This is a genomic window from Sphingobacteriales bacterium (genome assembly GCA_012517435.1).
Lineage (GTDB): Bacteria > Bacteroidota > Bacteroidia > CAILMK01 > JAAYUY01 > JAAYUY01.
The window spans coordinates 1-52,028 of sequence record JAAYUY010000130.1; the positions used below are offsets into that span (position 1 = coordinate 1).

Genomic DNA, 52,028 nt, shown 5'->3' on the forward strand with positions numbered 1-52,028 from the left:
AAGGAGGGTTTTAATGCCTATTGAAATTAAAGAAACCGTTTTTGAATGAAAATAATATAAATCAAAATGCCTGGTAATATAAATGATCAGCAAAGTCAGAATGATGAGTATAACTTTGTGAATCAATGCAATACCTCCTTTTTCCACATATCCCTGAAGCTCCTTTTTAATATAATTGTTCATGACAAACATATTAACCACATAAGCCAGTGAAGCAGCCAGGGCAATTCCGCTATGTCCAAGCTGAGTCGTTTTGACCAGCACAACAGAGAAGAGAATATTCAGAAAAGCACTGATAACCGATATGTTCAGGGCATACTTGTTTTTATCAAATACCGACAGAACCCTTTTGTAATAACCCACAAGACTCATGGGTAACAATCCCACACAATACATGGAAAAAGCATCAGCCGTCAGTTTCAGAGAGGTGGCAGAAAACTGTCCCCGCTGATACACAATGTCGATCAGCTCAGGAGAAATTACCATAAAAATAGCCGTAAAAGGGAAGAAAAACAGTATATACAGGTTAAGGCCTTTCTGATAAACCTTGTTAAATCCCTGCAAATCACCGGTAGCCCTCAGGCGGTTAAGTTCAGGATTGATACCCCTTGTAATCGACAAAGAAATGATGGCAAAAGGCAGCTGAAAGAGTCTGATAGCATAAAATAATGAACTGGTTGAACCTTGTACAAGTGTTGAAGCGAAAAACCTTCCGAATACCTCCTGTATTTTGTCAAAAACAGCATTGAGGGTAATAAACCTGCTTTCGCGCTTAACCGATTGATAATCATTTTCCTTGTCTTTGAGCAAACGGAAATGGTACTTAAAACCTGTTTCTTCCCTGAATTTTTTATTTATCAGAAAAGGAATCTGAATGAGCATTTGCAGAAAAGCCCCAATCACGTAGCCCAAAGCAATGGAATAGCCACCGATAAGGGGTTCGAAAACGGCCACTCCGACAATAACCCCCACACTCAACATCATGGGAGCAAAACCAAAAATCCAGTTTTTTTCAAAAAAATTCAAAATGGAGCCAACAAAAGCAGCCACACCAATAAAAACAGTGAAAGGCAAAACCACCAGAATCAGCTTCATCGTCAGGTCGTAGTCAAATTCGCGATCACTGAAAATAAATCCAAATGTATTTGGAAATGAATCTTTTAAAGAAAAAAACAAAGGAACAATAAGATAAAGGATGAAGGTAGCCAGCATAAGAAAAATAAAGAACCAGTTGAAAACCACAGAGATAAACTTCCACGATTGTTGCTGGTTGCCTTTATCGTAAATACGTTTAAAGGGAGGCATAAAAGCTCTTTCCACCATGTCTTCACCTAGAATCTGTCTGAAGAGATTAGGAAAAATCAAAGCAAGCGTGAAAGCATCGGCTATTTTCCCGGTTCCGAAATAGGAAGCCACCACCATTTCCCTGATAAAGCCGAAAACGCGTGAAATCAAGGTACCGGTGGTTATCTTCAGGATATTGCGAAACATGACTGAATTCTATTCCCTGCAAAACTAATATTTAGCAAGCTACAGGGAGAGAAAAGATATTTACAATCAAAAAAAGAAGCTGAATGATTACTTTAAAACAACTTTTTAAAAGATGAACTACTGCCAGAATTCGGATCATGCATATCTAATTCCCCCTCCTCTTCTTACCTTTGCCCTAAATAAAAAAGATGATAAAACCAGGTACACCGCGTGGATTCAGGGATTTTGGCCCGAACGAAATGGCTGGAAGAGACTTTATTTTCAATACCATCAAAGACGTCTTCAGGCTCTATGGCTATCAGCCCATTGAAACACCAGCCATGGAACTGATTTCTACGCTGACAGGAAAATATGGTGAGGAAGGCGATAAACTCATGTTCAGGGTGCTCAACAGTGGTGATTTTCTTCAGGAAGCCAGAGAAAAAGGCATCGACTTCGGAAACCACCTTGAGCTCGGAAAATACATTGCCGAAAAAGGCATGCGCTACGACCTGACCGTCCCTTTTGCCCGCTTTGTGGTTGAACATTATCATGAACTGAATTTCCCTTTTAAACGTTACCAGATACAACCTGTCTGGCGTGCCGACCGGCCTCAGAAAGGGCGTTACAGGGAATTTTACCAGTGTGATGTGGATGTCATCGGATCTGATTCTTTGTTTTATGAATTTGAACTTATTTCAGTCATTACCGATATTTTTGAAAGACTTGGCATCCATGTCAGCATCAGACTGAATAACCGCAAGCTTCTCATGGCTATAGCAGAATCAGTGCAGGCTGCCGGCCGGTTTACTGATCTGACCATTGCCATCGACAAACTGGAGAAAATCGGATTGGAAGCAGTGGTGTCCGAGCTCGCTGCCAAAGGCTTTTCACCGGCTTCTTTATCAGAAATCAATGAAATTCTTCAATTTAACGCTACTGACAACATCGAAAAACTCAGATTTATTGAGGAAAAAGCCGGACATACGCCAAGCGGAAAGGAAGGCATAGCAGAGCTCAGGGAAATTTTAGGCTATTGTTCAAAATCGCCCAAAAACATACCTCTCGAAATTGATTTAAAACTTGCCCGTGGCCTGAATTATTACACAGGCGCCATCATTGAAGTGAAAGCGAAAGATGTAGAAATAGGAAGTATCTGCGGAGGTGGCCGTTATGATAACCTTACGGGCGTATTTGGCCTGCCGGGACTGAGCGGAGTCGGTGTTTCCTTTGGTGCTGACCGTATTTATGATGTCATGAAAAACCTAAGCCTTTTCCCACATTCGGCAGATGTGTCAGCAGAAGTACTGATTGTCAACTTTGGGGAGGAAGAAGCTGCACATGCCATCAGTTTGCTGGCAGATCTTCATGGGGCAGGCATAAGTGCTGAGATTTATCCGGAAACAGCAAAACTGAAAAAACAGTTTTCCTATGCTTCAGCAAAAAAAATCAGGTTTGTGATGCTGGCAGGAAAAGACGAAATCGCCCAAAACATTTACGGACTGAAAGACCTCAGCAGTGCCATGCAATATCAGATGTCGCTCCCCGAAATCATCCATTTTATCAAGAAATCAAATGCCTGAAAAACATCCCCTCAGCAGCCATATCCCTGAACAGGCCATACCTTATGTTGAATCATTGCTTGAAAATACACGGGTAACAATATACATAACCGGGCAAAGAAAATCCAAACACGGGAGTTTTTCCGAAAAAGGCCGTGACGGGCGTTTCCGCATTACAGTTTCACGAAACAACAATCCTTATGCTTTTTTATTTACCCTGATACACGAAATTGCCCACCTGAAGGTTTTCAGTATTTATGGGCGAAAAGCCCTCCCGCATGGTGAAGAATGGAAAGACTGCTTCAGGCAATTGATGTTACCCCTTCTTAAAGATAAAGTATTTCCCGAAGATCTGACCATAGTTCTGGCAAATCACCTGCTCAATCCTGCAGCATCATCCGGTACCGATCCTTTATTGGTAAAGTTTATGGCCAGATATGATCATGCCGGTGGCAACGGACATGTTTTTGTTGATACGCTTAAGGATGGCGAGTCTTTCATTTTTCACAACCGGAAATTCACCAGGCTTCACCTGATCAGGAAAAGAATCAAATGCAGGGAAGAAAGCACAAAGAAAATATATCTTTTCAGTCCGGTAGCAGAGGTATTGCCTTTGAGGTCTTAAATTTGCAACATTAAGCCATTGATGTTCAAAGCAAAACACATACTGATCGTTTTACTCAGCTTCCCGTTTTTCAATGTGTATCCGCAGGTTAAGCAACTGAGAATCATTCATGCCAATACACTTGAAGGCAGTGAAAGCGGAGCCTATAAAGTCAGGAAACTGATCGGAAATGTTGCCCTCGAACATGAAGGCATGCTTCTGTTTTGCGATAGTGCCTATCATTACGAAAGTGAAAATTTTTTTGATGCTTACGGCAGGGTTCGTATCCGACAGGGCGACAGCCTTTTTATCAAAGCCGGTTATCTGCGTTACGACCTGAGCACAAAAAATGCAGTGATTGAAAAAGGTGTCAGGTTGAGTGACAACAATATGGTTCTGACTACCTCCCGCATCATCTACAATATGAGCACGAAATCAGGCTATTACAACCAGTACGCTGAAATAGTTGACGATAGCAGCAAACTCACCAGCAATGCAGGGAGATATGATGAGGCAAAAAAAATCATGGTGTTTAAAAACAATGTGGTGCTGCTAAACCCCGATTTTACCTTAAATACTGATTCCCTGCTGTATAAAATCAATCTTCATACGGCATTTTTTATTGCCCCAACGGTCATTGTCAGTGAAGAATCAAAAATTTATTGTGAAGACGGCTGGTACAATACCAAATCCAAACAGGCCGAATTCCGGAAAAATGCAACCATCACTTCCGGTTCAAGGATTATATCAGGCGACCGGATTCATTACAACAGCAAAAGCAATGAAATTCAGGTCAGCGGAAAGGTAATGTTCAACGATACAGCAGAAAAAACCATTATCAGCGGCAATTATTCCATCCGGAATGAAAATACAAAGACCACCCTGATCACCGACAGTGCCTTGTTTATTCATTATTTTGAAAACGATACACTATTCCTGCACAGCGATACCATTCAGCTTTCCACAATCAGGAAAAACGATAAGGATTACAATCTGGCTGTCATGTGGAAACATGTGAAAGGTTACAGCACCAGCTATCAGTTAAAATGTGATTCACTGATTTACAACTCAGAAGACTCAACTATTTCGTTTTATGGCGCTCCTGTTGTCTGGCAGGACAAAAGTCAGATTTCGGCACAAGAGATAAAATTTTTTCTTAAAAACGGAGAAGTGGATAAGATGCAGCTGACCAGCAACTCCTTTATGATAGAAAGCATTGATTCTCTTCGCTTTAATCAGGTTAAAGGTAAAAACATGACCGGTATTTTCGACAACAACCAGCTCAGTGAGGTGTTCACACAAGGCAATGCCGAATCTGTTTATTTCCTCAGGGATGATCAGGAGAAGTTTATCGGAAGAAACAATATTGCCTCCAGCTTTATTCATATTGTGCTGAACAACAAGAAGATAGAAAAAATTAATTTCATGACAAGCCCTGAAGGTTATGTAGAGCCGCCTAAAAGCATGGACAATCAGGATGCACTGCTGAATGGCTTTAAATGGCTTGAAAAAGAAAGGCCATTGGAGATTAAAGATATATTCAGGCAATGAAAAGCAAGGGTAAGCGTTATTTCATTATGCACCACAGAATAAAAACAAGCATTTTATTTGTTTTCAGTTTATTCATTTTCAACACTTTATATTCACAAATTGTTTTTGAGCAAACCGGTTATCAGTTTGGAGAACTGAAAAACTGGAGTCAGAATCCGGCAATATTTGAATTTTATAATGCCGGAACCCAACAGGATGCTTTTTTGAAATCAGTAAAAAACCCCAATGTTCATGTCAAATACCCGAATACTTACATAGAGCCGGGAAGCAGCGGAAAAGTGCTGGTATATTTTGAGCCGCAGAATATTGGCCGTTTCACTGAAAAAATAAAAATATACACGGTTTGGTCGGAAAAACCTGTTGAACTGACCATCAGTGGAATGGTAACGGATGTGCTGGAATGTCCTAATCTAAATCTTCCTGCTGATCCCCGCCTGCTCGTTTCGGAACAGATTATAGAAGTGATAGATAAAAATACCCGAAAACCCATTTATCAGGCAGACGTTTCGGCTATTGCCTCAAACGGTAAAACATTTACAAGAAAAACCAACCGGCAAGGATTGATTAACCTGACCCTTGAAACAGGCATGTATTTAATAAAAGCCTCGGCAACAGGATATTATCCGGCTGAAGACTACTATTATCTGAATAAAAACACACTTAAAACCACCATTGAACTTAGCCCTGTATCAGACATGTCGTTTGAAAACCCGGAAATTGTTCAGCCTGACACTCAGATGACTACTAAAAAAAATAAACCTGAACCCGGAAAAATAGTCGGTTTTGTTGTGGATTCGCTGACCCGCCAGCCGGTTGAAAGGGCATTTGTCAGGCTATCTGCTGACGGACAGGTTTCAAAAACCTATACAACCATAGCTGACGGTTTCTTTAGTTTTTCAGCAAATAATGGCAGTTATCAGCTTCATGCCACTGCATCAGGATATTTCCCATGGAAAAAATCAATTAGTATTCAGCTACAAATGGATACCCTGATTATCGAAATGTCGGCCAGCAAACCTGTTGAAGAGAAAAAACCACCTGCAAGCCGGGAATATCTGGAAATAAGCGGAATTGTAATAGATGCCGTTACTGAAAAGCCTGTCTCCAATGCTGCGATTAAGTTTTACGATCAATACAATGTTCCTTCAGTTTATACTACTTTCAAAGACGGACGATTCCGGAAAAATCTGAAAAAGGGAGAATATCACGTTACGATTAAAGCAAAAGGCTATCAGTTTTATGAAGACACCTTACAGGTCGAAAAAAGCAGGACGGGTATTGTTTACATTCTTCTGCCCGAAGATTTCAGGATAACTACAGAAACACCCGTGCCTGAAAAAACGGACATCCCCGTATTGTCTTCCGATACCACCACAGAGCTTTTGCCGAAAGAACTTTTTGCCGCAAACAATATTGTGTTTCTGATTGATGTCTCGTCATCCATGAAGCAATATCATAAACTTGAATACCTGAAAATATCCATGATCCGGCTGACAAAAGTTTTGAGAGATATTGACAAAGTAAGTCTGATCAGTTTTTCGACCAAACCGAAGGTACATTTCATTTCGGTGCCTACAGACCATAAAGACACCATCATTTCCACCATTCAGGAAATGGAGGCTTCAGGACTGACTTATGGCATTCAGGGACTTGAATCTGCTTATCAGATTGCCACTGACCATTTTATTGAAGGTGGTAATAACCAGCTCATTATCGCCACTGACGGAGATTTCAATAGTCCTGATTTTTCTGAACTTGAACTCATTAACCTCATTTCAAAATATGCCTCAAAAGGTATTAGCTTGTCTGTAATCGGATTTAAAACGGATGATAAATCAATAAGGCGAATGAAAAGAATGGCAGCATTTGGGAAAGGGAGCCTCCTTGTCATTGAAAATGAAGAGCAGGCAAAAAGTTTACTGATTGATGAAATCAGAGAAAAATCGAGAAAAAAGGAATGATTTTTTCTTAATACGCCATCAATTTTAACAACTGAATCTGATGAAAAAAATTTTTGAATCAGGCAGCAAACTCGTTATTCTGGCTTCATTAAGCTTATTTGTCGGGTTTATTGTCAGCTCCCTCTATGGGTTTTATATTCTGGGCAAAACAGTATTTATTACTTTTAACGGCTATGAACATCTTGATTCCGGCCTGCTGGCCATAAACATAATCAAAGTTATTGATATACAATTGCTTGCCGTCATTCAATATGTGATGTCAGTCGGACTTTACGAACTTTTTATCGGAGACCTGAACCTGCCCCCCTGGTTAAACATCCGCACCATCGATCAACTGAAAAGCAAGCTTGCCAGCGTGATTATTCTGATACTTGCCGTTAAGTTTACCGAAAAGGTAATGGACTGGAAACACCATATGGATATACTGTATCTCGCTATTGGCGTTTCGCTGGTAATATTCGTCTTGACCTATTATTACAAAGTAAAGGAAGAAAGACATGAGGAATGAATCAGTAGCCCTCTCCGACAACAATCTTCTTCGTGAATGCTTCACCCCCAAAATCACCTTTTACAATATAGATTCCCGGACTGATATCGGTCAGATGAAGGGCAAAAAGCTGCTTCCCTGTTTCGGGAATTGATTTTGTCAATAAAATTTTCCCGAAAAGATCGTAAAGAGTTAAATTCAGTGTTGATTTACCGATCATCAGATGTGTTTCAAAATAAAGTGTGCGTGAAGCAGGATTGGGATAAATATCCACCCTTGTATTTGAGTTAACGGAATCAAAATAATAAGTGCAGCCCGTGCTGATCATATTGTCGTAGCTGACCAATACATTTCTGTATTTTTTTATGGCACTTATCATTCTCTGAATCTGTCCGGGGGTATAAAGTTTCATACAATCATCCAGCGAATAATCCATAAAGTTTTCAATCATCCTGACATTCCCACACTGCTGCGGATGAGCACAAACCGGAGGTTTTGAATAATAATCCAGTGAGCAGTTCGGAGTATCGAGAATACCATCATCATCGTGGCAATCACCTTCTCCGTTATCGAAATCATCACCTCCCCAGGGATGTTTCAGGTCGAAATAATGTCCCATTTCATGTGTACAGGTTCGGCCAAGATGATAATCATTGTGTAAGCCGCTGTTACGGCCGAAAAATTTATAAACGATCACTATTCCATCACCTTCGAAAGAAGGGCCACCTGACTGGGAAGGCATATAGGAATATCCCTGAATATTTGAACTGCCATCAATTGATTTTACTACCCAGATGTTCAGATACTTCTCAGGATTCCAGTAACTGAGGTTTTTCATCAACATTTCATTGTCTGACGACATATCAGTCTGGTCGCTTTTTACCCGTATAATCCCGGAAGTCGGGTTGCCATCCGGATCACGGGAAGCAAGGCAAAAACGAATTTTAGCGTCTTTTCCCCTTGGATCGTTGTTATAGGCACCATAATGCCCAAAATCTTCGTTCAGTACCTCAATCTGCGATTTCAGAATATTATCGCTCAGATTTTCAACTCCATCATTATGAATAACATGAATGACTACGGGAATTATGTAATATTCCTGAGTAACATCGAGTTCCTGTTCATTTCTGTACTGAAATTCAGGTAAAGGCCTGAATTTTTCCTTGTTAATCAGCGACATCTGATGTGTCAGACAAATTCTCCTGTTCGTATCAGAAGATTGAGCCATCGTTTCCATTGAAATGATTGAAAACCAGATCAATATCGCGATATTTAGCCTGATAAAACTCATTTCAAAGACGAAATTGCTAAAAAAGCCATTAATCCGCTACCCGGACCAAGGATTGACTCCGGAAGATCGAATCTCGAATGATGAAGAGGATAGCTTTCTTTATCTGAAAAACCACTTCCCAAACGGTAAAAAACCGAAGGCCTGTTCAGGGAAAAGTAAGCAAAATCTTCGGATGTCATTCGTTGGGGAAGTTCAACCACATTATCTGCCCCCAGATATTGTATGGCCAGTTCTTTAAAACCGGCTGTCAGGGCAGGGTCATTGTAAAGGGCAGGATAACCTTTTCTGATTTCTGTTATGGCTTTAGCGCCCATTCCTGAAGCAATGGCCGAAACCATGGCCGGAAGTTTTTCGTGAATCTCACACCTGTAATTTTCATCAAAAGTTCTGAAAGTGCCTTCAAGATAAGCTTCTTCAGGAATGACATTGACTGCACCATTGGCAACAACTTTTCCAAAAGACAAAACAGCGGGAATGGTTGCAGGCGTTTGCCGGCTTATCAGTTGCTGAACAGCCGTAATAACCTGAGCCATAATGCTGACAGGATCAATAGCCTTCCATGGCATAGCCGCATGTCCGCCTTTTCCGATGATTTTAATATAAATTTCATCTGAAGAAGCCATAAAATAACCCGGGCAGAAACCTGCTTTACCGGCTGGAAGTTCCGGCAATACATGCTGCCCGACTACAAGGCTTACGGGAGGATTTTCAAGCACACCCTTTTCTATCATGGCTTTTGCTCCGCCAGGTACCTTTTCTTCGGCAGGCTGAAAAATCAGTTTTACCGAGCCGCTGAATTCATTTTTCAGCTCTGACAAAATACGGGCAGCTCCCAGCAACATGGTCATGTGGGCATCATGACCACAGGCATGCATAACTCCATCATTTTTAGAGCGATACGATTCGTCATTCATCTCATGGATTGGCAGGGCATCCATATCGGCTCGCAGGGCAACTACTTTTTTATCTACATCACATCCCCTGATAGTGGCAGTCAAACCTGTTCCTGCCATACGCTCTGGTTGAAGTCCAAGTTGATGAAGTTCATTTTCGATAAAAGCGGCAGTCTGATATTCGGCAAAGGATAATTCGGGATTTGCATGAAAATGTTGCCGTAAATAGGAAAGATAACTGCTGTTTTTATCAGCTAAAGATTTGATTTTACTTAGAAGCATTTTAGTATTTTAGTTCCGGAAATTCAATTTTGTCGGGTACAATCATGACACCTTTGAACTTTTCATCCTGCTTAAGTGCAAAATACAAGGGAAAGGCTTCGATTCGGGTTCTGAAATCACCTGCCCTGACTTTGAAATAAGGTTGTGTAAAACTCAGATACACCCTGACATCGGGATAAGACTGCATAAACAACGACTTAACCTGATTAGCTGTCTGACGGTTAGAACCTGAATAAATCTGAACCCGGAACCCCTGCATACCCTTTTCTTTAATATTCTTTTCCAAAGATCGCTGCATCAGGGTATCCATTCTGAAATCATGATGAAAAACAATCTGTTGCTGAGCTTTTACATTCAAAACCTTTAATGAGAGGATCAGCAATATGACGAAACAGTGTTTCACTTTTGAAGAATTAAATCAACACCGGAAGAAGTACCAAGCCTTTTTGCTCCTGCTTCAATGAGAGCCAGCGCAAACTGTCTGTCGCGTATTCCACCGGAAGCTTTGATTTTCACTTTTTCCGGCAAAACCGATTTCATCAGTTCAACATGGGCAAGCTGAACCCCTCCAAAAAATCCTGTACATGTTTTCACGTAATCAACGCCTATCGTTGCGCTGATTTCACAGGCTTTTTTAATTTCATCATCCGATAACAGGTTGGTTTCAAGGATCACCTTGATGGTCTTGGCTTTCAGACGGCACAGGGTTGCCACACTTTCAATATCTTCGACAAATGGCTTAATATCTCCTGCCTTCAAAGCAGCAATATTCATCACCATATCAATTTCATCGACCCCTTCGTCAAGAGCCTTACGGGTTTCTTCCACTTTTGCATTCACAATGGTATAGCCAAGGGGAAAACCAACAACGGTAACCAGCCTGACATGGGTATTATTCAATAGCTGCCTGGCAAACCTGACAAAATAAGGGGGAATACAAACACCGGCAAATTTGTATTTTATCGCTTCAGCACAAATCTGTTCAATCTGTTGTCTGCTTGCATCCGGTTTCAGAAAAGTATGCTCAATATACCCGGAAATATCGATATTTTCATTAACTTGCTCCATGACAGTTTTTATATTTTTTTCCACTTCCGCAAGGACATGGATCATTTCTACCAACCTTTTTTTCGACCCTGACGGGGACATTTTTTCGCTCTTCCCCACCTGTACTCATTCCTTCAGGCATTTTAGTACCTTCAAAATTATCAGGCCGGGATTCGCGAAGCTTGCTAAAGTCAGATTTTTTAGGCATTTTGGCTTCTTCGACCTGTTCAGGATCCTGTGTCAGAATATCACCTTTGAAAATCATCGGAAGGACTTCTGCATTGATTCTTCCGAGCATTTTTTCAAAGAGATTGAAGGATTCGAGTTTATAGATTAAAATCGGGTCTTTCTGTTCATACGTGGCGTTCTGAACACTCTGCTTAAGGTCGTCCAGCTCGCGAAGGTGTTCTTTCCAGCGGTCGTCAATGTGTGCCAGGGAAGTCATCCTCTCAAATGCGTGAATAATCTCTTTTCCTCTGGTTTTATAAGCTTTTTCGAGATCAACCAGCACTTCGATAACTTTTCTTCCATCGGTAAATGGAACCACGATATATTTGAGTACTTTACCGCGGTCTTCATACACCCTGCGTATAACAGGCCATGCTTTTTCAGCAATGCTGTTGAGTTTACGGTTGTAATGGCTTTTAATGTTGGAAAAAAGCATCTCGCTGAGTTCACCACCTTTCTTTTCCAGGAAATCTTCTTCGGTGATTCCTGAAGAGGTGGCAAAATAGCGCATGACATCATAATCGAGGGAATGTATATCGCCAGTGCTGCGGTGAATTTCTATCAGGTCATCACAAAAATCTCGTAACATATTATTCAGGTCAACAGCAAGCCTTTCTCCAAAAAGGGCATTTCTTCTGCGGGTGTAGATGACCTCACGCTGAGAATTCATCACATCATCATATTCCAGCAACCTTTTTCGTATGCCGAAATGATTTTCTTCAACTTTTCTCTGTGCCCGTTCAATATTTTTTGAGATAATGGAATGTTGAATGACTTCACCTTCCTTGTAGCCGAAGCGGTCTAAAATCCTTGAAATTTTCTCAGATCCGAACAAACGCATGAGGTTGTCTTCAAGGCTGACATAAAACTGAGAAGTACCCGGATCGCCCTGCCTGCCTGCCCTCCCCATCAACTGCCTGTCGATACGCCTCGCTTCATGCCTTTCCGTACCGATGATGGCGAGTCCACCTGCTTCGACAACGCCAGGCCCCAACTTAATGTCGGTACCGCGACCGGCCATATTGGTGGCTATGGTTACTGTTCCGGCACGTCCTGCCTCTGCTACTATTTCCGCTTCTTTCTGGTGATGCTTGGCATTCAAAACATTGTGCCTGATTTTTCTCCTCTCCAATATTTTACTCAGCAATTCGGAAATTTCAACGGAGGTTGTACCTACCAGGACAGGCCTTCCTGCATCCACCAATCTGCTGATTTCATCAACTATGGCATTGTACTTTTCCCGCATAGTCTTGTAAATCAGATCGGGATAATCTTTTCTGATCATCGGACGGTTGGTCGGTATGACAACTACATCCAGTTTATAGATTGACCAGAATTCAGTGGCTTCTGTCTCAGCAGTACCCGTCATCCCGCAAAGCTTGTGATACATCCTGAAGTAGTTCTGAAGGGTTATGGTGGCATAGGTTTGTGTCAGCTTTTCAACTTTTACGTTTTCCTTGGCTTCTATTGCCTGATGCAATCCTTCCGAATATCTCCTGCCTTCGAGTACACGGCCTGTATTTTCATCAACTATCTTTATCTTTCCTTCATCAACAATATATTCAACATCTTTTTCAAATAAAGTATAAGCTTTCAGCAACTGATTGATAATGTGTATTCTCTCAGATTTAATAGCAAAGTCTTTATAAAGGAGGTCTTTTTTCTCCTGCTTTTCAGCCGGTGAAAGATTTGAGTGTTCGATGGCAGAAATTTCGTTTCCGACATCCGGTAATACGAAAAAATGCGGGTCTTCACCGGCCGAAGTAATGGCTTCGATACCCTTGTCGGTGAGTTCAACCGAATTGTTTTTTTCATCAATGACAAAATAGAGTTCTTTGTCAATTTCGGGCATGTGTTTTTGCTGTTCGGCAAGGTAGTAATTTTCAACCTTTTGAAGGTAAGTTTTCACTCCGGGCTCACTCAGAAACTTGATTAATGCTTTGTTTTTCGGTAGTCCCCTGAAAGAACGCAGGAGCATCATGGCTGGCTCTGATGTTTCCTTATAATCAAAAGAATCTGAAAGTGCATTTTTTGCAATGTTGAGAGCCTTGTTTATATAATCTTTCTGAAGACGTATCAGTTTCTCCACACGGGGTTTTAACTCATAAAAATTCTCCTGGTCTTTGTCGCTTGTTTCAGTAGGGCCGGAAATAATCAATGGAGTACGGGCATCGTCAATCAAAACGGAATCGACTTCATCGACCATGGCATAATGGTGTTCACGCTGAACAAGGTCGTCAATGCTGCGTGCCATGTTATCACGAAGGTAGTCAAAGCCAAATTCGTTGTTTGTCCCATAAGTAATATCAGCCAGATATGCGTTTCTTCTTTCTGAAGTATTGGGTTTATAATATTCTATACAATCGACAGTTACATTGAGAAATTCATACAGAGGGCCGTTCCATTCACAGTCACGTCTGGCCAGATAATCATTGACCGTCACAATATGAACACCTTTACCGGCAAGGGCATTCAGATAGGCAGGAAGTGTCGAGACAAGAGTTTTTCCTTCACCGGTTGCCATTTCAGCAATCTTTCCCTGATGAAGAACAACACCTCCCATCAGCTGAACATCGTAATGAACCATGTTCCACTTGATTTTACCACCGGCTGCCATCCATTCGTTCCGGTAAACTGCTTCATCACCTTCAATCCTGACAAAATCTTTTTTTACAGCAAGAAACTTATCTCTTTCTGTTGCTTTTACCCTGATTTCATTGTTTTCCGTAAATCTCCTCGATGTTTCTTTTACCACCGCAAATGCCTCCGGAAGCAAATCCATCAATATTTTTTCCAGTTCTTTATTTTCCTCTTTTTTAATTTTGTCAATTTCCTTGTAAAGTTCTTCCTTTTCCTCAGGCTCCATTTCCTGATTTTCTTCAATCTGTGCTTTTATTTCTTCGATTTTTTCCCTGAACTCTCTGAGGTGATTGTTAATTTTTTCCCTGAATTCATTTGATTTCTGACGCAACTCATCATTCGATAAATCTTTTAGTTTTTCATAAAAGGAATTGATTTTAACTACATAAGGATACAATTGTTTTACATCCCGTTCGGTTTTGCTGCCAAAAAGTGAAGTCAGGGTCTTTGTGATAATGTTCGACATCTGATATTTAAAATTAAATTTTGGATTTTAATCCATTTTATTTTAACGTGCAAATTTACATGAGAAAGTTATACCAAAGTTTTATTTTAAATGCTTCATCAGGTGAAAACAATTATCATGCATAAATGCCATTCAGAAATAGCAAGTGAATCAGGTTAATTGTCATACTTTTGTTTTTTAATCATTTTGCATTATTTGAAGCAGTTATTCAGAACAAAGCCTATTGAAAGCTACAGTCAATCCCATGGGCAGCTTCGAAGAGGCAGCCTGTCGGTCATTGACCTGACTTCGCTCGGGATAGCTGCCATTATCGGAGGTGGTATTTTCAGCGCAATCGGGGAAGTGGCAGCAAGAGGAGGGCCTGGGGTTAGCTTATTGTTCATTTTTACGGCAATAGCATGTGGATTTTCAGGTTTGTGTTATGCTGTTTTTGCTTCCAGAATTCCTGTCAGCGGAAGCGCATATACATACGCTTATGTGAGTTTCGGTGAACTTATCGCCTGGATTATCGGATGGGATTTGATTCTGGAATATGCCATCGGAAATATTGCTGTTGCTTTGTCGTGGTCTGACTATTTTACCGGTATGCTTGACGGACTGGGCATTCACCTGCCGGAATATCTGACCTGCGATTACTGGACAGCTTCCCATCAGCTTACTCAGGAAGGGACTATTGCCTGGCAACAGGCTCCTGTATTTCTGAATATCCGCCTCATTGGCGACATCCCTGCTTTTCTGATTGTCGTATTCATCAGTGTTTTTGTTTATGTGGGTATTCGTGAATCTAAAATTGCAGGTAACCTGATGGTGCTGCTGAAAATCGTTGTCTTGCTGATAGTCATAGGTATTGGTGCTTTTTATATTCATCCTGAAAACTGGAAACCTTTTGCCCCTCACGGCATCAGCGGAATTTTAAAAGGGGTGGGTGGTGTTTTCTTTGCTTATATCGGATTTGATGCCATTACTACCACTGCCGAAGAATGCCGCCATCCGCAAAGGGATTTGCCAAAAGCCATGATTGCTTCTTTGCTTATCACTACTGTATTATATGTTGTAATAACCCTTGTATTAACAGGCATTGTCCGTTATTCTGATCTGGAAGGCGGAGACCCGCTGGCCAAAGTATTCCGGATGCTCAACATGCCGTTTATTTCCTTTTTGGTTGCCTTCGGAGCTATCATTGCCATGGCCAGTGTATTGCTCGTCTTTCAGGTCGGGCAACCCAGAATCTGGATGAGCATGAGCCGTGACGGGCTTCTTCCTTCGAAATTCTCACATATTCATAAACGCTTTAAAACTCCTGATTTTGCCACCATCATCACCTGCCTGCTGGTGGCACTCCCTTCTCTCTTTCTCAACATCAGTGAAGTAACCGATCTGACAAGTATCGGAACTCTTTTCGCTTTTATCCTTGTCTGCGGTGGGGTTTTTATCCTTGAAGATACCGGAAAACTTAATTCAGACAATAGTCATAAAGGTTTTCAGTTGCCGAAAATCAAAAGCAGATGGGTTGTGCCTTTCGTATGGCTGGCTATCATCCTGTTCAGCCTGTTTTTTAACCGTGATAACCTTGAGAATTTTTTCTCTTTTCACCAGGGTGAAAGCTTTTTCCATCAACTGTTTTCCAAAATTTTATCTGCATTTTTTATTTTATGTTCGGTGATCGTTTCGGTCAGGGCAGTGATGAAAAACCTGAATGCCATCCCTGTATTTGGGCTCATGACCAATCTTTTTCTGATGACCGAACTGACAACAGCCACATGGATCAGATTTCTTGTCTGGATGTGTATTGGCTTATGTATTTACTTTTTTTTCAGCCGTAAAAACAGTTTATTAAATGTAAAGGTCAGATGAAAGAAATTCAGCCTATTGCCATACCGGGTATTCATGAACGATTTCTGCCTTTTTTTCTGAAAAATATCGGGAACAGAAGAAAAGTGCTGGATGCGGGAGCCGGTCATGGTGCCATGAGCCGGAAACTTCATGAGTTGGGATTTCAGGTTACTGCTTTAGATTTCAACAAAGAATTATATCAATGCAAAGAAGTCCCGTTTGTGGAAGCAGATCTCACCCAATCATTGCCTTTCCCTGATGCTTCTTTTGAAATTATCATTGCCGTGGAGGTTTGGGAACACATTACCTGCCAGCAAAGGTTTTTACAGGAATCTATGCGGGTTTTAAAACCGGGCGGATTACTCTTTATCAGTACTCCCAATATTCTTTCACTGAAATCGAGGTTCCGCTTTTTATTCACCGGTTTTTTTTATAGTTTTAAACCTCTGGAAATCAACCTGAATGATGGGCTTCAGCATATATCCTCTCAAAGCTATGACCAGATTGTCTGGATGGCATCGCTATCCGGCTTTCAACTTCTGGAAACTGAAACAGACAAAAAACAGAACACTTCTTGTGCTTTGATGATTTTTTATCCTTTTATATTGTTAATCAATATTTTAAGAAAGAGTTCAAGCCGGCATAATCAAAAAACTCTCTTGCTGGGCAGAATACTGTTTTTCAGGTTTATCAAACCTATTTAATCAGATACTGACTGAGCTTTTTATTGTGGCCATTCAACATGTTGATATCCACATATGTATTGATCCCATCAACCCTTCCCGTTGAAGTAAACTGCCAGATTAGAAAATTATTCAGCAAAGGCCTGTTTTTATGATTGGCTATCCATAGCGGGTATTTGTTAAACGTACTGCTGTTGAGGTAACTCAGATAAAACTTTTCGCTTGTATAGATTATCGGTTTAACTCCATATTCTTTTTCGATTATGTCGCACCAGTTTTTTAATCCTTTTTTCAAAGAAGTCATGCTTTGCACCACGCTGTGTTCTTCTAAATCCACGACAGGTGGCAGGTCTCCTTTTTCAAGATTGACATGATTGATAAAATTTTTTGCCTGCAATTCCGAATTTTCATTCGGACGATAATAATGATAAGCTCCTCTGATAATCCCTTTTTCCTTTACTTTTTGCCAGTTCAATGCAAATTGCTTATCCTGATGGTTTTTCCCCGCTGTTGCCCTGATAATGATAAATGAAACAGGAACATTTTCTTTTATATTTCCAAGTTTTTCCCAATTAATCTTCCCCTGATAACCTGAAATATCCAGGCCGAAAATATTATCCGGGTATTTGCCGATTACCTCCTCAAGGTTGTTATTTATATCACTCTTTCTCCAATCCTTGTAAATATAATTTTCATACCTGTGAACTACTCTGAATATCTTTGTCTTAACTTTCTCTCTAAAAACAAAAAATAAAAGTGTGATTAAAACAAGGAAGAATATAAAAAGCAGAATTCTTTTCATCAGCTCCTGATTGCAGAAAATTTAAGTTGCAAAAATAATCGATTCAGGCTTTGAATCAGATGATATTGTTATCCCATGAAATTTTCAGGCTGTGGATTTAACAATCAGGCAGGCATATTTACAAGCTGATTTATGACGAAAGCACTCTTTCGGAAGCTTCTAAAAAAAAAGCCCTTTCCCGACAGATGATCAGGAAAGGGTTTGTAAGGTATTCCGGATTAATTGGCAGCAACCGGCTTCGAAATATTGAATATTTCCTTGAAAGCCTGTTCAAAAGTCGCCTTGGGTAAAGCACCCATTGCCATCTGTGGTTGTCCGTCTTTCGGGCAGAAAAGCAAAGAAGGAATGCTGCGGATACCAAAAACTCCGGCAAGCTCAGCTTCACTTTCAGTATCTACTTTATAGAAGTCAATCAGTCCGTTATATTCTTTCGAAAGCTGTTCGAGTACGGGAGCTACGGCACGGCAAGGTCCGCACCAATCGGCATAAAAATCTATAATCGCTGGCTTGTCCCCGTTAAATTTCCATTCCGTATTGTTTTCGAAATCAAATACTTTTTCAACAAAAGTTTTTTTGGTTAAATGTTCCATGGTCTCAAATATTTAATTTTTTTTATCTGACTCATATTAACCAATATTGATACCAGAAATCAGCCTGCCAGCCTGTCAAGGAAGTACTGACGTTATGTTTCCAAAACGAACAAATTTTCAGATTTATGGTACAATTTTTTCGCTTTACCACCCCTGTAACATTACCTTTGAGCTAAAATTTGATTTTACATTTTTAAGTAGATGCCAGCTTTTCACCTGAAATTTATATGGGTTCCCCTCCTTCTGACTTTTATCATCTCTCCTTTTTTCTCAACTTCTCAGGGCATTCAAACCGATTTCGGAAAATCAAAAGTTCAGTTTGGAAAATTTGACTGGTATTTTTACAAAACATCTTCTTTTGAAGTTTATTACAACAGTGGCGGAAAAAGCCTTGCCCAATATGTATTGACCAATGCCAAAAAGCAATTGAATGAAGTGGAAAAAATTCTCGACTATAAAGCTTCTTCCAGAATAACCATCATCATCTACAATACTTATGCTGATTTCAGACAGTCGAACCTCACACTCTCCGATGAAAAATATAATATTGGTGGACTAACTCCGGTAGTTGACAACCTTGCCTTTGTATATTTTGATGGCGACCACAGAAGTTTTGATAAAAGGCTTAAGCAATCCATCGCAGAAGTATTGCTGAACGAATTGCTTTACGGTACAAGCATTCAGGAGCGGCTGCAAAACAATGCCCTGATCAGCATACCTGAATGGTTTTACAAAGGACTGCTGTCTTTCATCTCCGGCAATATTTCGCCTGAGGACAAGGAAAAATTTGAAAATGGAATTGAAACCGAGAAATATAAACGTTTTGGCAGGCTGAAACCTGAAGAAAAAATCCTCATCGGACATTATTTCTGGGAATATATTTATACAGCATACGGAAAAAATGCAATCGGTAATATTCTTTATCTCACCCACATCAATAAAAACATTGAAAGCGGATTTGACTTTGTTGTGGGCAAGCCTTTCAATTTCATTTATAATGAATGGTACAAATTTTACCGCTATCAGGTTTTATCACGGGAAACCAGTAAATATGATGAGCTGAAATATTCAATGGCTCTTAAAAAATTTGCCCGAAACGGGGAAATTATTCAGGCAAAACTATCACCTGATGGTGAAAAAATAGCCTACAGCATTTCTAAAAATGGCAAAAATGCTCTTTTTATTTATGACTTAAACCGGCAAAAAAAGACAAAGGTTTTCGAAAAAGGAGTTAAATCTTTTGAAGCGGATAATGATAAAAGCTACCCTGTTTTCGACTGGATGCCCATCAAAAATACCCTGACCTATTCTTTTTTGAAAAAAGGCAAACCCTGGTTGGCCAATTTTGACCCGGAGACAAGAAAAACCACTGATGTACGTAAACTTGAAACCCTTGACAGAATACTTAGTTTCAGCTTTAATCAGCGGGGGACTTCTTTAGTTATTTCAGCAATAAAAGATGGGAACAGTGATATTTTTATTTACGAAGTCAGGTCGTACCGGCTTTTTCAAATTACCAACGACATTTTTGACGATCTTTTCCCTGAATTTATCAATCAGGACAAAGGAATTATCTTTTCATCAAACCGTAATTCAATCTTTATTGAAAGAAGTGTTTTCGATCCGGAAAGTAATTTCAGTCCATCACTGGACCTCTATTATTACAGAGCTGACCAGAAATCGCGTCAACTCATCAAAGCCAGCTACAACGATATAGCTGATGAAACAATGCCTCAGGCTTACGATTCAAATCAGATTTGTTACCTCACCAACGAAAATGGAATCATTAACCGAAATGCAGCTTATATTGACAGTATTTTCAACAGGATTCAGGTGATAGTCAGCTATCAGGATACTGTCTTCAAACCTGATACTTTTAATTACTGGCAAAATGACAGGGCAGTGGTTTCTATTGATCCATCATGGCTGAAAGATTCCCTCATTGAAAAAATTGATACCCAAATCATCTATCACGATACTTCCTACCATTACAGAACGACCAATTATCTCAGGAATATCCGTCAATACAATATTGTCCCGCGTACGGAAAGTGTCTTTGAACTGTTCAGAGACAACAATAGCTATCAGGTTTCGATAGCTCCCTTTCCTGAAAAAATCAGACAGGATCATAAACGGCAATCTGCAGAAAACATCCCTGAGCTCTACAAAACCTTTAAAAAAACAGGGAATGAATTTGAAGGCATTGAAAACGAGGAAACCAAAGAGATTTCTGTTATTCCTCCTGTGCAGACAGAAAAACAAAAAGACAGTTTCAGCTACTATTTCATCAATGACTTTGAAATTAAAATAGCCGATACGACCGATCAGGCAGAAGTGCCCGGTTCCATAATACTTAAACCAGCGGATATTGTGGAGCCATTCCCGGAAACAGATTCACTTCTTCGTCTCCGGCCCACCCGTTTCGGTTCGTCCAGTTCTTACTTCCTCTCCTTTAGCCTTGATTATCTTGTCAGTCAGTTTGACAATAGTTTCCTGAACTCACCGTATCTGGTATATAACAAAGATGAAACACCTCAACCCATCAACAGAATTACCAGTGCTTTCTTCATGCTGGGCGTCAACGATTTGTTCAAAGATTATCGTATTGCAGGGGGTGTCCGGCTAAAAGGAAACCTTTCCGGTACCGAATACATTATGGCTTTTGAAAACCTGAAATCACGTCTGGATAAAAAATTTATTTTTTACCGTAAGAGTGAAACCAGCGATGGACTTTATGTCAGATACAGACAAAAAACAAACGAAGGCAGAATGCAGTTGCGTTACCCATTTAACGAAAATGCCTCATTAAGATCGGACATCTTCATCCGCCACGACAGAAAAGTTACACTTTCTTCGGAACACAACAGCCTGACAACACCGGATATTATCAATGTTTTTCCGGGAGTAAAACTCGAGTTTGTCTTTGATAACTCCCGTCAGATAGCAGAGAATATAAGGGTGGGTACCCGCTATAAGATATATTTTGAAAACTTCAGGAATTTTTCCGGGTTTAAAAACGAATTTTCGGTATTTGGATTTGATTTCCGGCATTATCTGCGTATTCACAAAGAGCTGATCTGGGCTAACCGAGCTGTTTTTGCAACTTCTTTCGGAGGCTCAAAAGTAGTGTATCTGCTTGGCGGTATCGATAACTGGTTATTGCCCAAATATAACAGCGACATAATGATAGATCCCGATATCAATTATGTGTACAAATCTCTCGGAGTTCAGATGAGAGGATTTACCCAAAACATCCGTAACGGCAATTCTTATGCACTGATTAACAGTGAGATTCGTTTTCCGGTATTTAAATATTTTTCTTCTCTGCCCATGAAATCGAGGTTTTTTGAAACTTTTCAACTGGTAGCCTTTACCGACATAGGAACAGCCTGGACAGGACCAAGCCCATATTCCGAAGCTAATACTCTCAATAAACAAATCATTTACAACAATCCATTGAAAATCACTGTTATTACGGTTGGCGAACCCGTAGTGGGTGGTTTTGGTTTTGGTATTCGTACCACTTTGTTTGGCTATTATGTTAAAGTAGATCATGCATGGGGAATGGAGGGAGGAAAAATCTTCCAGCATATTACATACCTGTCGCTGGGAGTCGATTTTTAACATCCAGCTGATAATCAGCGGATTAAGTTGGATAAAAATATAAACCCGGAAATTTTGCAATGGTCAAAACTCACTTAAAATTCGTCATCAACCCGGCAAAGAGAAAAAGCTAAAATAAATTTAGTAAATTAATTAATCCTCCTATATTTGCAGTCTTAATTTTTTAAGGAAATTATCATGAAAAGGACATTTCAGCCATCAAACAGGAAGAGAAAAAATAAACATGGATTTCGTGAGAGAATGTCCACTGCATCCGGAAGGGCAGTGATAAATGCAAGAAGGGCAAGAGGGAGAAAAAAACTCACTGTCTCTGATGAACCCAAGCACAAGGCCTGAAAAAGGCATTAATCCTATCTGCTCATGCATGGGCACAAAAATACTTTCAGTAAAAAAGAGCGCCTTTGCAGAAAAAAGATTATCAGTCAGTTAATAAATGGCGAAGCCGTAACTAAAATTGCAGAATATCCTTTATTGCTTGTATTTAAAAACACAGAACTTCCTGAAAAAGTACCTGCCCAGGTAATGTTTGGTGTAAGCCGGAAATCATTTAAAAAAGCTGTTGACAGAAACTATCTTAAAAGATTATTGCGGGAAGTTTACCGGACAAACAAACACCTTATTTATTCAAAACTAATTGAAAAGAATATGCAGGCTGCCATACTGATTGTATATACACCTAACATTATTTGCGATTATCAAAAACTTCAGAAATCAATTGTCAGGTTGTTTGAAAAAGTTAATCAACATATTGCTTAGCCCCTTAAAATGGTTTTTAATCCTGCTGGTTAAAATTTACCAGTTGTTTATTTCTCCGTTTTTCCCTCCATCCTGCCGATATACACCCACCTGCTCGGTTTATGCCGTTGAGGCGCTAAAAAAACATGGTCCTTTTTATGGATTATATCTGGCTGTCAGGCGAATACTCAGATGCAATCCCTGGTGGGGAGGTTCTGGCCATGATCCGGTACCATAAAAAAAACAGCCTGTAATAACAGGCTGCCTTTTTGAACAGATATGCTATATTTCAATGATTTAACTCAGAGCTTTATCTTTTCTTCCCACATAAATCCTGTATAGAACCGGCACCATAAAAAGAGTAAGGAAAGTGGCAAACAACAGTCCGAAAATAATTGTCCAGCTTAATGGCCCGAAAAAGGTAACATTATCACCTCCGAAATGAATATGCGGGGCCAGATGGGCAAATAAACCCACAAAATCGATGTTAAATCCGATTGCCAACGGAATAAGACCGAGAATACCGGCAGTTGCGGTCAGCATAATAGGTGTGATCCTGATTTTACTTCCACGAATAATTGCTTCAATAGTCGGAACCCCTTCCTTGCGTAATGCATCGATAAATTCGACCATCAGAATACCGTTTCGAACCACGATGCCTCCCAAAGCAACAACGCCCATTCCCGACATGGCAATGGAAAATGGCATCTGGAAAATCATAAAGCCAATCATGACACCGATAATGCTGAACAATATCTCAGTCAGTATTATCATCGTTCTTGTGAGTGATGAGAACTGGGTAACCAGAATGAAAAATATCAGGAAGACTGACAAAATCATGGCTTTACCGAGAAAATTCATCGTAGCCTGCTGATCTTCCCGTTCTCCTGTCAGCTGAATATCAACAGTTTCAGGGTGTTTAAAATCTTTGAGTTTTTTAATGATCTCGGTCCTGATTTCATTGGCATTGTAGCCTGTTTTGACCACAGATGTCAGGTTAATCACCCTCTTCAGATTTTTCCTATGAATACTTCCGTAACTGTTTTTGTATTCAATATGTGCTACGGTGGATAGCGGGATAGACCGGTGTCTGCCAGTTACCATATCCATATAATTCAATTTGGTATTGAGCAGATTATCAACATCTTCTCTTTGATCTTTTTTAAACCTCAGCACAATTGGATACTGATCTTCTCCATCCCTGAATTTTGAGATTTCTTTACCCTGAACTGCAGTACGGACTTCCATTCCAACCTGTCCGCTCGTTATCCCTTCCGAATTAGCCCGTTCACGGTCAACAACAACGATCAACTCTGGTTTGTTGGTCTCAAAATCAGACTTCAAAGGCTCGATACCCGGAATATTCAAAGAGTCAATATAATCCTTGACTTTTTCCGAAACCACAATCAACTCTTCAAGGTCTTCAGCTGTTACTTCAATATTGACAGGTTTTCCTGTCGGTGGACCCATGGAATTTTTTTCAACGGAAATTTCAGCATCTTTTATATCTGCCAAAGCTTGCCGTATTTTTTCCATATAGCTGCTGGTCTTCAATCCTCTTTCCCTTTTGGCAAACTCGGCAAAATTGATGGTTATCTTGGCTTTGTTTGAGGTTACTGTTGTATTGTCGAACCTTGATTCTGATGCACCCCTTGCTACATTGGTAACGACTGATTCTATATTGATATTTTTTTCACCTAAGGTCTGATAAATCTTCTTTTCTGCTACTTTAGTTACAGAATCAGTATAAGAAATAGATGTTCCTTCAGGTAGTTTCAGGTAAACATATACATTGTTTGGCTCATTGTTCGGGAAAAAGACAATGGGAGGGCCTGCAATGCCCCATAAAATAAAGACTACTACAAACAAACCGATGGTACCATACAGAATTTTATACGGGCGTCTTCCTTTCAGGACTTTTCCCAGTAATTTTTCATACAGGTTCAAAGTTTTCGGAATGATGGTATGCTGAAACCTGACCAGAATCTTTCGTCCCACCATGTTATGCCAGACAATGACAATGGCAAGGAAAATTAAAATATTGGCCAAAACAGGAGTTCTGGCAAAATGAAGGATAATTCCCAGTAGTGTCAGAATGCCTGAAGCGATAAAAACCCTTTTTACCGGAGTTTTACTGATGGTCTCATCATCTTCATGTCGCATAAAAGTAACGGCAAATACAGGGTTAAACACATAAGCCACAATCAGCGAAGCAAACAAGGTAATAATCAATGTGGCTGGAATATAATGCATGAACTTGCCAATGGTGCCCGGCCAGAATAACAGCGGGAAAAACGGAGCCAGAAGGGTAAGCGTACCGGATAAAACAGGAAGGAAGACCTGTCCTGCAGCATATTTTGCTGCTTCGACAATGGTTATCTGCTTATCACGACCTTGCCTGAAAATACGGTGGGTGTTTTCAATCACCACAATGGCATCGTCAACCACAATACCCAATGCAAAAATAAAGGAAAACATCACCAGCATATTCATGGTAAAGTCGATTCCGGGGAGAACGATATAAGCCAAAGCCATGGAAATCGGCACCGATAAACCGACAAAAACAGCATTGGTAAGTCCCATGAAAAACATCAGCACCATGGTAACGAAGATGAAACCTAAAATTATGGTATTGTTCAGGTCGGTCAGGGTCGTACGGGTATAACGCGACATATCACCTGAAATCTGGACTTTCAGGTTTTCTGGGAATTTTTCTTTCTGAATAACTTTCAGTGCATCCTTAATTTTATCAGAGGCATTCAGCAGATTTTCACCACTCTTTTTGATGACATTCAGCGTGATGACATTTTTACCATTAAAACGGGCATAACTTTCCTGCTCTTTATATCCATCAACAATATCAGCTACATCCGATAGCCTGACTTTTGCCCCTGTTGAAGAAGTAACAGAAATATTTTTAATGGTCTCAATATCCTTGAATTCCCCGACAAGACGGAGTGTCCTGCGCATTCCTTCCATATCGAAAGTCCCGGCACTGATGGTGCGGTTTTCAGCCATCACCGCACGCTCAATATCTGAAAAAGTGAGCTGTGCGACACTCATGCGGTACATATCAACATCTATCTTGATTTCTCTGTCGAGTGCACCGATAATATCTACCCTTGTTATTTCCTTAAACCCCTCTATTTTATCCTGTAATATTTCTGCATAATGCTTGATTTTATCAAGCTCCATGTTCCCGTAAAGGTTGATATTCATGATAGGAATCTCCGAAAAATCAATTTCCATGACACTCGGGTCAACCGGCATGTCGTTGGGAAGGCTCGATTTTGACTTATCAACAGCATCCTTCACTTTTTGCTTGGCCTCGCTGACATCATAATTCGGATCAAATTCGACAATAATGGAAGAAAAATCCTGAACTGAATTGCTGGTTACCTTTTTGACCCCGTTGATGGATTTAATATTTTTCTCGATAGGTCTGGTTATCAGATTTTCTATATCTGAGGGAGATGTTCCCGGATAGACTGAATTAACAATGATTGTCGGAATTACAAGTTCGGGAAACTGTTCCTTTGGAATGGTAATATAATTCATTATGCCAAAAATGGCAATCAAAGCGAGCAAGACATAAACGCTCAGTTTGTTGTTTATTGCCCAGCTGGTTACTTTAAACTCTTTGTGTTTGGTCTCCATGTCTGATTTTTTATTTGATTAGAGCGGTTTTACGATCTGTCCTTCTTCTATTCTCTGCAAGTCAGAAGCTATCAGTCTGATATTTTTATCAACCCCCTGAAGAATTTCAGTTTCTCCCTTATAGCTGCGACCGGTAACAATTTTTTTCCTGGCCACGACTAATTTACCATTCTGATCTTCTGCAACATAAATAAACTTTTCACCATTTTCGTTCAGAATTAAATTATCAGGTACCACGATTGCATCAGTTTTTTTATAATCGTTGATATTCAGCACTGCTACCATGTTGGCACTCACTGTAACAGAGGAGGGTATCTGAGCTTCCACGATAAATGTACGGTTGACCGGATTGATAAATTTGCTGGCAAACGAAATCTGAGACCGGGTTGTATAAGGAATATCAGGAAATATTATTTCCACTTCATCACCTTTTTTAATCTTTGAGGAATAAGTTTCAGAAACCTCAGCCACTACTTTCATTTTGGAGAAATTGACGATACGCATCAGGGATAGACCCGGAGATACAGCCTGACCAATTTTGATGGAAACGTCTTCAACTGTTCCGGAAACAGGAGCAGTCAGCTTGTACATATTAATTTGTTCCTGAAGCGATTTGATGCGGTTTTCCATGGCTTCCTTGTTGTTTTTGGCAGTCAGGTACTGAATTTCACTCCCTATTTTCTGATCCCAAAGCCTCTTTTGTCTTTCATAAACAGTAAGGGTAAACTCATACTGTGCCCTAAGTTCTTTTAATGAGCTTTGCAATACTTCATCATCCAAAGTAGCCAGAATCTGTCCTTTTGTTACCCTGTCTCCTGTTTTGACCAGAATATTTTTTATCACTCCAACCACTTTTGTGTTGACGGCTGCATTTTCATCTCCATCCACACGCCCCTGTACCCTTATATAGCTTTTGAATTCTTTTGGCGAAATTTCAAGGATTTTCACCATTTTTTCATCTTTAAGGGTATCATTTTTGGAAATTTGTTTTTGAAGTTCAACAATTTCCTGGTTGAGTTTATCCCTTTCAGCGATTAATTTATTCAGCTTTTCTGAAGGATCTACCTGTTTTGAACATGAGATAAACAGAAAAACGAGCGATAAGGCTAATAAATAAATGGGTTTCATCTTTCTTCTTTTTTTATTGTTTATTCATTAAATTTTCAAGTTTGTGTTTTGCATTCAGCATATCTATCAGGGCTGAAAAATAATTGGTCTGCGCATTTAGCAACTGATTATTTGCCTGTGTTAGTTCCATACTTGTTGAAATGCCTTCCTTATATTTCAGCAAGGTTTTATTATAAATTTTTTCAGCAAGTTCCATATTTGCTTTTTCGTTTAAAAACTTATCATAAGCCGACTGTAGCTGCATTTTTGTTTTCTCAAAGTCGAGTTTTAAACCCTCAATGGCCATTTGGTTCGAATTTCTTGTTTTTTCAAGTTGAAGGCGGGCTTGTTGTACCCTGCTTAGCCTCATCCCTGAACTAAATACCGGAACGTTCAGGCTCAGGCCAATCATATCAGGAAATGTGAAATCAAAATCAGCTTTTGCTGTTTTTTCCTGATGGGTATAAAAAGCTACAATACTTGGTAAAAATGCTGATTTATTCAGGTTCAGACCGGAAACCATCATCTGTTCCTGTGTTTTAAGTAATTGATAGGTGATGTTGTTGTTCAGGTCAAAATCAGCATTCACTAAGGATTCAACACTGGTATTATTCATGATGGTTTCGAGATTATCCGTCAGTAAAACAGGCTGATCAAGCGGAAGACCCAGCTGAAAATTAAACAGCCTTTTAGCTACATTCAGTTGTCTTTCAATAGCCTGCATGGTATTGCCAACAGTGGTAACCGTGTACTGAAACTGATCCACATCTGTATTTTCGATAAAACCTTCCTGCAACATGGATTTCATGTCGTTAAGGGTTTTATCAAGATTGGTTTTCATTTGTCCGAGCAGTTTCAGATTGGTTTCTGCAAGCAGAATCAGGCAATAACTGTTGGCAACATTTTCACGGATATTGTTTTCTGTACTTTTAAGGCTTTGCTCCGAAAGATTCTTGAAAATTCTGGCCGTTTGAAGCCCGACAATGTAAGATCCGTTAAACACGAGTTGAGACACGGATGCTTTGATGGTGGCAGAGCTTTTAACCCCTAATTCAATAGGTATCTGCTGATAACCAAGCTTGATCTGATCTGCATTTAATCCTGTCGGGGTAGCAGGATTGATGAGAAAGGGAGTTGAAAATTTCATCTCAGGAACAGTCGGCATATAGGTATAGTCCAGCGATGCACTAACCTGAGGCAATCCCTGAGCGGTCGTTTCCCAGATTTTCTTTTTGGCTATTTCTACATCAATCATTGCATTTTTCACCTGAATGTTGTTTTTTAAAGCATATTCCTGTGCTTCTTTCAGGCTAAATGAAGTCTGCGGCTGCGTAAGTGCCTGTCCGGCTATTAAAATCCCGGACAAGGTCAGCAATAAATACATTTTGCTCTTTTTCATTTACTTAGATGTTAAAATTTAAGTCCTTTATCTTTTCTTCAAAATATTTCATCCCTTTTTCATTGGCAATGCTGCGTATATGATTTTCAAACATGACCTTGAATAATCCTGAAGCAGAAAATGAAGGCCCATACAAAAAGTCAGGGTTCATGACATTCTCCATGTTCTGAACATACAGCAATGCCACCATTTCGACATCGATGTCTTTCCTGTAAACACCTTCCTCAATACCTTTCAACAGATTTTTTTTAATGTTTTCAAAGGTTTTTTTCCTCTTCTGTTCAAAATGATCCCTGCACAACTCAGGATATATTTTCTGCAAGTCATAAGTAAATACCGGATTGATTTCCTTTAACATACGTATTACGTCAAAACTCAGATTAAACAGAACATCTATACTGTTTTCCCCGGTTTCTTCATACCTGTTAAACAATTCATCAATCTTTTTGTTTTCGTAGTCGATAACTTTTTCCAGTAAATCGACCTTATTTTCGATAAAACGGTAAAGTGTTTTTTTTGAAATTCCCATTTCCCGGCTCAGGTCGTCCATGGTAATCCGCTTAATCCCGTATTTCTTAAATATCCTCAGGCTGTGAAATAATATGTCGTCAAGCTCTTTAATCATCCTTTTTTAAGTGGAAACGTTTAAAACGATTTTCGTTTCCATGGTTTTTAAGGCATACAACTTTTCAAAACTTATGCCAGTAATTTCATCATTGCCCGTGATAAAATATCTTTGCAGAAAATTCTAACCAAAAATTAAATTCAGGACATGAGGAAAGTCAGATTCAGGCCGGAGTTTCTTTTGATAATATCGTTCATATTTTCAGGGAATCTGGTTCTTTATTCACAAAGCAACAATCCCTTCACAGGCAGTTCGCAAAACTTTTATGAAATAAAAGCTCAGTTTGAGAAAAAACTGGCAGAAGCCAGCGATCTTGAACATTTCAGGGAGTGGAAGCAATATAAAAGGTGGGAATGGTTTATGGAACCAAGAGTATTTCCGACCGGAGAATTACCCAATCCAATGGCTGTTTCTAACGAATTATCAAAGCCTAAACCTTACAGAAATGACGGTTACCGTTCATCCGGAAGCTGGGTATCACTCGGACCTGACATTTCTTCAGGCAATGGAATAGGAAGAATCAATTTTATCTGTTTTCATCCGACAGATTCAAATATCATTTTTGCAGGAGCACCTTCAGGCGGATTGTGGAAAACCACTAATGGCGGGACGAGCTGGACGACCAATACTGACAATTTGCCGGTCATTGGCTTCAGCGACATGGTCATCAATCCACAGAATCCCGCAGTGATGTATCTGGCTTCAAGTGATGGAGATGCCAACGATACCTACAGTATAGGCGTTCTCAAATCGACAGATGGCGGACAAACGTGGGTAGTTACCGGACTGAATTTTAATGTTACACAGACCCGAACCATTCGTAAACTACTCATGCATCCGTCAAACCCTGATATTTTATATGCTGCCACCAACAACGGCATTTATAAAACGGTTAATGCCGGTAACAACTGGACAAGGGTTTACAGTTACGGTTGTATTGATATTGAATTTAAACCACAAAATCCATCCGTCATCTATGCCGCTGTCTATCAGGGGTCATGGACTGCCGGAGCCAAATTTATCCGCTCAACTGACAACGGCTCGACTTGGAAGGAAATAACAGGTGATTGGTCGGGAAAAGCCAACCGTATTGCTATAGCCATTGCACCCGGGGATTCCAACTACGTTTACATCATTGCTTCTGAATCACCCACTTCCAATTATGACAATCGTCATGGTTATCTGGGTTTTTACCGCTCGGTCAACGGTGCAGATTCCTTTGTTACCATGTCAACTTCTCCTAATATTCTGGGGTGGTCTCCGGGAGGTACCGACCAGCGGGGACAAGGATGGTACGACCTGGAAGTAGTGGTTTCTCCGGTCAACAGACATCTTGTCTTTATTGGCGGCATTAATATCTGGAAATCAGAAGATGGTGGTGCCACATGGACGCTGAGTGCACACTGGTATGGAGGTGGTGGAGCTCCTTACGTACATGCTGATATTCATGCCATGGCTTTTGACCCCAAAAATCCCTATGCCCTCTACATTGGTTGTGACGGAGGTATTTATTACACCAAGAACGGTGGAGTCACCTATAAAGACATCAGTCAAAGCATGGTTACTTCACAGATTTACAGAATCGGTTCTTCTGCTACTGACAACAAGCTGGTTATTGCAGGTCTTCAGGATAATGGCTCCAAACTTTACAATGGCTCATGGGGAAACGTTTTAGGCGGAGACGGAATGGAATGTATCATTGATCCAACCGACAACAAAATCATGTACGGCTCTCTCTACTATGGTGATATTCAGAAATCAACAAACGGAGGAAGCAGTTTCAATAAAATCAAAAAAAATATTGATGAAGATGGAGGCTGGGTAACACCTTATCTGCTCTGTCCGAAAGATCCCAAAATTCTGTATGCCGGATATAATAACGTGTGGGTCAATTATAACCGTGGAAGCAGCAACTGGATTAAAATTTCTTCATTTGCAGGAAGCACAACACTTGTTGCGCTTGCAGTAGCTCCATCAGATACCAGCGTAATCTATGCAGCCAAATCGTCAACGCTTTACAGAACCAGAAACAGTGGTCAGACATGGGACAATATCAATAGCGGACTCCCTACTGCCAATGCAAGTATCACCGATATTGAAGTCAGGGAAGATAATGCCAATGTGGTTTGGGTAACATTCTCCGGCTACAGCAACGGGAATAAGGTATTTGTCAGTGTTGACGGAGGAGATAACTGGGTTAATTACAGCGGCTCCCTACCCAATTTACCCGTTAATTGCATTGTATATCAGAAAGGTAGCGACAATGGACTTTATGTCGGAACTGATGTCGGAGTTTATTACCGCGACAGCAGTTTAAACGACTGGATACCATTCAGCAGCGGTCTCCCGAATGTAATTGTCAATGATCTTGAAATTTTCTACAATTCTGTTCCATCCAAACAAAGAATTAAAGCTGCTACCTATGGCCGCGGACTCTGGGAATCAGAGCTGTATGCCTCTCCTGATATTCCTCCTGTGGCCGATTTTGAAGTGAAAGATACTGTCGTTTGCCCCGGATACACAGTAAGCTTTAACAATCTTTCTTCTTATGCCACTTCATTCAGATGGTACTTCCCTGGTGCCAATCCCTCTGTAAGCACCGACCGTAACCCGAAAATAAGATTTGAATCTCCGGGTTACTATGATGTTTATCTGGTAGCCATCAACGATTACGGAAAAGATTCCATCAGGAGAACTGCCCTTATCAGGGTGGACGCAACTGCAAAATGCATATACATCATGCCATCCACCTTTTCCAATGATGTTTATACCACCTGCACCGGAACCTTGTTTGACCCGGGAGGAAACAGCAACTACACAAGTAACTTAAATACCATTGTAACCATTTCACCGCCACAATCAACCGGAATTATCATGACATTCAAAAGTTTTCAGACAGAAGATAAATTTGACGTACTTGAAATATTTGAAGGCACATCTGTCAGTGGAAAGCGTATTGGCGCTTTTTCAGGAAGCACTCTGCCCGGAAATGGCCTGATTGTATCACAAGAGGGTAGTGTTACCCTTCGCTTTACCTCTGATGCCCTCGACAACAGGTCAGGTTTTGAAATGGAATGGAAATGTATCAAACCTGATGAGCCTCCTTTTGCCTATTTTTCTGTCACGAACAAATACAGTTGTACAGGTGAAATAAACTTTGAAAACCGCTCCCTGAATAATCCTGTTTCTTATTTATGGGATTTTGGCGATGGTTCGTCTTCATCAGAAATAAACCCGGTTCATCAGTATCAGAAAAACGGGAAATACAATATTAAGTTAAAGATTTCCAATGCTCATGGATCAGACAGCTTTACCATCACCAACCTTGTTGTAGATATGCCGTTACCACCAAAAGTTAATCACGGGTCAAGCTGCGGAGCAGGTCAGGTTTCCCTTTCGGCCTATGGGGACGGTCATCTTTACTGGTATAACAGCCTGGCTGATTCAATACCTTTCCATAAAGGTTCCGGTTATCAAACATCGTTTCTGACTGAAACAAAAGATTATTACGTCAGATTGTTCACATTCGGGCCTTCACAATATGCCGGTCCATATTCCAATTCCATCGGATCTGGTGGTTTTCTTACCGGAACTCAGGGTTTGTTGTTTAATGTTTATAAAAATCTAATTATCAGGTCAGTTAAAGTGTATGCAAGTGGAAGTGGCAACCGGCAGATTCAGCTGAAAAACAGCTCCGGAAGCATTTTATATGACACCAATGTTTATCTCAACAGCGGTGAAAACCGTATAAACCTCAATTTCGAAGTCGAAAAAGGAAATGCTTATTCTCTCATCGGAATCAATGCAACACTTTACAGAAACAATGCAGGTGTAAGTTATCCCTATACCATTGAAAACTTAATCTCGATTTACAATTCTACTGCCGGATCAACGGTTTATTATTATTTTTACGACTGGGAAATTCAGGAAAGCGATGTCTGCCGGAGTTTACCTGTAAAAATCACTGCCGGTATATTTCAACAGGCACCAAAAGCCGGTTTTGATGCAAAAGACTCCGGGCTTTATGTGAAGTTTAACAATCTTTCCACCAACAACCTGATCAACAACTGGAGCTTTGGCGATGGAAATACCTCTGATGAAGTCTCTCCTGTTTATAAATATTCTGCCCCCGGCAATTACACAGTAAAACTCAGTACCCACAACGCCTGCGGCAGCGACTCTGTGTCGAAAAATATATTGATAGTCAATAGCTTAAATGAATATTCAGTTCCCGACATAAGGGTTTATCCCAATCCTTCCGAAGGAAAGTTTACTGTTGAACTAAGCCATAGTTCAGGAAAATTAAAAATAACTGATGTTAACGGAAAAGTTGTAGCCGAAGAAATTCTGGATGGCACTGGCAGAAGTATTTTCTTTACATACCAGCTCAAGAGAGGAATTTATTTCCTGTCGCTGATTGATGAAAACGGAATATTAACCAGAAAAATTATAATCTATTGAAAATCATATCATATAATGTAAACGGAATCCGGGCAGCACTCAGCAAGGGCCTAATTGACTGGCTCAAATCAACGGATGCTGATATCGTCTGTATTCAGGAATTGAAAGCAACACCGGAACAATTCGATACTGCTCAGTTTGAAGACCTTGGATATCATTGTTTCTGGAATCCTGCTGTGAAAAAAGGATATTCAGGAGTTGGACTATTATCCCGAGCTAAACCCGATAAGGTTGTTTTTGGTTTCGGGAAAGAGATATATGATCAGGAAGGCAGGGTCATCCGCGCAGATATCGGAGATAAGAGCTTCCTGTCTTTATATATTCCTTCAGGTAGCAGTGGTGACGAAAGACAGGATTTTAAAATGGAGTTTCTTGATTTTTTTACAGACTGGACCATTGACTTGCTCAGGCAAAGGCCAAATCTCGTCATTTCAGGTGATTTCAATATCTGTCATCAGGCCATAGACATCCATGATCCAATTCGAAATGCTACAAGTTCCGGATTTTTACCGGAAGAAAGAGAATGGTTCTCTGGATTCCTCGACATCGGACTGACAGACAGCTTCAGGTTTCTGCATCCTAAAGTTCAAAAATATTCATGGTGGTCGTTTCGTGCCAATTCACGGGCAAAAAACCTTGGCTGGAGAATAGATTACCACCTGGTATCTGAAGGCTTGAAAAATCAAATCCGTCAGGCGGGCATCGATAACGATGTGGTTCATTCCGATCACTGTCCTGTGTGGGTCGAACTGGCTTAGCCCCTAAAGCATTAATTTAGTCACATCTCACCACAGAGATCACAGAGATCACGGAGAAAAAAATAAATTATGATTGAAAATCAATTAACTGAAAAAATTATTGGCTGTGCCATTGAAGTGCATAAGCAATTAGGCCCAGGCCTCCTCGAATGTGCTTATGAAGAATGCTTATATTACGAGCTTATCAACTCAGGGCTGGAAGTAAAAAAGCAACTTGCTTTGCCATTAGTTTACAAAGAAATACAATTAGATGCCGGTTACCGCATTGATTTGCTGGTGGAGAACAGAGTGATAGTTGAAATTAAATCGGTAGATGCTATTGCCGAAATACACAAAGCACAACTAATGACCTATATGAAACTGGCAAATTTAAAGATTGGCCTGCTGATTAATTTCAATGTCACAAAATTAAAAGACGGAATTGTAAGATGGATTATTTGAATTTATTCACCACAGAGAACACTGAGATTCACGGAGATAATTAAAAACTCTGTGTTCCTCCGTGACCTCCGTAGTTAAAATATATCTCACCACAGAGAACACTGAGATAAACGGAGATAAAAAGAGGTAATTCTGAAGGATGTCGAGAACCCCGGGTTAAGTAATCGCAAATCAATTAAAACAGCGGTTTTGGAAAGTTGTAAAATTGATAAATTTGCACTGACTAATCAAGATTTATTAATTACAAATAATTGATTTTTAATATTGAATGAATAATGTTAATCAAAAGTATAAAAACAGAAGTTTAAAACGCAAAGACAGTGTAAAAAATTGTAAATTTGATTGGAGAAATAATATTCAAAGAAATATGAATTTTGAAGAAAAATACTTGGATAAAATCATTAACGGTGATTGCTTAACTGTTATGCAGGATATGCCTGACAAGTGTGTGGACTTGGTAGTAACTTCTCCTCCATACAACCTAAAAAATTCAACAGGAAATGGCATGAAAGATGGACGTGGTGGAAAATGGGCTGGAGCAGCTTTGGTCAATGGTTACAGTCATTATGACGATAATATGCCGCATGAACAATATGCAGAATGGCAATACAGCTGTTTGAAAGAAATGTTCCGGCTAATAAAAGATGACGGAGCAATTTTTTATAACCACAAGTGGAGAGTACAAGATGGTTTACTTCAAGACAGAAAAGATATAATTAGAGATTTGCCTGTAAGACAAATTATTATTTGGAAACGTAAGGGTGGTATTAATTTTAATCCAGGTTATTTTTTACCGACCTATGAAGTAATCTATCTTATACCAAAACGAAAATTTAAACTTGTACCTAAAGCTAACGCATATGGTGACGTGTGGACGTTTACACAAGAGATGAAAAATGAACACCCTGCGCCATTTCCTGTTGCATTAATTTACAGAATTATTTCTTCAACAACGGCACAAATTATTTTAGACCCATTTATGGGTAGTGGAACAACCGCAGTTGTTGCAATGGGATTAAAAAGACATTACATAGGAATTGAGCTATCACCTGACTATTGTAATATGGCTGAGCAGAGAATTAAACGTAATAAAATACACAGTGAACTTTTTGGTTTAAGACAGTTGTCTTTATTTCAAGATATAGATTGATGAAAATTTACACTAAAGAAAGCTTGATAAAAGAGCTTAAGAAAATTGCTAAAAAAGGTTGGATTGAGAATAAAAGGTATGGGAATCAAGGAGGTATTGGAAATACCCTTGAAGATTTGTTAGGGATTGAAGAAAACAATTTACCAATTCCTAACGCAGCAGAATGGGAGTTAAAAACCCAACGATTAAACACTTCTTCACTTACGACTTTATTTCACATTGAACCTTCACCCAGAGCAGTGAAATTTGTACCGCAAGTTTTATTGCTAAAATATGGTTGGTCACATGAAGAAGCAGGAATTAAATATCCTGATAATGAAATGAGTTTCAGACAAACCATTCATGGACTTTCACCAAGTGACAGGGGTTTTCAAGTTGTTATTGACCGTAACAATCGTAAAATTTTAATCTCATTTGACAGTAGTAAAGTTGCAGAAAAACATACTGATTGGCTTAAACAAGTTAAAGAAAGAGTTGGGTTAGGACAACTCGATCCCCAACCTTATTGGGGTTTTGACGACCTTTCTAACAAGGCGGGAACAAAATTATTAAATTGTTTTTATGTTCAAGGAGAAGTTAAAAAAGAAGGCGACATAGAGTTTTACAGATACAGTAAAGTAATGATGCTACAGAAGTTCAAATTTGAAGGTTTTTTAAACCAAATTGAGAAAGGGAATATTTTGATTGACTTTGACGCAAGAACCGGACACAATCACGGAACAAAATTTAGAATGAGACAAAATTGTTTGCCAGAACTTTATGAAAAAGCAACAATTATTTTATGAACGAAATAAAAGCTCAATTAGTAACAATTAAGCCCTTATTTGGTTTGCAGAACCAACGATGATATTTACGATACATCGAAATTGTTCAAAACTGGTATTAAATTGGGATTTCGAAAAAATAACTTATTATTATTTTACTTTAAGACAAAAAAGAATAAATGCCCAATTCTTATTTTACCAGTTTTTCCACTTGCACAAGCTGTTTTTCTGAATTTTCAATAAGCAGCAGGTAAATACCTGACGAAAGATTATGTAAATCAATGCTTTTTGTTTTTTCATTAACGTTATCCTCTATTAAAAGTCTTCCTGTGATATCGATAATTTTAAATCTAACATTCATGCCTTCAGGATTGAGAAGCAGGACAACATCAGTAACCGGATTAGGATAAACCATAATTATTCCTTTCTGAGAATTATTATCTCTTACGCCAATCACTCCACCAAATTCAAAAGCTCCAATATCTGTTTTTCCGTTCCGGGAAGCACCACGTTGGTCCAAAGGAGGTGCTCCCACAGATGTTCCTGCATCAATTGCGGGGCTGGTGGGTTTTAAAGCATGCGTTTTGGTGGGGCCTCCATTATCAGCCAGAATTTCAAGTTCTGCATCCATATTGTTGATATTCCCCTGTCCTGAAACCAGAATGGTATTGTCCTGCAAAATGGTGTAGGTGCGGTTAAAAGTAATCTTTCCTCCGTTTTGTGTATAACCGAAAAAATTGTCAGTAAAACCACTGGCCAGAATACAATTTAACAGGTTGAAATGAACAGTTGCCGGATCATTGTAGGAATAAGCCTGTATGGATTGTCCGCAATAAACGGTATTTTCTGTAAAAGTACAATTAATCAGATTGACCACACAGGAACCATTTGACGAAATGATCCCCATACCACCTCCACAGGTAAGATAATTTCCACTTGTTTTACCTTTATTATTACTAATGGTGCAATTGGTCAGAGAAATCTGAATGGCTTTTCCCGATGTTCCGGCAAACAGGCCTGCTCCATTTGAATGGACCGTATCGGCAACTAAAATATTATTGTAAATCAGGCTATTGCGAATTTCAGCATTTGAATTTTCAATCTGAACTCCGCCTCCTTCATCAAATGCCTGATTGCCTTCAATACTGCATCGTTCGATCTGCAAAACTGCACCAATATGATTGACAGCCCCTCCGCGAAGAAGAGCCGTATTGTTTTTGACTATACAATTTTCCAGATAAAGCTGAGCCGACAATCCATTGCGTAAAGCACCCCCATATCTGGCTTTATTACTTTCAATCATGCAGTTTTTCAGATATAAAATGCCAAGATTTTCAATGGCTCCGCCATTTCCGGAAGTATTACCAAAGCGAATGGTTATACCTGAAATAAAAACCGTATTTCCGGGCATGACTGAAAAAACCCTTCTGTCAGAAACGGAAAGAGAAGCACCTCCTTCAACGATGGTCTGATCAACTCCCTGACCGAGCAAAACAATGTTTTTATTGATCACTATTCCGTTTCCCGTATTTCCGTCAGCTGTAATTATTCCGAAAATATGGATAGTATCTCCTGGGGAAGCCTGTGTCAGCGCATCCGTAACTGTCGGAAATGTTTTACCCTGACCGGCTTCGTAAATAGTTGAAAACAAGGGTGTTGTAAACAACACAGACAGGCACCACAGCCAGATTGTTTTTAAAGTTTTCATCCGGAATTATTGTTTGATTTTCAATCGTACAAAATTAACATTTGTTTATGAAGTATAAAAATGAGAGAAAGTAGCGGATACCAGCGTATGAACTGATTATTGTAAAAAAAATCAGGTTAAAAAAAATTTCGTTACATATTTTGTACACAATATTTTTGGCAGCTGAATAAAAGCTTAAAAAAATCTAAAAACAGAGTTTTTAACTTAAAGCAAATATTTTGGAAAAGAAAAAAATCGTCAAAGATTATGATAAATTGCCGCCTGAGGTATTGGAAAAACTCAGGCAAATGTATCCGAACGGCTATTCAAAAAACCTGATTTCCTATTTCAATGCAGAAGGATTGAGGGTATCTGCCCTGCCATTCGAAACGGAAGAATATTATTATCTGATACGAATGTCAGTTGCGGAGGCAAAAAAGATTGATGAAGAAGACGATCTGGATTTTGGCTTTAAAGATCCGGATGCTCCCGGTGAAGTTTCAATGGAAGATGTAGATCAGGACAACCTGTTCAGCATTCAGGAGCCTGAGGAAGAAGAATAAAGAAAAGGAAAGCAACTGTTTACAGGCTGATTCTGTTAAAATACAACACTTCATTTGTAATAATTCAGTAGATCCTTCCCAATGTCGGTGCGGTAATACATTTTATCGAAGTGAACTGAAGGAATATTGGAATACACCACATTCAGGCAAGCTTCGAGGGACTCAGCCATGGCGTTGACAGCCAGAACCCTTCCGCCTGAAGTTTTCAATTCATTATCCATATAGGCTGCCCCTGCAATAATTACCTGACAATCATTTAATTGTTCAAGACCGGATATTTCTTTTCCTTTTTCATAGTTGCCGGGATATCCGCCCGAAACAAGCATAACAGATACCGAATGCAAGGGAGAAAACAACACAGGCTCAGGCTGAAGCTGTCCGTTTGCTGCCGAAACCATCAGCTCTAAAAGGTCAGATTGAATTCTTGGAAGGATAGACTCAGTTTCGGGATCACCCAGCCTGACATTGTATTCAATCACATAAGGATTCCCGTTGACATTCATAAGCCCGAAGAAGATAAATCCATGGTAATCAAGATTTTCGGCTTTAAGCCCTTGAATAGTTGGTTCAATAATGCGTTTGATGACTTTCTCCCTGAAATCATCTTTAAAAAAAGGCACAGGAGAAACAGAGCCCATACCACCCGTATTAGGTCCTGTGTTTCCATCACCCACCTGTTTATAGTCCTTGGCTTCAGGCAACAAGACATAGTTTTTACCGTCTGTAAGCACAAAAACCGAAATTTCAATTCCTGATAAAAACTCCTCAATGAGGAGTGTATTTCCCGCCTGGCCGAATTTTTTGTCAAGAAAGGCTTCATCAAGTGCCTGAAAAGCTGTTTCCTGATTCTGAGCTACAGTAACTCCCTTCCCGGCAGCAAGACCATCTGCCTTTAAGACAACCGGATATTTTGAGCTCATCAGGTATTCCCTTGCCAATTGATATTGATCTGCCTTAAACATCTCAAAACCGGCAGTCGGGATGTGGTATTTCTTCATAAATTGTTTGGCAAAATACTTACTTCCTTCAAGTTGTGCGGCCTGAGCCGAAGGTGCCAGAACTTTGACGGAAGACAAATCTGTCTTACTTTTAAAAAAGTCGTAAATTCCTTTCACGATAGGGTCTTCAGGCCCGGCAATGACCAAATCAATTCCCCTGTCTTTAACCTCAAAGGCTATTTTATCAAAATCATCCGGATTTCCTGAGATATTTTCTGCGATGGAAAAGGTACCGGCATTACCCGGCAATGCAAACAATTTACCGCATATAGGGCTTTTCCTGATGGCTTCACACAGGGAATGTTCTCTTCCCCCGCTGCCTAAAACAAGGACATTCAGTTTATTCATTTGTTTGTCAATCTTTGGGTTACAAAATTCCAGTTCAAAAATAGAATAAATACTTATTTTAGCTCCCCGAAAAATTATCAAAGATAACCGCATACTGATGAGCATTGCTGAAAAAGTTTCTGCTAATTCCGATCCGCTCAAGATTTATTACAGTATGCTTGAAGACATTGAAAAGGCTAAGAAATATATTTACATAGAAACTTTCCGATTTGAAAACGACCCCATCGGAATAAAGTTCAGAAACCTACTGGCCAAAAAGGCCCGTGAAGGGGTAAAAATTATGATACTTACCGATGCATGGGGAACCTCAGTCAATTCAAAATTTTTTAAAATGATCACAGATTACGGAGGTGAAGTTAAGTTTTTTAAAAGCATACGCTTCGCCCTGAATCTTTTTCTGGTCAATCATGAACGTGACCACCGCAAACTCCTGATAATAGATGATTTTATCAGTTACATAAGCTCCATCAATATTTCCAATTACAACCTTAACTGGCGTGAATTCTCACTTCGGATAGAAGGTGAACTGGCTGTTTTTCTGAAAAAAATATTTCTTGAAAACTACAACCTGAAAAACACCTATAAATTTGATAAAAAAAGAAGCTCGCAGATTGTAAAAGCCGGTCATTTTGAAATAGTGAGGGATGTACCAAGCGTCAGGTATCAGCGTATCAGAAAGCGATTTGTACAACTGATTAACATCAGCAAGCATCAGGTATTTATTGAAACGCCCTATTTCCTGCCTACTTTTCTGCTTACCGAAGCTCTGATTGCGGCTGCAAAACGTAAAGTGGACGTGAACATTATTATACCCAGGCGGTCGGACGTTACGGTAGTTGACCGGTTGAGACAGTATTATCTCGGTCGTTTTTACGAAGCAGGGGTAAAAATCTGGTATTATCTCCCCACCAATCTCCATTCAAAACTGTTTATTTCGGATCAATGGTTTTATGCCGGTTCCACAAATTTTGACTATCGCAGTTTCAGGTATATGTTTGAAATTGGATTGTTTGGTACTCAGGAAGACATCTGGTCAGTCATTATGAATCATATTCATGAAACCCTGAGTGAATCAATACCATTTGATTATCATGAATGGAAAAACAGGGCTGCCTCCTTAAAAATAATTGAAAGGCTTTTGCTCCCTGTAAAACATCTTCTTTAGGCAACCTTATCTTAATTAAACCTATCTTTGTACTTAATTAATATGGTCATTTATGAAAAAATCAATCAGTATTATTTTACTTTTATTTGCATTCTCCTTTCTGAAAGCCCAGGTGAGTATTACTTCTCAGGATATGCCATCAGGCGGTGACACACTTAGATACAGCGAAGCAAATATTACACAGGATATTCTCTCAAAATATCAAAACACCGGCAGCAACTATATCTGGGATTTTTCTGATTTGGAACCCACCTCACAGGGTATTTATGAATATAAAAATGCCATGCAGACACCTTATGGATTTTACTTTTTCGGCTCTTACGGCCTGAAAGTGTCGGATAGCATAGGCATGGGTTCATACAGCATCAAAAACATCTATAATTTCTTTAAGAAAACAACATCCAGTTTTGAAGCCAACGGAATGGGCCTGACTTTCAGCGGCCTTCCGGTTCCTGCCTATTATCAGGACAATGATGAGATTTACAAATTCCCGCTTACCTACAACAGATACGACAGTACGACATTCCGCTTTGTGACGACACTCAGTGGAATGCTGGAATATAGCCGAACCGGTTACCGTGTCAATGTTGTCGATGGGGAAGGAAAAATAACCACACCATACGGTACATTTGACTGCATCCGGGTTAAAACATATATTTATGAAATCGATTCTATCGGTATTAATACTTTTAAATTTGGTTTTCCCAATCACCAGATGGAATATAAATGGCTGGCCAAAGGAATTAAAATTCCGGTTCTTGAGATCAAAGGCAATGTAACCATGGGTAACTTTACCCCCAACACACTCCGCTATCGCGATCAATACAGAAAAATATATTCACCTTTTGCCCCGGTAGCATCTTTCGATGCCGATAAAACCAATGTCAATACCGGTGAAACGGTTACTTTTTTCAACAATACCACTTCCATAACTCCGGCTACTTATCTCTGGAAAATTACGCCTTACAATTTCATTTACACGAATTATACTGACAGTACCAGCGAAGAGCCTCAGGTAATCTTTACCAAGGCCGGCACCTATTCCGTGCGCCTGACAGCCAGCAATAATTTTGGCGAAGATGACACACTGCGAACTGATTATATTACAGTTACAGGCGGTAATCCTTTTGTTACCAAGGCGTGGTTTATCTATGACAAGGAAAACCCCACCACGGGTGATGATGTCTATTTTACAGACAAAAGCACTACCACAGGATCTACAACTTATCTCTGGGAAATCAATCCGCAGACAGTTACTTTCCGTTTTACAACCAATAAAAACAGCCGTAATCCGATCATTAAATTTAACAGCGCAGGCAAATATGATGTTAAACTGACAGTAACCACCCCGTATGGCAGCCACGACACTACCAGAAGTATTACTGTGGCGCTCAGTGATATTCAAGAAGCCGGTCAGGTTTTTTACCATGTATATCCCAATCCTCTTAATGCAGGAAAAAACCTCTTAAATATTGAGTTTTCAGAAGGAGGAGAAGAAACAATTCTGGCTCTCTGTGACGCTTTGGGAAAAATTGTCTGTACCGGAAAATCTGAAGCAGGCAACAGTTTATATTCAATGGAAACTCCTGAATTACAAGCAGGTATATATTTCCTGAAATTTATGACAGGTGAAAAAAATCATATTCTGAAAATTTTGGTCAGGTAGTTTTGTTAAAACGGCAGTTTTAATTGTTTCTCATTGAGCAGAAGCTGAAACGATTTGCGGTGATAGCATGAGATTCCGGCCTGTAGAATGGCTTTACGGTGCTCCATGGTAGGATAACCTTTATTTTTTCTCCATTTATACACAGGATATTCATTATCAAGATTTTCCATAATTTTATCCCTGAATGTTTTTGCCAGAATGGATGCTGCTGCAATTGAGAGGTAAGTGCTATCACCTTTTACGATACACCTGAATGGTATATCTGTTTCCGGTCTGAAGCGGTTTCCGTCAATCAGCAATAGCTCAGGAGTAACGGAAAGTTTTCTGATTGCTTGATTCATGGCTTTAAAGGTAGCATTCAGGATGTTGATCCGGTCAATCGTTTCGTGGTCAATAATCCCGATACCGTATGTGATAGCCTTTTCTTTAATGATTTCTGAAAGATAATCTCTTTGTCTGGCAGAAAGTTTTTTGGAGTCATTAATTAAGGGATGATTAAAACCTTCAGGGAGTATTACGGCAGCAGCCACCACAGGCCCGGCAATACATCCCCTTCCGGCCTCATCAATGCCAGCTTCGAGTTTTTCAGAAAAACACGTATTCAATCCCATTTTTCAATGCAGCTCAGACTAATTGTAACTTTTTATTTTATCTTCAACATCTTTTAAAAGCTGATTCATTTGCCTGTAAATATTATCCAGTTGTGATTTGAAAAACTCACCCGAATGAGAGTCCCATACTTCGATAGTGGTATTTGCATCAGGTGATTCAATATAAAAATCTGTCAGCACTGTCTGATAATATCCGTCAGCAATACTCAGTATCATGTTGAAAAACACTTTACTTTGTTCGGTTTTAAAAAAGGTTTCATAAGAAGAGGGCACCATACAACGCAGGGTAATTTTCAATTGATCGGCATTTTTCGATTTAAGGGTTTTTGTTATTCCTTCTTCTTTTTCTGCAGAATACCTGAGCAACAAGGCATAAGCATCCTGAGGATTATCAGTTTTTGCTTTAAACTTATTTGTAAAAGTAACTTTTTCGCCAACATAAGGGAGTTTTAATTCTTCATTTACATGATATTCCTGAGGAACTTCCTCCCTGACTTCCTGTTTCCCCTTCTTTGTATATTTTTCGACTCTTTCTGAAGAAATTTTCCGTTCATTTGATCTTCCATCCTGCGTGAAGAAAATATATCCGCCTTCGACTTTTGAAATGGTCCCTATCTTCTGTTTCCCACTTTTGAAAATGATTGTATCCTGGGCATTCGAAAGAATGATACAGAATGAACAAATAATCAGGAGTAAAATAAATTTCATGATTTTTTAATTCAAATTAATGATACAAAGATAGGATTAATGAACAATCCGATAATTTAACATTTCAAACTTTTCCCTGTTTATCAGTTACCTTTTAAATTTACTAAGTATTAAGTTCTGAAATGTTGATAAGTACAATAACTTAAATAAAAAGTTGCTCTCTTCAGGATAACTTTGTTAGAAATTAAATGATGGTTTATTAGATTTAAATGAGCAAAAAAAGAAGGTCGGCCCATATTGTATTTTTTCTGATTATTCAATTTCTTTTTATTGTCGGGCTCTCTGTGAGCCAGCAGGTTGAGACTAAAAACAATAAATCAGATATTGGACAATTACTTAAATTAGCAGAGGGAAATACTGAGTCAAATCCCAGAAAGGCAATTGATTATGCAAAACAAGCCGATCTGGCTGCCAATGAAATAAACGATAATTTATCCAAGGCAAAAGCATTCTATCTGATTGGGGTTGCCTATTTCAATATGCAGGAAGTATCAAATGCACTTGATTACTTTGACCGAAGCCTTAGGCTTTCAAGGGTTTTCAGCTTTGATAACCTGATTGGAAAAAACAGATATTATTTTGGACGTTGTTTTATAGAAATCGGCAATTTTGAAAAAGCCCTGGAAGAACTGAATGAAGCTGCTGAACTCTTCAGCAAGTTAAACCTGAAAGAAGAACTGAATACAACCTATTATTTTCAGGGTATTGTCCATCTGAAAACAAATGATATTCCGGCAGCAAAAAAGAATTTTGAGGAAGCCCTCAGTTATTTCTTAAAAACAGAAAATCAGTTGTCCGGAAAAATTTATGAAAATCTGGCTCTTTGTGCTGTTGAAGAGAAAAACTTCAGCGAAGCCGAAAAACATTTCAATGAAGCCATCAGTTTTTATTCAAAAATTCAGCTGAAAGATGCATGGATTTATATTCAGTTTGGCAGATTTTTAACTTCAAGGGCAAAATATAATCAGGCAGCTGCAATATTTCAAACGGCTGTAAAAATGGCACAAGAGATTAAAAACAGTTATTACCTGGCATTAGCAACTGCTTTATTATCTGACACTTATCTAAAGATAGGCAATACTGTAAAAGCTGCAGAGCTGGCCAACAATAGTCTGAAAATCTCTGAAAAGTCTGACTATTATGATATTACCACCCAAAATTATTATACGCTGTATGAACAGGCGAAGAAATCAGGAAACACCGGAAAGGCATTGGATTATCTGGTTAAATACATAGCAGCAAAAGAAAAGAAAGAAGCCATTGAACACGAAACAACCATCAGAAACCTTAAAATAAGTTTTGGAACGCTTGAGCAAGATCGCGAAAATGAGCTTCTCAGAAAAAACAACCAGATACAGAACCTTAAACTTTCAAGGCAACGTACTTTAATTATTTTCCTGCTCCTTTTCGTGATATTACTTATCTCCGGATTGCATTTCATTTTCCGTCTTCTGCATCGCGACCGACAGCGAAACAAGCTTTTTGAAGAGCAAAACCAGCAACTGACCGAAACGCTGGCAAAGCTCCTTCAGAGTGAAGCAGAAAACCGCTCAGTCATCCGGAGTATTCCTGATAAAATGTATTTTATTGATTCCTCCGGACACTTTTTATCCAAGCCATCTCTGGCCTATTCCCTGAGTAAAGATGAGATTGAGCAGATTAAAGGAAAACATATTTCCGACTTTTTTCCACCCGATGTCGTTGACAGGATCAGGGAAATACAGGCAAAAACGTTAAATACAAAAGAAGTGCAGGTGCTTGAGTATGAAGTGCCTTCCGCTGAAGGAACTATTTACTATGAAGCCCGCTTTAATTACGTTTATGATAATGAACTGATGCTTATCATCAGGAATGTGACAGACAGAAAGCTACTTGAAAAAGAAATTATTGATGCAAAAGAGCGGGCAGAATCTGCCACAAAATCAAAGTCAATGTTTCTGGCAACCATCAGCCATGAATTACGAACCCCGCTGAACAGTATTATCGGAATGTCGGATTTGTTGCTGGAAACAAAACTTGATCTGACGCAAAGAAATTTTACAGAAGTCATTTATAGTTCGGGCAACACCCTGCTCAGCCTGATCAATGATATTCTCGATTTATCCAAGGCAGAAGCAGGCCAGCTGACCATTGATAATCGTCCGTTTTGCCCGGCTGATGTCATTGAAGAGACTACTAACCTGCTGGTTTTCAAAGCTAAAGGGAAAAACATTGAACTGTTTACCCGACTTTCTCCCAATATTCCTCATGAACTGATCGGAGACCCTGCACGCCTCTTGCAGATATTACTTAATCTGACCAATAATGCGATAAAATTTACCCATATTGGTAGTGTTACCATCGATGTAACTCCAGTAAAAATCCTTCACGATAGCGTTGAACTTAAATTTTCAATAATCGATACCGGTATTGGCATCTCCGAAGAAGATCAGGAAAACCTGTTTACTCCGTTTTTTCAGGCAGGTACGCAACATTCACTAAAAAATGAAGGTACGGGTCTGGGACTAAATATTTCGAAACGTCTGGTCGATCTGATGGGTGGGCAAATTGGTCTGAGCAGCGAAAAAGGGAAAGGGTCAACATTCTGGTTTACAATACCTTTCACACTACCAGCCAATAATGAGGAAGAAGAAAACCCTGATATTCCTGAAGAGCCGATTGCTGAAAAATCAGTCAAGGACATCAGAGTACTCGTTGCCGAAGACGATGTCATCAATCAAAAGCTGATAACCATTGTCTTAAACAAAGAAGGCTATACCTATGAAATAGCTAAAAACGGGCAGATAGCATTGGAAATGTATAAGTCAAATCCTTATCCGGTGATATTGATGGATATCGATATGCCTGTCATGGATGGAATCGAAGCAACCATACGCATCAGAGATTTCGAAAATACGCAGAAAATCAAAAGGAAATCGAAAATTATTGCTGTTACGGCAAAAATAGTCAGCGCTGATCAGGAAAAATGTTTTCAGGCAGGTATGGACGGTTTTATCAGCAAACCCTTCAAACCTGATGAACTGTTAAATACCATTAAAAAGCTTCTGGCCTCCTGATCGTCCGTCTTTAAGATTTTAATATTGAAAAATTTTGTAATATTGTACCTCATAATAAACAGTAAAATTCTGCACTATGCAAAAAAATCTTATATTAAGCATTTTGCTGATCATGAGCTGGCTTTTTATTAAAGCTCAGGATTTCACCGAAGCCGACAAGGTAAGAGGAATCTGGTTTACAGAAGACAATAAAAGCACCGTTGAAATATACCGTGCCAAAAACGGAAAATATTATGGTAAAATAACCTGGTTGAAAAATCCCCTTGAAGAGGATGGAACCCCCAAAGTGGACGACCAGAATCCTGATCCATCCAAACGGAAAGAACCACTCATCGGGCTGCTGATTTTAAAAGGTTTTGAATATAGAGGAAACGGCATTTACAAAGATGGCACCATCTATGACCCGGATAATGGAAAAACCTATAGCTGTATTATGACACTGACAGACATCAACCACCTCGACATCAGAGGATATATCGGTATATCACTGATCGGCCGCACCACCGAATGGGTCAGGAAAAAGCAATAGCTTTTTGTTTTTTAAATTTGGACAGCATTTCTGACATAAAACCGACTACGGTAAATATCAGGAAGGGAATAAGGTGAAAATGAAACCTTGACTCTCCGAAAAAAACCAGACTGACAAGCAGATAATAAAACAACATCATCAGTCCAATTTTATCAATGATATTCAATCGTTTATGAACAACTTGTATGGCTATTGCCATGATGTATAATATCAACAACAATAAATAGGCTCCATTGCCGAAAAAACCTATTTTCCTTAAAAGAAATATCTGATTTTCATTTTGTAAACCTCTCAGGTTCCAGAGTATTCCGTCCATTCCCGGCCAGAAAAAATAAAAAGCTTTTGCCGGTAATCGCTTCAAGGTCTCCACAGGATGATGAAGGATATAATCAATTGCCATCCGGGTTGCTATCCGGTTATACTCTGCTTCATTCTTAGCCTGATCAATACCTTTGAAAAAATCAGCATGACGATAAAATCTCCCTTCGGCATCCGGATTATTCCCGATGAGCAAATCGAGGCCACTATTGGTTGAAACCGGAACAAAGTCATTGAATACCTTATAGTTGCGTATGCTCCATGGCAAAATAACTATGGCCATCACCAAAAGAACAAAGATTGATTTTTTTAAAGCCAGACGGATATTTCTCCGGTATATCAATAAAATAATCAGCAAAGGAATAAAAAAAACAGCCGGACGGGTCAATACGGCCAAATCCCAGAGAACGGAAGAAATGATCAGATATAAACGATTGTTATTTAAATGGTTAAGTAAAAAATAAATCGCTGTCAAAAAGAGAAACAGGAAAAAGATTTCATTGTAAACCAGATTGACATAAGCCACATGATTAGGATATACTGAAAGTAAAATAGCTGACCAGCCGGCAATGTGTGGGTTTGGGACTGAAGATTTCAGCAAATTGTAAAACACAAATACAGCAATAAGATAAAGGAAAAGATTGGTTATGCGTGCAACCCACACATCGCAGGAAAAAATGCGGAAAACAATAGCAAGAAAAGCAGGATAACCAACAGGATAATAGGCTGTCGGGTTATCCTCGTCAAAATAGGGCATTCCCTGCGAAAGCATACATCCCTTTTCCATAAACCATCGTGCATCACTGGCAATTTCAGGGTGAAAATACCACATCCAGAACACACGGGTCAGGATGGTAAGCGACAGGGCAATCGCCAGATATGGAAATCTGCGGGACAATAATTCTTTCTTTTGATTGAAAATCATGGTTTAACACCCTATTATCAGGACTAAATTATTAGATGTACAAAGGTAAAATTTTCCGACATAATTTTGCATTGCCAAATAAAAAAGTCTTCAGAGGGAGCAGTGATCCAGTTGGGGCCCTGTCCTCTGAACAAAAATTTATTGATTTTCTTTAATGAGCCTTTTGGCATGTGTATGCTTGATACTGAACTGAAGGTCCCATGATATGGCTATTCTGGAAAAAGTATCCAATAGGGTAATCAAATAAGCATTTCTTCTCTCTCCCCGAATGTAAATGTATTTAACATCAATCTCAATGACTTCAAAAGGGTGAGACGGATTAAGTTGGTTATGTTCAACATATTTTCCGGCAGATTTTTTTCCCGGGATTGCCTAAATTATGTTCTTTCATCAGCCGATAGACCTTTTTGTCTCCAATCTGATAATTTAAATCTTTCAGTGTCCAGGTAACCTTTAAATATCCGTTTTCCATAAACTCCTGTTGAAGTATTCTGCATATTTCTGCAACCACAACATTGTTGAGGACAATACTCCAGCCTGTCATCTTTGTAGGTGTAGTATTAGGTGCTTTTGCTGATCCCTGCCATTGTGGCCATCATACAAGCTAAGCCAATTTTTCCTCCCCGAAAATTGCTCGTCTTATATCGCACCTGATGAAGCATGAAGTTCTCTGGCTACGAATTTCTCACTAATTATTTTTAAAAAATGAGTTTTTGCACAGTTTGACGGTTGCAAACAGGCGTATACTGCCAACCTTCAACTTTATAGTCAAGGAACAACTTTATCAGGCAGTTACGCTTGTTTGTTGTTAGCGTTTCGTGCTTATTATTTAAATGGTAGTAAATGAATCCGTTATAGAAGTAACACCTTGTGGACCAGGTTGAACAATTCCTCTTAAAGGAATAGGTATTTGAATACCAGGAATTCCTTGTTGCATAGCAACTGCATTGTCATATATACTTATCAAAGGCACACCAGCAGGCACTAAACTTGACTTTATTTCAGTAACAAGTCCTTTGCTCTTTGCTTCTTCTGGTTCTAATGTTGTTCTGCTATGTATTAATTTTTGGACTTCTTCAACCTGTTTATTAATTGTACAAGAAATTACTTTAGCAATATTTGATTGATCTGCTTTAACTAATTTCAGTTTCTCCTCAATAGATGGCTCATCCAATGCTTGAGGTGACATAATCTGCATAGCAACAGGGTGTAATAGAAAACGCGCATGAGGTACAGAGTATCTATTTGATCCTGCACAAAACATCACAACGCCAATAGAATCAACACTTCCAAAATTATAAGTATTAACTTCAATTGGTAATCCTTTTAATAAGTTATATACAGAAATCCCGTCATGCACACTACCCCCTGGAGTTGAAAGTAGTAGATGAAGCGTTTTCATTCCTTGCAAAAGAAATTGCTCAACCTGTCTTTGTAATTGTATTACAGTGTTTTGGTTGACTTGTGCGTAAAACTTTATATAAGTCTCCATATTTTAAAATTTATAAGTTGCACATTTACAAAAGTAATCATTTTCTTTAAATCAAAAATATTTACTACCATTTTTCCTATAACCAAATAAACTATCTTAAACAAGCCTCTACAAATTTTACTCCTAATGGTGTCATCGTTACAGCATCAATTCCTTTATAGATTGTAATAGGCTCATTTCCAATTCTTGTTCCCGGACTTTTTAATACAGCAGGTGATAATAATTGCAACCGCATCAAATTATTCACTGAAATTGCATATATGTCGGTAGAAACATTAAGAGCTTTCATCAATTGGTCCTTTGTTAATGAATAATTATAAATTTCACTTATGGGATTTAATTGGTTGCCTCTATGTAATAAATTATAAAATTCGTTAAGGAGTCTTGCCTCAATTCCTGTGATATTTTTAATCATATCAATAAATCCATAGCGTAGTTCTTCATTAAAAGATGGATTCATCGCGTTTGCAAGCAAGTGATTCCATAAATATTGAATATTAGGGTCTTCTTCCAATGTGGCTTCTTCCATAATTGGTAATGCAATTTTTGGTGGAACTGCTCTTGTGTCTTTTATATTTTTATCATCAAGTATTTTATTTACTTCATCGGCCATTTGAACCATTCTTTTCCAGCGAATGAACCTTAACTTGTCAGTAATCATACTAGAAATTTCATTTATTGGTTCCTTGAAAACCTTGGCAAAAAAACTTCCTGCTTTGTCAGCAATTTCTAATCCTTTTTCTCCAAGTTTGGCTGTCTCTTGAATCGCTTTAGCAATTTCACCTGCATCTGAATTCATATTTATAGTTTATTTGGTTAATCGTTTCTTTTTCTAAGCATGAACGCTAACG

General features: G+C 39.3%; 42 protein-coding genes. 21 read left to right on the forward strand and 21 right to left on the reverse strand.

Annotation, left to right across the window (positions count from 1 at the left end):
- A partial coding sequence (gene murJ / locus GX437_07400; GenBank protein ID NLJ07477.1) for a murein biosynthesis integral membrane protein MurJ occupies positions 1-1,491 on the reverse strand: 1,491 nt, incomplete at its 3' end.
- Positions 1,492-1,679: 188 nt separating this feature from the next.
- On the opposite strand from murJ, the gene GX437_07405 reads away from it, so the two are divergent.
- From GX437_07405 to GX437_07425, 5 genes are read left to right on the forward strand one after another with little or no spacing between them, the layout of a single operon-like run.
- Positions 1,680-3,053: a histidine--tRNA ligase gene (locus GX437_07405; GenBank protein ID NLJ07478.1), complete on the forward strand. Its 1,374-nt coding sequence runs from the start codon at positions 1,680-1,682 to the stop codon at positions 3,051-3,053.
- Positions 3,046-3,657, forward strand: a complete 612-nt coding sequence (locus GX437_07410; protein NLJ07479.1) for a sprT domain-containing protein — start codon at positions 3,046-3,048, stop codon at positions 3,655-3,657. The genes GX437_07405 and GX437_07410 overlap by 8 nt, the downstream gene beginning before the upstream one ends.
- A 21-nt stretch (positions 3,658-3,678) precedes the next feature.
- A complete protein-coding gene (locus GX437_07415) occupies positions 3,679-5,187 on the forward strand; it encodes a hypothetical protein (GenBank protein NLJ07480.1) in 1,509 nt (502 codons plus the stop codon).
- On the forward strand, positions 5,184-7,148 hold the full coding sequence (locus tag GX437_07420) for a VWA domain-containing protein (GenBank protein ID NLJ07481.1): 1,965 nt from the start codon (positions 5,184-5,186) through the stop codon (positions 7,146-7,148). The genes GX437_07415 and GX437_07420 overlap by 4 nt, the downstream gene beginning before the upstream one ends.
- Positions 7,149-7,188: 40 nt before the next feature.
- A complete protein-coding gene (locus GX437_07425) occupies positions 7,189-7,656 on the forward strand; it encodes a YqhA family protein (protein ID NLJ07482.1) in 468 nt (155 codons plus the stop codon).
- 1 nt (position 7,657) lies between these two features.
- Here GX437_07425 and GX437_07430 read toward each other — a convergent pair whose 3' ends face one another.
- Genes GX437_07430 through secA form a run of 5 tightly spaced genes read right to left on the reverse strand, consistent with a single transcriptional unit; the run spans position 7,658 to position 14,482 of the window.
- Positions 7,658-8,896 carry a T9SS type A sorting domain-containing protein gene (locus GX437_07430; protein NLJ07483.1) on the reverse strand — a complete coding sequence of 413 codons (1,239 nt, stop codon included), beginning with the start codon at positions 8,894-8,896 and terminating at the stop codon, positions 7,658-7,660.
- Between the two features lie 26 nt (positions 8,897-8,922).
- On the reverse strand, positions 8,923-10,101 hold the full coding sequence (locus GX437_07435) for an amidohydrolase (GenBank protein ID NLJ07484.1): 1,179 nt from the start codon (positions 10,099-10,101) through the stop codon (positions 8,923-8,925).
- Position 10,102: 1 nt separating this feature from the next.
- Positions 10,103-10,504 (reverse strand): SPOR domain-containing protein, encoded by a 402-nt coding sequence (locus GX437_07440; GenBank protein NLJ07485.1) that lies wholly within the window; start codon positions 10,502-10,504, stop codon positions 10,103-10,105.
- A complete protein-coding gene (gene deoC, locus GX437_07445; protein ID NLJ07486.1) occupies positions 10,501-11,148 on the reverse strand; it encodes a deoxyribose-phosphate aldolase in 648 nt (215 codons plus the stop codon). Before deoC ends, GX437_07440 begins: the two co-directional genes overlap by 4 nt.
- A 7-nt stretch (positions 11,149-11,155) precedes the next feature.
- Complete coding sequence (gene secA, locus GX437_07450) at positions 11,156-14,482, reverse strand: preprotein translocase subunit SecA (GenBank protein NLJ07487.1); 3,327 nt, start codon at positions 14,480-14,482, stop codon at positions 11,156-11,158.
- A 195-nt stretch (positions 14,483-14,677) separates the two neighbouring features.
- Here secA and GX437_07455 point away from each other — a divergent pair, with 195 nt between their 5' ends.
- Together GX437_07455 and GX437_07460 are read left to right on the forward strand one after the other, a co-directional pair.
- Positions 14,678-16,336 (forward strand): amino acid permease, encoded by a 1,659-nt coding sequence (locus GX437_07455; protein ID NLJ07488.1) that lies wholly within the window; start codon positions 14,678-14,680, stop codon positions 16,334-16,336.
- Positions 16,333-17,019: a class I SAM-dependent methyltransferase gene (locus tag GX437_07460; protein ID NLJ07489.1), complete on the forward strand. Its 687-nt coding sequence runs from the start codon at positions 16,333-16,335 to the stop codon at positions 17,017-17,019. Before GX437_07455 ends, GX437_07460 begins: the two co-directional genes overlap by 4 nt.
- Here the strand turns inward: GX437_07460 and GX437_07465 are convergent.
- Both GX437_07465 and trxA read right to left on the reverse strand, forming a co-directional pair.
- A complete protein-coding gene (locus GX437_07465) occupies positions 17,012-17,800 on the reverse strand; it encodes a glycoside hydrolase family 25 protein (GenBank protein ID NLJ07490.1) in 789 nt (262 codons plus the stop codon). The genes GX437_07460 and GX437_07465 overlap by 8 nt on opposite strands.
- Before the next feature lie 218 nt (positions 17,801-18,018).
- Entirely contained in the window at positions 18,019-18,390 is a 372-nt protein-coding gene (gene trxA, locus GX437_07470) for a thioredoxin (protein ID NLJ07491.1), read from the reverse strand.
- A 201-nt stretch (positions 18,391-18,591) separates the two neighbouring features.
- Here trxA and GX437_07475 point away from each other — a divergent pair, with 201 nt between their 5' ends.
- The 4 genes from GX437_07475 to yidD all read left to right on the forward strand — a co-directional run bounded on the left by GX437_07475 (position 18,592) and on the right by yidD (position 22,987).
- On the forward strand, positions 18,592-22,014 hold the full coding sequence (locus tag GX437_07475) for a hypothetical protein (protein NLJ07492.1): 3,423 nt from the start codon (positions 18,592-18,594) through the stop codon (positions 22,012-22,014).
- A 177-nt stretch (positions 22,015-22,191) separates the two neighbouring features.
- On the forward strand, positions 22,192-22,350 hold the full coding sequence (rpmH, locus tag GX437_07480) for a 50S ribosomal protein L34 (protein NLJ07493.1): 159 nt from the start codon (positions 22,192-22,194) through the stop codon (positions 22,348-22,350).
- A gap of 24 nt (positions 22,351-22,374) precedes the next feature.
- Positions 22,375-22,770 carry a ribonuclease P protein component gene (locus GX437_07485; protein ID NLJ07494.1) on the forward strand — a complete coding sequence of 132 codons (396 nt, stop codon included), beginning with the start codon at positions 22,375-22,377 and terminating at the stop codon, positions 22,768-22,770.
- Positions 22,742-22,987, forward strand: a complete 246-nt coding sequence (gene yidD, locus GX437_07490) for a membrane protein insertion efficiency factor YidD (protein ID NLJ07495.1) — start codon at positions 22,742-22,744, stop codon at positions 22,985-22,987. Before GX437_07485 ends, yidD begins: the two co-directional genes overlap by 29 nt.
- Before the next feature lie 59 nt (positions 22,988-23,046).
- On the opposite strand, the gene GX437_07495 is transcribed toward yidD, so the two are convergent.
- Genes GX437_07495 through GX437_07510 form a run of 4 tightly spaced genes read right to left on the reverse strand, consistent with a single transcriptional unit; the run spans position 23,047 to position 29,537 of the window.
- On the reverse strand, positions 23,047-26,406 hold the full coding sequence (locus GX437_07495) for an efflux RND transporter permease subunit (protein NLJ07496.1): 3,360 nt from the start codon (positions 26,404-26,406) through the stop codon (positions 23,047-23,049).
- 18 nt (positions 26,407-26,424) lie between these two features.
- Positions 26,425-27,534: an efflux RND transporter periplasmic adaptor subunit gene (locus GX437_07500; protein NLJ07497.1), complete on the reverse strand. Its 1,110-nt coding sequence runs from the start codon at positions 27,532-27,534 to the stop codon at positions 26,425-26,427.
- A 13-nt stretch (positions 27,535-27,547) separates the two neighbouring features.
- Positions 27,548-28,912, reverse strand: coding sequence for a TolC family protein (locus GX437_07505; protein ID NLJ07498.1), 1,365 nt, complete (start codon positions 28,910-28,912; stop codon positions 27,548-27,550).
- Positions 28,913-28,916: 4 nt separating this feature from the next.
- Positions 28,917-29,537, reverse strand: a complete 621-nt coding sequence (locus tag GX437_07510) for a TetR/AcrR family transcriptional regulator (GenBank protein NLJ07499.1) — start codon at positions 29,535-29,537, stop codon at positions 28,917-28,919.
- Positions 29,538-29,684: 147 nt separating this feature from the next.
- Between GX437_07510 and GX437_07515 the strand changes: the two genes are divergently transcribed.
- From GX437_07515 to GX437_07535, 5 genes are all read left to right on the forward strand, one after another.
- Positions 29,685-33,998, forward strand: coding sequence for a PKD domain-containing protein (locus GX437_07515; GenBank protein NLJ07500.1), 4,314 nt, complete (start codon positions 29,685-29,687; stop codon positions 33,996-33,998).
- Positions 33,995-34,756: an exodeoxyribonuclease III gene (gene xth / locus GX437_07520; GenBank protein ID NLJ07501.1), complete on the forward strand. Its 762-nt coding sequence runs from the start codon at positions 33,995-33,997 to the stop codon at positions 34,754-34,756. The genes GX437_07515 and xth overlap by 4 nt, the downstream gene beginning before the upstream one ends.
- A 69-nt stretch (positions 34,757-34,825) precedes the next feature.
- Positions 34,826-35,197: a GxxExxY protein gene (locus tag GX437_07525; GenBank protein NLJ07502.1), complete on the forward strand. Its 372-nt coding sequence runs from the start codon at positions 34,826-34,828 to the stop codon at positions 35,195-35,197.
- Positions 35,198-35,564: 367 nt separating this feature from the next.
- Positions 35,565-36,347 carry a site-specific DNA-methyltransferase gene (locus tag GX437_07530; GenBank protein NLJ07503.1) on the forward strand — a complete coding sequence of 261 codons (783 nt, stop codon included), beginning with the start codon at positions 35,565-35,567 and terminating at the stop codon, positions 36,345-36,347.
- A complete protein-coding gene (locus GX437_07535) occupies positions 36,347-37,132 on the forward strand; it encodes an MvaI/BcnI restriction endonuclease family protein (protein NLJ07504.1) in 786 nt (261 codons plus the stop codon). The genes GX437_07530 and GX437_07535 overlap by 1 nt, the downstream gene beginning before the upstream one ends.
- 169 nt (positions 37,133-37,301) lie before the next feature.
- Here the strand turns inward: GX437_07535 and GX437_07540 are convergent, their stop codons facing one another.
- Positions 37,302-38,819 carry a T9SS type A sorting domain-containing protein gene (locus GX437_07540; protein NLJ07505.1) on the reverse strand — a complete coding sequence of 506 codons (1,518 nt, stop codon included), beginning with the start codon at positions 38,817-38,819 and terminating at the stop codon, positions 37,302-37,304.
- Positions 38,820-39,037: 218 nt separating this feature from the next.
- On the opposite strand from GX437_07540, the gene GX437_07545 reads away from it, so the two are divergent.
- Entirely contained in the window at positions 39,038-39,361 is a 324-nt protein-coding gene (locus GX437_07545) for a hypothetical protein (GenBank protein NLJ07506.1), read from the forward strand.
- Positions 39,362-39,411: 50 nt separating this feature from the next.
- On the opposite strand, the gene purD is transcribed toward GX437_07545, so the two are convergent.
- The gene (gene purD / locus GX437_07550) at positions 39,412-40,698 is read right to left on the reverse strand and encodes a phosphoribosylamine--glycine ligase (protein NLJ07507.1); all 1,287 of its coding nucleotides are present in this window, start codon (positions 40,696-40,698) and stop codon (positions 39,412-39,414) included.
- A 106-nt stretch (positions 40,699-40,804) separates the two neighbouring features.
- Here purD and GX437_07555 point away from each other — a divergent pair, with 106 nt between their 5' ends.
- Both GX437_07555 and GX437_07560 read left to right on the forward strand, forming a co-directional pair.
- Positions 40,805-41,872: a phosphatidylserine/phosphatidylglycerophosphate/cardiolipin synthase family protein gene (locus GX437_07555; protein ID NLJ07508.1), complete on the forward strand. Its 1,068-nt coding sequence runs from the start codon at positions 40,805-40,807 to the stop codon at positions 41,870-41,872.
- A 52-nt stretch (positions 41,873-41,924) separates the two neighbouring features.
- The gene (locus GX437_07560; GenBank protein NLJ07509.1) at positions 41,925-43,538 is read left to right on the forward strand and encodes a PKD domain-containing protein; all 1,614 of its coding nucleotides are present in this window, start codon (positions 41,925-41,927) and stop codon (positions 43,536-43,538) included.
- A gap of 5 nt (positions 43,539-43,543) precedes the next feature.
- Here GX437_07560 and GX437_07565 read toward each other — a convergent pair whose 3' ends face one another.
- Together GX437_07565 and GX437_07570 are read right to left on the reverse strand one after the other, a co-directional pair.
- The gene (locus GX437_07565; GenBank protein NLJ07510.1) at positions 43,544-44,149 is read right to left on the reverse strand and encodes a ribonuclease HII; all 606 of its coding nucleotides are present in this window, start codon (positions 44,147-44,149) and stop codon (positions 43,544-43,546) included.
- A gap of 18 nt (positions 44,150-44,167) precedes the next feature.
- On the reverse strand, positions 44,168-44,857 hold the full coding sequence (locus tag GX437_07570) for a hypothetical protein (protein NLJ07511.1): 690 nt from the start codon (positions 44,855-44,857) through the stop codon (positions 44,168-44,170).
- A 209-nt stretch (positions 44,858-45,066) separates the two neighbouring features.
- Here GX437_07570 and GX437_07575 point away from each other — a divergent pair, with 209 nt between their 5' ends.
- A complete protein-coding gene (locus GX437_07575; protein NLJ07512.1) occupies positions 45,067-47,913 on the forward strand; it encodes a response regulator in 2,847 nt (948 codons plus the stop codon).
- Between the two features lie 76 nt (positions 47,914-47,989).
- Entirely contained in the window at positions 47,990-48,442 is a 453-nt protein-coding gene (locus tag GX437_07580) for a DUF2147 domain-containing protein (protein NLJ07513.1), read from the forward strand.
- Here GX437_07580 and GX437_07585 read toward each other — a convergent pair.
- From GX437_07585 to GX437_07605, 5 genes are all read right to left on the reverse strand, one after another.
- Entirely contained in the window at positions 48,426-49,685 is a 1,260-nt protein-coding gene (locus tag GX437_07585) for a glycosyltransferase family 39 protein (protein ID NLJ07514.1), read from the reverse strand. The genes GX437_07580 and GX437_07585 overlap by 17 nt on opposite strands.
- 138 nt (positions 49,686-49,823) lie before the next feature.
- Entirely contained in the window at positions 49,824-50,054 is a 231-nt protein-coding gene (locus tag GX437_07590; protein ID NLJ07515.1) for a transposase family protein, read from the reverse strand.
- The gene (locus GX437_07595) at positions 50,020-50,229 is read right to left on the reverse strand and encodes a transposase (GenBank protein ID NLJ07516.1); all 210 of its coding nucleotides are present in this window, start codon (positions 50,227-50,229) and stop codon (positions 50,020-50,022) included. The genes GX437_07590 and GX437_07595 overlap by 35 nt, the downstream gene beginning before the upstream one ends.
- A gap of 285 nt (positions 50,230-50,514) precedes the next feature.
- Positions 50,515-51,177, reverse strand: a complete 663-nt coding sequence (locus tag GX437_07600) for a hypothetical protein (GenBank protein ID NLJ07517.1) — start codon at positions 51,175-51,177, stop codon at positions 50,515-50,517.
- A 91-nt stretch (positions 51,178-51,268) separates the two neighbouring features.
- Positions 51,269-51,976 (reverse strand): DUF4393 domain-containing protein, encoded by a 708-nt coding sequence (locus GX437_07605; GenBank protein NLJ07518.1) that lies wholly within the window; start codon positions 51,974-51,976, stop codon positions 51,269-51,271.
- Positions 51,977-52,028 lie beyond the last annotated feature (52 nt).

Excerpts from the sequence above, each read along its gene's own strand:
- GX437_07405 (NLJ07478.1), top strand. The coding sequence starts at position 1,680 with ATGATAAAACCAGGTACACCGCGTGGATTCAGGGATTTTGGCCCGAAC.
- GX437_07410 (NLJ07479.1), top strand. The coding sequence starts at position 3,046 with ATGCCTGAAAAACATCCCCTCAGCAGCCATATCCCTGAACAGGCCATA.
- GX437_07415 (NLJ07480.1), top strand. The coding sequence starts at position 3,679 with ATGTTCAAAGCAAAACACATACTGATCGTTTTACTCAGCTTCCCGTTT.
- GX437_07420 (NLJ07481.1), top strand. The coding sequence starts at position 5,184 with ATGAAAAGCAAGGGTAAGCGTTATTTCATTATGCACCACAGAATAAAA.
- GX437_07425 (NLJ07482.1), top strand. The coding sequence starts at position 7,189 with ATGAAAAAAATTTTTGAATCAGGCAGCAAACTCGTTATTCTGGCTTCA.
- GX437_07435 (NLJ07484.1), bottom strand. The coding sequence starts at position 10,101 with ATGCTTCTAAGTAAAATCAAATCTTTAGCTGATAAAAACAGCAGTTAT.
- secA (NLJ07487.1), bottom strand. The coding sequence starts at position 14,482 with ATGTCGAACATTATCACAAAGACCCTGACTTCACTTTTTGGCAGCAAA.
- GX437_07460 (NLJ07489.1), top strand. The coding sequence starts at position 16,333 with ATGAAAGAAATTCAGCCTATTGCCATACCGGGTATTCATGAACGATTT.
- GX437_07465 (NLJ07490.1), bottom strand. The coding sequence starts at position 17,800 with ATGAAAAGAATTCTGCTTTTTATATTCTTCCTTGTTTTAATCACACTT.
- trxA (NLJ07491.1), bottom strand. The coding sequence starts at position 18,390 with ATGGAACATTTAACCAAAAAAACTTTTGTTGAAAAAGTATTTGATTTC.
- GX437_07475 (NLJ07492.1), top strand. The coding sequence starts at position 18,592 with ATGCCAGCTTTTCACCTGAAATTTATATGGGTTCCCCTCCTTCTGACT.
- rpmH (NLJ07493.1), top strand. The coding sequence starts at position 22,192 with ATGAAAAGGACATTTCAGCCATCAAACAGGAAGAGAAAAAATAAACAT.
- GX437_07485 (NLJ07494.1), top strand. The coding sequence starts at position 22,375 with ATGCATGGGCACAAAAATACTTTCAGTAAAAAAGAGCGCCTTTGCAGA.
- GX437_07495 (NLJ07496.1), bottom strand. The coding sequence starts at position 26,406 with ATGGAGACCAAACACAAAGAGTTTAAAGTAACCAGCTGGGCAATAAAC.
- GX437_07500 (NLJ07497.1), bottom strand. The coding sequence starts at position 27,534 with ATGAAACCCATTTATTTATTAGCCTTATCGCTCGTTTTTCTGTTTATC.
- GX437_07505 (NLJ07498.1), bottom strand. The coding sequence starts at position 28,912 with ATGAAAAAGAGCAAAATGTATTTATTGCTGACCTTGTCCGGGATTTTA.
- GX437_07510 (NLJ07499.1), bottom strand. The coding sequence starts at position 29,537 with ATGATTAAAGAGCTTGACGACATATTATTTCACAGCCTGAGGATATTT.
- GX437_07515 (NLJ07500.1), top strand. The coding sequence starts at position 29,685 with ATGAGGAAAGTCAGATTCAGGCCGGAGTTTCTTTTGATAATATCGTTC.
- GX437_07525 (NLJ07502.1), top strand. The coding sequence starts at position 34,826 with ATGATTGAAAATCAATTAACTGAAAAAATTATTGGCTGTGCCATTGAA.
- GX437_07530 (NLJ07503.1), top strand. The coding sequence starts at position 35,565 with ATGAATTTTGAAGAAAAATACTTGGATAAAATCATTAACGGTGATTGC.
- GX437_07535 (NLJ07504.1), top strand. The coding sequence starts at position 36,347 with ATGAAAATTTACACTAAAGAAAGCTTGATAAAAGAGCTTAAGAAAATT.
- GX437_07540 (NLJ07505.1), bottom strand. The coding sequence starts at position 38,819 with ATGAAAACTTTAAAAACAATCTGGCTGTGGTGCCTGTCTGTGTTGTTT.
- GX437_07555 (NLJ07508.1), top strand. The coding sequence starts at position 40,805 with ATGAGCATTGCTGAAAAAGTTTCTGCTAATTCCGATCCGCTCAAGATT.
- GX437_07560 (NLJ07509.1), top strand. The coding sequence starts at position 41,925 with ATGAAAAAATCAATCAGTATTATTTTACTTTTATTTGCATTCTCCTTT.
- GX437_07565 (NLJ07510.1), bottom strand. The coding sequence starts at position 44,149 with ATGGGATTGAATACGTGTTTTTCTGAAAAACTCGAAGCTGGCATTGAT.
- GX437_07570 (NLJ07511.1), bottom strand. The coding sequence starts at position 44,857 with ATGAAATTTATTTTACTCCTGATTATTTGTTCATTCTGTATCATTCTT.
- GX437_07575 (NLJ07512.1), top strand. The coding sequence starts at position 45,067 with ATGAGCAAAAAAAGAAGGTCGGCCCATATTGTATTTTTTCTGATTATT.
- GX437_07580 (NLJ07513.1), top strand. The coding sequence starts at position 47,990 with ATGCAAAAAAATCTTATATTAAGCATTTTGCTGATCATGAGCTGGCTT.
- GX437_07585 (NLJ07514.1), bottom strand. The coding sequence starts at position 49,685 with ATGATTTTCAATCAAAAGAAAGAATTATTGTCCCGCAGATTTCCATAT.
- GX437_07595 (NLJ07516.1), bottom strand. The coding sequence starts at position 50,229 with ATGACAGGCTGGAGTATTGTCCTCAACAATGTTGTGGTTGCAGAAATA.
- GX437_07600 (NLJ07517.1), bottom strand. The coding sequence starts at position 51,177 with ATGGAGACTTATATAAAGTTTTACGCACAAGTCAACCAAAACACTGTA.
- GX437_07605 (NLJ07518.1), bottom strand. The coding sequence starts at position 51,976 with ATGAATTCAGATGCAGGTGAAATTGCTAAAGCGATTCAAGAGACAGCC.